Origin of the sequence: Streptomyces sp. TP-A0874 (assembly GCF_001748085.1) — a bacterium.
Taxonomy (GTDB): Bacteria; Actinomycetota; Actinomycetes; order Streptomycetales; family Streptomycetaceae; genus Streptomyces.
In genome coordinates, this window is sequence record NZ_BBZK01000004.1 from 744,639 (window position 1) to 802,309 (window position 57,671).

Here is a 57,671-nt window from a genome sequence, read left to right on the forward strand (position 1 = left end):
CCCGTGCGCCGGCGGGGTTGTAGGGGTCGGCGATGAGAGTGCTCTCGATACCGCCCCTGACTGCGGCGTAGGCGTCGTGCACCGCACTGCCGATGTGCCCGGTGCCGACGATCAGGTGGACCCGCGAGTCCTCCCGGGACAGCAGGGACGCCCCCAGCGCGGCCGTCCCGACCGTGCGCCGGCGGGTCAGCTCACCTCCGTCGATGACGGCGAGGTGCTGTCCCGTACCGCCGTCGGCCAGGACGTAGGCCGAGGAGAGGGCGGGCAGCCCCCGCTCGGAGTTGCGCGGGAAGACGTCCACCAGCTTCACCCCGAGGAACTCGCGGTTCCAGGCGGGCATCACCAGCAGGGTGGCCTGCTGTGCGGCGTCCAGTGAGTAGTGCTGCCGGGGCGGCACTTCAGCATCGGCGGTCATACCGGACCGCAGGGCCGGGATGAGGGCCTCGTAGTACAGCCGCCTTGCTGTCTGGGCGGCGTCGAAGAACTGCACGGGTGGTCTCTCCTTGGTCGGTGCTTCACTCAGAGGTCAGGCGTCCAGGACGAGGTCGCTCGCCGGGACGGCCTGACAGGTCAGGCAGGCGTCGCCGGTGTCCGGCGGATCGGTGAGGTGGGCGACGGCTCCGGAGAGCACCCGTACCGCGCAGCTCTCGCACTGGCCGACACGGCATCCGCTGGGCAGCCGCAGGCCGTTGCGCTGGGCGAGGTCGAGGAGCGGACCGTCCTGGGGGGTCCAGGTCAGGGTCGCGCCCGAGGCCCGGAAGGTGACCGTGTGCCGTGCGTCTCCGGTGGGGATGGCCCGGGGCGGTGGTGCGAACCGCTCGGAGAAGATCTCGACGCGCGGCACGCCGCGGGCCACGAGCCCGTCCGTCACCTCGCGGATCATCGCGTCCGGGCCGCAGAGGTAGAAGCGGGCCCGCTCGTCGATGTCCTCTTGGGCGACGGACTCCGCCGAAACCCGTCCGGCGCGTTCGTAGTCGCGCCCGACCAGGTCGCCGGGGCCCGGGCTGCTCAGGTGGCGTACCAGGCGCATCCTGGGGATCTCGGCGGCGAAGTGCCGCATCCGCGCTCCGAAGCAGATGTCATCGCCGCCTCGGTCGCCCTTGTGGACGGTGATCCGTCCCCCAGCGCTGTCCGTGCGGGCGATTTCGGCGAGCTGGCTCAGGAACGGGGTGATGCCTACCCCGGCAGCCATGATCACGACGGGGAACGGGGCGTCGACGGGAAGGGTGAAAGCGCCGGTGGGCGGACTGAGCGCCACGGTGTCGCCCACCCGCAGCTCGGTGTGGATGTGGGTGGAGGCCGCTCCGTCGGGCAGCAGGCGTACGGCGATCGAGTGCTCCTCGCCCGGGGCGCCCGTGAGGGAGTAGGAACGGGTCACCTCGGCCGCTCCCTGGACTCCGCTCAGCGCCACCGCCACGTACTGGCCGGGCCGGTGCGGAAGGACGGGGCCGCCGTCGACCGGACGCAGCCGCAGCTCGACCACGTCCCGTCCGCGTTCCTCCGTCTCCACGACGGTGAACCGACGGGTGCCGTCCGGCGCCTGGCGTCCGGCCCCGGCCTCCGCCGCCACGTCGCAGGCGACACCGCGCATCTGGAGTGATCCGCTCACCGGGTCGGCCGGCCTACCCGCGACGGCCGCGTTGAAGTTGACTCCCCCCGTCACCGGGTCGGCACCGGGCAGTCCGAGGTCCGGCGCCGCCTCCCACCAGCCGTACTCGGCCACCACCACCCGCGGATCGAGATCCGGCGCCAGCACGGCGCGCATCCGGAGGGCGCCGTGCTCGGTGGTCACCCTGACCCGGTCGCCCTCGGTGAAGCCGCGCCGCCGGGCCAGTTCGGGCGCGACCTCTACCGTCGGATCGGGGTGCTTGCGCCGGAGCGAGGAGACGGCACGGTGCTGGCTGTGGCAGAAATAGCCGCTCTTGGCGCTGGTCAGCAGTAGCGGAAACGTTTCTTCGTCTACCGATCCGGCGTCCGGAGCCCCCGGGTGGCCCGCCCTGGCGAGTTGGGGCGAGTACAGCTCGACCCGACGGCTGGGCGTGGCGAAGCCGGTGACGGTCCCGTCGGCGGCCGGTTCGCCGTACTTCCGGTGCACCGTCCGCAGCGGCACCCGGATGCCGCCCGGGGCGCCCCGCAGCTCCGCGGCGGTCAGCCCGGTGGGCTCGAGGACGTGGTTCCAGGCGGCTTCGATGTCGCCGTCGAAGAAGTCGGCGCCCATCCCCAGCCGGCAGGCCAGTTCGAAGACGATCTCCAGGTCGGAACGGGACGCGCCGACCGGCTCGACCATCCGCTGCCGCAGTTGCACCAGCTCCTGGGCGCGTTCGTTGATCTCGAAGCCGATCTTTAGGGCCTCGCGCTCCCACGGGCTGTTCACCGGCAGGACGATGTCGGCCTGCTCAGCCGTGGGGTTCATGAACAGGTCGCAGTGCACGTAGAAGTCGAGCGCCCGCAGGGCGCTGCGACCACGCTCCGGGTCGGGCTGCGAGACCAGCAGGTTGGCGCCGAACCCCATCAGCGCCCGCACCCGGTAGGGGACGTGGTCCAGCATCGCGTTGTAGAGGTCGTGGGCGGTGACCCAGCCGGTGGCCGGAGGGCCGAGCGGGCGTTCCGCCAGGCCGAGGGTCTTGGCCCGCTGCTCGGGCGCCATCTCGTCGAGCGAGGTGACGGCGTTGACCGGGACCTTGGGCAGGACCAGGTTGCCGCCCGGGGCGTCGTAGCAGCCCTTGAGCGCGTAGAGGGTGGCGATCGCCCGCTCGGTCTGGGTCGCGTTGCCGTGCTGGCCCACCCCCGTCCAGGAGTGGTAGGCCACGCTGCCGGCGGCGGCGAACTCCTCGGCGAACGCGAGTAGTTCCGCTTCGGGGATCCAGGTGTGGCGTGCGGTTCGGGCCGGTGTCCAGGGCTCGCAGGCCTCGGCGTAGCGGTCGAAGGCGGGGCGGACCCGTACGGACCGCCCGCCCGGCACCGCCACCGTGAACTCCCCGCGGAGTGCGAAGTCCTGGGGACGCTCGGCGCGGCCACGGGTTTCGTAGAAGCGGGGGCCGCCGGTGGCCAGGTCCCAGACGACGAAGGCGTCCGGCGCCTCGGGGTCCAGCTCGCGCGCCCGCAGATGCTCCCCGGTGTCCTCGCGGACCAGCAGCGGTCCGTTGGTCCACGAGCGGACGAAGGCCTCGTCGTAGCGGTCGTTGTGCAGCAGGTGACGGGCGACTCCCAGCGCGAGGGCGGCGTCCGTGCCGGGGCGGATCCGCATCCAGTGGTCGGCGTCCCGGGCGCTGGTCGAGCGGCGGGGGTCGACGACCGCGAGGCGGGCCCCCCGCTCCTGTCCGTCGCGGAGCGCCACCGCCTGGGCGAGCCAGGTCTTGGCGGGGTTGTGCCCCCACAGCACCGCGAGGTCGGTGGCGGCGTAGTCGGCGGTGGGCTGGCCGCTGCCGAAGGTGAAGGCGTGCGCGAAGTCCTTGTGCCAGTTGCAGATCTCGGTGGCGTAGCAGGTGTTCGAGGCGCCGAAGCGGCGGATGAAGCGCTCAACCCACTCGATGGAGTCCGACATCGGAGTCCCGCTGGGCGAGGTGACGGCGAAGGCGATGGCCTCCGCTCCGCTCTGGTCGCGGATGGCGGAGAACCGCTCGGCGATCAGGGCCATCGCCTCGTCCCAGCCGATCTCCTCCCAGCCGGGGTCGTCGGCGCCCTTGGGACGGGTGCGGCGCAGCGGGCTGGTCAGCCTCCGGGTGCTGTGCGCGATCTCCGGGGCGGCGCGGCCCTTCGGGCAGAGCGCGGTGCCGGTCGGATGGCTGGTATCCGGGGCGACGCCGGTGATCCGTCCGGACTCGACGGTGTAGACCGCACCGCAGCGTGATCGACACAGGGTGCAGTATCCGCGCTTTTTCTCAGCTGGCACGGTCCCGGTCCTTTACGTGCGGAGGAGGAGGGAGGAAGCTCGACGTCAGACCTTGCGTAATGGGTAATCGATTACCGCTCAGCGGTGCCCGGTAGTATGCGAACCGCCGACGCACAGTGTCAAGAGGGTGGGAAACGGAGGCGGTGGCGGTGCAGCGACTACAGCGGGTGAGTCTGCGGGATCAGGCACTGGTGATCGTGCGGCAGGCGATCGTCTCCGGGGAGATCCGGCCGAACGAGATCTACTCGGCCTCGGCGCTGGCGACCCGTCTGGGGGTGTCCAACAGCCCGGTACGGGAGGCCATGCTCACCCTGGTCAACCAGGGCATCCTGGAGCCGGTGCGCAACCGCGGTTTCCGGATCGTGCCGATCAGCGAGCACGACCTCGACGAGATCGGCGAAATGCGCCGCATGCTGGAGATCCCCGGGGTCGTGGCGCTGGTCGACCGGGCGCGCGACGAGGACATCGAAGCGCTCCGTCCGGTCGCCACGGAGATCGAAGAGGCTGCCCGCCGCGGCGATGTCTCCGTGTTCCTTGAGGCGGACCGCCGGTTCCACCTCGGTCTGCTGGCGTTGGGTGGCAACAGCCGTCTGGTCGACACCATCGCGCAACTCCGGGACCAGACGCGTCTCTACGGCGTCAACGCCCTGGCCGAACAGGGAACTCTGCAGCAGACCGCGCCGGAGCACTTCGAGATCCTCGACGCCCTGCTCGCGCGGGACGCCGCGGCTGTCGAGCGGATCATGGCCCGCCACCTCGACCACATCAGAGGCGAGTGGGCCGGGGCGGTGCCGGCTTCGACCCCCGCCGCGGACGCCACCTGAGTCGGTCTGCCCCGAGTCGAGGCCGGTCGATCCCCGAGGCACCCGACGAGGCTCCCGGCGGTCGGCGGCTTCGGTGAAGTCCGCTGCCCCGCCCGAGGACTTCACCCGCTCCCCTGTTCGCAGGGGGACCGCACCCGCCCGTGCACGGACCCGCCATCGACCGACCGCCGACCGGAGGCGTTCGGGGGTACGGCAACGGGCGGGAGCCGTCATCGTGCTCCCGCCCGCCAGTCGTCCCAGCAGCCCGGTCGTCCCAGCGGCCCAGTGGTTACCGCGTCCCGGTGACCCGGCCGGTCAGCGCAGCGGGTCGAACGGCGCCAACTGCGGGGGACGTTCGCCGGTGACGATCGTCTCGGCGAGCAGTTGCCCGGTGGCCGGGCCGAGGGTGACACCCCACATGCCGTGTCCGCCCGCGGCGAAGACCCGCGGTGAACGGGTGGCCCCGATCAGCGGCAGTCCGTCGGTGGTGCACGGGCGGGAGCCGACCCACTCGTCCTGACGGGCGTCCAGGTCGGCCCCGCGCAGCAGCGGGCGCGCGGACTCGGCGATCGCCCTGATCCGGCGGGCGTCCAGCGGCGCCTCCGGCTTGCGGAACTCCATCATCCCGGCGACCCGCAGACGATCGCCGAGCGGAGTGCAGGCAACGCGCTGGGCGGGGAAGTAGACGGGACCCGAGGGCACGTGCTCCATCGGCACGCTGAAGCTGTAGCCACGCCCCGCCTGCACCACGGAGCGCACCCCGAACTTCCTGGCGTGGCGGCCGAGCCAGGTCCCGGTGGCCAGCACCACCGCGTCGTACTGCTCCGAGCCGCCGGTACCGGTGAGGACGGTGACGCCGGCCGCCGCGTCCCGCACATCGGCGATCTCCACACCCTCCCGGAGTTCCCCGCCCCGGGCGCGGACCGCATCGGCGAGCGCGTGCACGAAACGCCCCGGGTCGATGTACCGCTGGCCGTGCAGCCGGATCGCCGCGCCGATCCCGTCCGACAGGGACGGCTCGACCTCCCTGGCCTCGTCGCCGTCGAGGACCTCGAACTCCATGGTCTGTCCGGCGGCCCGGATCTGCTCGAGTTCCTCCAGCAGCACCCGGCGCTCCGCGGCCGTCCGGTAGGCGGCGAGGAAGGACTTGGCCTCCAGGGTCTCCGCCGCCACACCGCCGTCGACCAGCGTGTCGAAGCTCGACAGCGACAGGCCGTTGATGGGGACGAGGGCGCGCATCGCCCGCAGCCACCGGGAAGCGGTGCTGTTCCGGGCGAACTTCGCGAGGAACCTGAGCAGGTTCGGGTTGGCGCTCGGCGGGACGTAGACCGGAGAAGAGGGGCTGAGCACCGCCCGCACCCCGTAGGTGAGGACGGAGGGCTCGGGCAGCGGCGTCGCCAGGCCGGGGGTCAGCCATCCGGCGTTGCCCCAGGAGGCGCCCGCGGCCACCCCCCGGCGGTCGTGGACGGTGACGCTGACGCCCCGCTCCTGCAGGAACCAGGCGGTGGAGAGTCCGACCATGCCCGCGCCGACGACGGCGACACGGCTGGGGCCCGGGTTCACGGGCGAGGGAGGATGAGCCATGGGGGGACCTCTTCTTCGGTTCTTTGAGTAGCGGCACCTCCGATGGTGATACCGGCCGGCCCGATTGTCTTTGTGCGGGCAGGCCAATACGGCCACGGCTCATGATGCGCTGCGCACTATCACCTCAGGCACAATGGGGATCGTGAGCACCCCCGTATCCCCTACCGCAGCCCGCCGCGCCGCCGCGCCGCCGATGCGCTCCGCCGGGCTCTGGACGGCCCCCTGCCGGAAGGCGGCGGACCGCTCCGCCGGGGAACGGCCTTGATCACCGTCACCGACCTCGTGGACTCCCTGGGCTCCGGCCTCCTCCACACGGTCGCCCCGGGCCGGGACGCCGAGGTGCACGACGTCGCCCTGGCCGAGCCCGGCGACGCAGCGGGTCAGCCGGGGGAACTCGTGCTGGGCGTGGGTGTGACGGACCGGCCCGGAGCACTCGATCTGCTGAAGCGGGCCGCCGGGGCGGCGGCCGGGGGCGTCGTCCTCAAGGGCCCCGTCGCGAGCGACCCGCAGGTGGCGCGCACCGCGCGGCGGCTCGGAGGCCCCGCCCTGGTCGAACTGCAGCCGCACACCTCCTGGGCGCACGTCGTCTGGCTGCTGCGGGGGGTCATCGACCGGGCCTCCGCCCCCGACACCAGCTACCTGGGCGCCCCCGGCCCGCACAGCGACCTGTTCGCCCTCGCCGACGCGGCGGCGGAGATCATCGACGCCCCCGTGACCGTGGAGGACGCGCAGTCGCGGGTGCTCGCCTACTCCGCACGGCAGGACACGACCGACCCCGCACGGGTCTCCACCATCGTGGGGCGACGGGTCCCCCCGGAGACGCTCACCCATTTCCGGGCCAGCGGCGTGTTCCGAAGGCTCGCCCGCTCCAACGACCCCGTCTGGACCCCCGCCGGCCCTGACGGCACGCTGCCCAGACTGATCATTCCGGTGCGGGCCGGCGGCGAGTGGCTCGGCTCCATCTGGGCCGTGGTCAGAGCGCCCGTCCCCGCCGAGCGGATCCGGAAACTCGGCGATGTCGCCTCCGTCCTCGCCCTGCACCTGCTGCGACTCCGCGCGGAGGCCGGTATCGCCCGGCGGGTGTCGGCCGAACAACTGCGGGTGGCGCTGCGTGAGGGCACCGCTCCGACCCCGGGGCGGGAAGCGGACCCCGGACTGCCGGCCGGCCCCTGGCGAGTGGTGGCCTTCGGCACACCCGGGGGGAACGAGGACGTCCGCGGACGGTTGGACCTGTGGGAGTCGATCGCCCGCCGCTTCGGTTGGCAGCAGCCCCTCCTCACCGACCTGGACGGACGGTTGTTCGGCCTGGTCACCGAGGTGCCCCGGGACGCACGGCGGGTGGCGACCGGTGCCTCGGCCGGAGCGGAGGCGGGCACTCTCGACTGGCTGAGGCATGTGCTCACCGAGGTGCGTTCGCACGATCCCGGACTGTCCGTCGTGGCAGGCGGTCCGGCCCGCTCGGCCGACCAGTTGCCGCGCTCCATGGCGGAAGCCGTCGAACTGCACCGCCTGCTCGCCGCCGGGCGACTTCCTCTCCCGGAGGGCACCGGGACGGTGCTGCTGGAGAACGCCTGGGACGCCGTGGTCGTCGAGCGCGCCAGCGCTGCCGTCGGAGTCGACACGGGTCTGCTCGGCGGGCCGCTCGCCGCCCTGCGCTCACACGACGCGGAGCACGGCACTCCGTATCTCCCGACCCTCGCGGCCTGGCTCGACCACTTCGGCGATCCGCGCAGCGCCGCCGAGGTACTCCGGGTCCACCCCAACACCCTCCGCTACCGGCTGCGAAAACTCGAGGAGGCGGTCGCGGTGGACCTCTCCTCGCCCCGGGCTCGGCTGGCTCTGCGGCTGCAACTCGCCGCGATGGGCGAGACACCGCCGGCCGGGGAGCCTCCCGGCCCCTGACCCGACTCGCCCCGGCCATACGCCGCTCCCGGGGCCGTCGCGGCGTGAGCTGCCGTTCCCCCGCGCCCCGCGCCACGCGGGAGACCTCGCGGGTCCGGTGCCGCGCTCGTCCCGGTGGCCGGCTACTCCCTGTTGGGGCCCTCGAAATCCGGACTGCTGAAGTCGGGGCTCGCGTAGTCGGGGCTGGCGAAGTCGGCACTGCCGTACTCCGGCGCGCTGTAGTCGGGCGCGGTGAAGCCCGGCCGCGACCTTTGCTCCGAACTCACGTCGTGGGCCTGGTCCTCCTGGATCCGGGCACGCAGGAACGGCATCAGCCCGCGCTCCAACAACGCCTCTTCCCACGCCTCACGGGCTCGCGCCACCTCCGGGTCCCGCTCGGGGAGTCGTCCCTCGCCGGTCACCGAGCGGTTGCGGGACGCCAACACCAGCAGGGCCACGAGGCCGCCGAGCCCGGAGACCGCCGCGATGACCACTGCCGTCCACCCCGCCGTGAGCAACTGCCCGGCGAGCGGGAGCAGTGCTCCCCCGAGCCGCAGACCGTACCCGAGCAGCAGGAGCACGGCCGCCGCTCCGGCCGCCAGGCTGGGCACCAGCACGCCGAGCACCGCGGGCCATCCACTGCTGCCTGGCCGCACCGGGGCCGCTGCCACGGACCGCAGCCCGCGGGGCCCGGCGCGACCGGTGGCCGCGGCGGAGAGCCGTCGATAGGTGTCGTACTCGGCTCGGGCGGTGGCCGCGATGTCCTCGGCCGCGGCGGAAGCCTGGCTGCGCAACCGCTCCGCGCCGGTGGTTTCGGACGTGCGCCGGAGCGCCGTCGTGATCTCCGTCGTGTTCAGCGCCCGGTTCAGGACGCGCTCGTAGGCGCCCCGGTCCTCGGCACTCACGTACTCCGGACTGTTCATTAGTTCCCCCCGCTCAAAACTCACCCTGGTTCATCCGTTTCCCCTGCCCGCCCTCGGCCCTCGTATCCGAGGTCAGGGACCGACGGCCACGCCGTGCTCCGCCGCGATACCGGCCAGACCCCCCTCACAACCCCTGCCGATGGCCCGGAACTTCCACTCCCCGGTGCGCCGGTAGAGGGCACCGAAGACCATCGCGGTCTCCCCGGCGGCGTCGCAGGAGAGTTCGTATCGGCACATCTCTCGGCCCGTGAGGTTGTCCACCACGCGGATGAATGCCTCCTCGACCTGACCGAAGTCCTGCCCCCGCCGCTCTGCGTCGTGGATGGAGACGGCGAAGACCACCTGCGAGACCCTCCCGCCGAGCCGATCCAGGTCGACGAGGATCTGCTCGTCGTCGCCTTCGCCCTCGCCGGTGAGGTTGTCACCGGTGTGCCGCACCGCTCCGTCGGGACTGGCCAGGCAGTTGTAGAAGACGAAGTGTCCGTTGGAGAGGACCTTCATGTCCGGACCGCAGACGAGCGCGGACGCGTCGAGGTCGAAGTCCGCGCCGTCGGTGGACCGGGCGTCCCAGCCGAGACCGACGGTTACGTCCGCGAGCGGAGTGCCGTCCTGGTTCAGCACGACGTTCTGGCCCTTGGCGAGGCTCACGCCCATGTGGCTTCTTCTCCTTGCGGTGCTACCTGTGCGCTGGGGGAGCGGGCGGCGCGGCCGGCCGTCCCACCCCCCTGCTCCAACGTGACAGGCAGCATTATCATTCACAGATTGCGCAATACCTCAAGTATCAGCCGCGAAGGACCGGGCGAGGCGCCAACGGCCGACAGGTGTCATCGAGCGGTGGACGGAACGGCCCCCGCGGCAAGCGGGAAGCCCCCGTGGAGGGATGGCGGTCAGGGACGGGCGCGGCGCACGTCGATATTTCCCCAAGCAGTCCGGGCGCGAACCCTGACGGCCCCCTCGTCCTGCCCCGGGGCCTCGGACGCGGCAAGGGTGTTGCGCACCTGCCCCCGGCTGGACTTGGCATCGAGCCAGGCCGCGACGCCCTCCCTGACGCCGATCTCGATGGAGCCGTTCGAGGTGTTCAACTGGACCTCCCCCCTCGCGACTTCGGCGACGCGCAGATGTCCGTTGGTCGTGGTGGCGATGACCGACGCCTCGGCGCACGCGACGTCGATGCCGCCGTTGGCGCTGCTCACCCGCAGCTCCCCGGTCACGGCCCCGACGGTCATGGTGCCGTGCGAGTTCTTCAGGACGGCGGGGCCGTCGACGACCCCCACGCGCACGTTGCCGGTGCTGGCGGTGATCTCCGCCGGGCCTTCGACCCGGTCGATGCTGCTTGAGCCGTGCATCGCTTTCAGTTGCAGCGGGCCGGTGGTGTCGAGGCGGACGTCACCGGCCGGGATCTTCACCCGGACCTCGCCGAGTACGCCCTCGCCGAGCACCTGGGCCCAGGCGCCGGTCATGTCGACGTGTGAGCCCGCGGGCAGTTCGACGGTCACGTCGACGGTGCCGGTCCGCCCGATGAGGTTGCGCTGTTTGGGCGTCCTGACGGTCAGGACGCCGTCCGCGTAGCCGACCTCGGTCTGCTCGGCCGCCCGCAGGTCCTGGTCCCTTTTCGGGTCGCGGGGCCGCACCTCGACGACCGTGTCCAGGCGGTCGCCCGCGACGAACCGGACGGAACCGGCGGACACGTGTGCGGTCACCGAGACGGGTTCGGGAGTGTCGAAAGAAGGCATGGCTGTACCGTCCTCTTGGGTCTTGGGGCTTGAGTCCGGGTCCGCCCCGGTGGGACGCGAGGTGGACCGCGGGTGAAGGTGAAGCGGACTGGCGCTGCGCCGTCTCGTTCGGGTCTCCGTGGATCAGGCCGAGGCGTCTGACGATGAGGGCGCCTCCGACGCCCGTTCAGGACGGTGGGCAGCACCGCGAGGCGCCGGGTCCGGCTCGCACTCGGTCGCACTCGCGCACCGCGGTGACGCAGCGCGCTGCCGTCGCCCGAAGATCCACCAGGAGAGGACCTGAGCGCTGTCCCCGCGATCCCCGGCGGGCGCACGGCACCAGGGACCACGGGGCAGCGCTCAGCGCACCCAGCCCGTGAAGCTCTGCCCGAAGGCGCGGGCCTGCTCGGTCACACGCGGTCGTGTGCCGCCGCCGACCGCGGCCGACACGGCCCGCACCAGCCACGCGTTGACCGACAGGCCCTCACGGCTCGCGGCCTCCTCGGCGCGCGTCTTGAGGTGGGCCGGCAGGCGCAGATTGACGCGGGCGGTGCCGCCCTCGCCCCCGTCAGCGGGTGCCTGCGCCTTGAGCGGCTCGACGGGTTCGGCCGGCTGCTCCATGGGGCCACCGTCGGCGGGCGGCGGGGTCACCACGAAGTCGGGGTCCAGACCCCGCAGCCGCACATCCACCGAGCCGGGGGCGAGTTCGCGGGTGATCTCGTCCATCGCGGCGGAGAGCACATGGAGCATGGCCAGGCGGGTCGCCGACTCCAGCGGAGCGGTGAGCCGATCGGCCAGTTCGCGGGCTTCCTCCCCGCCGGCTTCGGCGGCCACCGCGAGTTCACGGCGGAGAGTTTCGACATACGGCGTGAGGTCCATAGCGCTATGGTGGCACCACTATGGCGCCATCCGCAAGGGCCAGACCCGAACCACTGGCACCCTTCTCCGAACCACCACCCAACCTGTAACGATGCGGTTTAAATAATCCCCACGCCAGCGCCTTGCCCACCCGCGTAACCGAACCCGGCGGCAGCTACGGAAAGAGAAGACGCCACTGAAGTGCCACTCCTGGCACATCATGGCGTCACCCAGCACCACAGGAGGCGACTCCCGCACCGGACCTCGACCCAGCCACCATCCGAGATCGACCGTCACGACTTCCCACCACCCGGCGAGGTCGCCCCGGCGGCGGCCTCACCCGCCGCCCGCACCCGCCCCTCCCCCCTCGGACCCGCCGCGGCTCAGGCGCGGGTTCTCCCGCTCCCCCGACTCGGGACCCGACTCGTATCCGGGCTGCTCGGTCGAGGCCGAATGCGGCGCGTCCTCGTCCTTCATCGCCTTGGCCTCACTCTTGAGGATCCGCAGCGACTTGCCCAGCGCACGGGCGCTGTCCGGCAACTTCTTGGATCCGAACAGCACCACCATGACGAGCACGACGATCAGCAGGTGCCAGGGCTGCAGAGCGTTGCGGAGCATGATCGACCGACCTTTCCTTGTCGGGCCTGTCACCGGACCGCCGGCCCCGGAGGCCTCGCCGCCCGGACGAGAATTGCTATATTGCGCAACTATACAACCAAGGTGTGAGGCGCCCCCTCCCCTTCGAGACCACGCTCAGCGAAGGCGCACACATGACAGGCAGCCAACAGCCGGCGTCCGCCCGCCACCCGGGCGGTGGGAAGACCCGTAGCCGGCGGCGGAGGCGCAGCCGCGGGCGGACCGCCGCGGCGATAGCGATATCGACCACCGTGCTTCTCACCGCGGGCGTCGGCTGGGTCTACCTCCGGCTCAACGGCAACATCACGACGTTCGACGCCGACGGGATCAGCGGCGACCGCCCGCCGAGCGGCGAGGGCGGCCAGAACGTCCTGGTCATCGGATCGGACTCGCGCTCCGGCGGCAACGGCGAACTGGGCGGCGGCGACGGTGACGTGGGCCGCTCCGACACCGCGTTCCTGCTGCACGTCCACGGGGACCGCAAGCACGCCGTCGCCGTGTCGATCCCACGGGACACCCTGGTGGACATCCCCAGGTGCGCGCTTCCGGACGGCACCTGGAGCGAGCCGCAGACGGCCGCCATGTTCAACTCCGCGTTCTCGGTGGGGCTCACGCCCGAGGGCAACCCGGCCTGCACCCAGAACACCGTCGAGCAGCTGACCGGTCTGCGCGTCGACCACACCGTCGTCGTCGACTTCGAGGGTTTCGCGGAGATGACGTCGGCGGTCGGTGACGTGCCCGTCTGCCTGCCCCAGGACGTCTACGAGGGCGATATCAACCCCAACCTGGGCTCGCGCGGCCAGCGCGTCTTCAAGAAGGGGCAGCAGTCGGTCTCGGGGCAGAAGGCGCTGGACTACGTGCGAGTGCGGTACGGCATCGGCGACGGCTCCGACATCGGCCGGATCCAGCGCCAGCAGGCCTTCGTCGCCAGTCTGGTCAAGAAGATCAAGTCGCAGGGGTTCAACCCGACCACCCTGCTGCCGCTCGCCGACGCCGCCACCCGGTCCCTCACCGTCGACCCGGGGCTCGGCTCCGCCGACAAGCTACTCTCCTTCGCGATGTCGCTGAAGGAAATCGACCTGCACGACACCAAGTTCGTCACCGTCCCCTGGCGCTACCGGGGCGCCCGGGTGGAGATCGTCCAGCCCGAGGCCGACGCATTGTGGGCGGCCCTCAAGGCCGACCGGACCATCGACGGCGAGGACGCCAGGGGCGGGAACGCCAAGTCGCCCGACCCTTCCGTCTCCGCCCCGGTCTCGGGTGAGGGCGTCGAGGTATCCGTCCACAACGGCACCATGGTCGAGGGGCTGGCCGGCCGCGCCGCCGAGGAGCTGCGGGGGTCCGGATTCTCCGTCAGCGGCACCGGGAACGCCGCCTCCCAGGACCACACCGACACTCTGATCGAGCACGGCCCGGGCGAGCAGGAGCGGGCGGAGTCCGTGGCCCGACTCTTCCCCGGTGCGCGACTGAGGCAGACCGCCGCCCCCGGGATCACCGTCACCGTGGGGTCGGCCTACGCGGACTCTCCCGCCACCGGCGGCACCGCCCCGGGCACGGCGGCACCCGACGACCCGTCAGGCAGCTCCGGCGGAGTCCGCTCCGCCGACGACGACCTGTGCTCCGACATCTCGTACGGCTGAGGTGGCGTACCCCGAGCAAGCACCGCAGCCGCCCGTGCCCGAGCGGGACCCCGGCTCCCCACCGCCGCTGCGGTCACCCCGGCCGGACCGCCCCGGCCGGTCCGCTACCTGCGCTCCGGGCGGTGCTCGTCGTAGTGCGCCTTCGCCGCGGCCAGGCCGACTCCGTACAGCGCGAGGACCACCGCGAGCAGCAGGTAGTAGACGGGCGGGAGAGCCACCAGACCCAAGGACGCACCGAGCGGGGAGAGCGGCAGCAGGATGCCGATGGCGGCGAGCGCGGCGGCGGCGAGCCCGATCACGCTCGGCCTCCGGCCCTCGGCCGTACGGCGACCGGCCCGCAGCAGGAGCATCACCAACGCCTGGGTGAGCAGGTTCTCGGTGAACCAGCCGGCGTGGAAGACCGCCTCGCCGCCCGGCTCGGCCGCTCCCCGGACGGCGAGCACCAGGACCGCGAAGGTGGCGAGGTCGGCGGCGGCGTTGATGATGCCGAAACGGGTGATGAAGCGGACGAAGTCCGCCGGCCGCAGCCGGGAGGGGGCGCGGAGCGCGGCTGGGGCGGGACGGTCGTAGGCGAGGGCGAGTTGGGCGGCGTCGAAACAGAGGTTCTGCACCAGGACCTGCGCGGGGAGCATCGGCAGGAAGGGCAGCAGCAGTCCGGCCGCCAGCATCGCGATGACGTTTCCCAGGTTGGAGGAGAGCGTGATGCGCAGATAGGAGACGATGTTGCCGGTGCTCCGACGCCCGGTCGCTATCGCATGGTCGATCGCGGTGAGGTCCTTCGCCGCCAGGACGATGTCGGCCGCCTCCCGGGACACGTCCACTCCGTCCCGTGGGCAGATCCCGACGTCGGCGGCGTGCAGCGCCGGCAGGTCATTGATGCCGTCGCCGAGGAAGCCCGTGGTGTGCCCGCCCGCGCGCAGTGCGCTGACGACACGCGCCTTGTGCTCGGGGCCGCACCGCGCGAAGACGGAGCCGCGTTCGGCCAGTTCGACCAGTTCGGTGTCGGTCAGGCCGTCGAGCCGGTCGGCGGTGACCACCGGCCCGGGATCGAGGCCCAGTTCCTGGCAGACCCGCGCGGCCGTGCCCGGATGGTCGCCGGTGAGCACCTTGACGGTGACTCCGCTGCGGGCGAGTGCGGCCAGCGCCTCGGCCGCGCTCTCCACGGTCGCGTCGCGCAGCCCCAGGAAACCGATGAACGTCAGTCCGCGCTCGTCGGCGGGCGTGTACGAGCCGAGGCAGGCCGGGCGCTCGGCGAGCGCGACCGCGAGGAGACGCAGCCCGCCGGCCGCCTCCCGCTGGGCCGTACGGCAGAGGCGTTCCCGCGCGGCGGTGTCCATCTCCTCGTCGCGGCCGCCGCTCCGCAGCCGGGCGCACCGCTCCAGCACGTCCTCGACGGCGCCCTTGACGACCAGCGTGTGTACCCCCGCACGGTCCGTTCTGCCCACCACCGCCGTCGCGATCCGGCGCGCGGGGGCGAAGGGCAGCGCGGCCACGCCGTCGTACTCCAGCAGGTCGCCGCCGTGAGCCCGGGCGGAGTCGCCGGCCGCGGCGGCATCCAGGATCGCCTCGTCCAGGGCGTCCGGAGTGGGTACGTCCGCGAGCTGGAGCGTCCAGAGGCTGTTGACGGCTGCCCAGTGCAGCACCTCGGGGGCGTCGTCGCCCGCCGCGTCGAAACAGCGGTCGAGGACGGGACGGTCCTGGGTGAGGGTCCCGGTCTTGTCCACACAGAGGATGTCGACCGCGCCCAGGTCGTGCAGCGCGGGCAGCCGCTTGACGATCACCTCCCGGCTCCGGGCGAGCAGCGCGGCGCCCCGGGCCAGCGTGGTGGTGACGATGACCGGCAGCATCTCGGGGGTGAGAGCGACGGCCACCGCGACGGCGAACGGCAGCATCTCCAGACCCCGCCCGCGCAACGCCGCGTTGGCCACGAGCACCAGCGGCGGGGTCACCACCATGAACCGGATCAGGATCCAGGAGATCCCCTGTACCGAGCGGTCGAACGCGGTGTCGCGCCGCTGCCGCCGCCGGCCGGGGTGCGCGGCCGCGAGTCGGGTACGGCCACCGGTGGCCACGACGACGGCGGTTCCGCTGCCGGAGACCACACTGCTGCCCTGGAAGCACAGGTGTGGTTGCCCGAACAACGCCGTTTCCGGGTCTCCGGGCCCGTCGAGCGGGTGCTTGGGCACGGGCGCGGACTCCCCCGTGAGCGCCGCCTGATGCACGGTGAGCCCGGAGGCGCGGAGCAGCCGCACATCCGCCGGCACCAGGTCACCCGGGCCGAGCCGGATCACATCGCCCGGTACCAGCTGGTCGACGGGGATCTCCCGGGGCACCGGAGCCGATCCGGGGGCCGTCCGCCGCTGCACGGTCGCCGTGGTGGCGACCAGTTCGCGCAGCGCCTCCATGGACCGGTCGGCCCGGTACTCGCCCCGGCACCGGAGAACACAGCCGACGACGACCAGCACCGTGGTGACACAGGCGGTACCCCAGGCGGCGACGGCCGCGGACACCAGGCCGAGGCAGAGCAGCACCATCGTGAACGGGTCCCGCAGGCTCCAGAGGAAGCGCCGCGGCCAGGAGACGGGGCGCTGCCCGGCGAGGACGTTCTCGCCGTACCGGACCAGGCGTTCCTCGGCCTGCGACTCGGTCAGCCCCCGCGGCCCGCTGTCCAGCCGTCGCAGCACTTCCAGCGGTGTGAGCCCGGTCAGCTCGGATACGGCGTCCCCCTCCGGGGACCCCGGCCCTGGAAGGACTTCGGCCGCCCGGGAGCCACGAGCCGGGCTGCCCGAGGCGGCGGTTCTCCGGGTCCGGGGCTCCGCGGCGGACTCAGGAGCCCAGAGCACGCGCGCGTCCCGGTGCGGTCGCGTCCCCGGCACGCTCGCTCAACCGCTCGACCAGCCACCGCACCACACTCACCACATCGGGGTCGTCGACGAGATACACCACCCGCCGGCCCTCGCGGCGTGACCGCACCAGCCCGGCCAGCTTCAGCTTGGCGAGGTGCTGGCTCACCGCCGGCAGCGCACCGCCCACCCGCTCGGCGAGCCCGCTCACATCGCTCTCGCGCTGCGCCAGCGCCCAGACGATGTGCAGCCGCATCGGCGAGGCCAGCAGTCCGAAGGCCGCGGCAGCCTCCGCCAGCACCTCGGCAGACGGGTCCTCGAAGCCACCGACGTCTGACCGCACCGTTGCTCTCCCGTCCGTCTGGGCCTGGGACCTCGGCCTCTTCACCGCAGGGGGCCGGTCCCGCGGTGGCCTGGCCCTGCGATGCCCAGGCCCGCGATCGCCCAGTCTAAGTGCGCGCTCCGGGGGACTTCGCCGCCACCCACGGCCCACCCTCGGACAGCGGAGACGGCCTTAGGGTTGTCCCGTAATCCCTGATGGGCGCACGGCGTCAGCTACGGCACCTCGCCGCGTTGTCGGAACATCCCGATACGCCCAGTATCGGGATGTCCCTCCGCCTTGCGATGCACCGCATCTGACGCCGTGTGCTGATCCACCAGGGATTACGGGACAACCTTTTGAGGCCTTCGCAGCTGGTCCTGGCTCAGCTCGGGCTCTCCCCGGTGGCTTCCCGCTACCTCCGCCACCTTGCCCGCACGAGCGGCGAGGCCGGCCGGCGCTTCACCACCGTCTCCGGTCCCGCGTCGGGCGAGGTTCGCCTCGTCCCGATGTACGGGGCTCCCGAGGCGCCTGGGTACGGATCAGCCGTTCAGCAGCTGCCAGGTGGCGAGGGCGAGCTGGGCGCGGGTCAGGCCGGTGGGCTCGGTGAGTTCGATCCCCAGGGCCTTGCCGATCTGTTCGAGTCGGCGGGCGATGCTGCTGTGGTGCAGGTGGAGCATCTCGCCGGCCCGGCGCAGGGAGCCGGTGGCGCAGTAGGCGTCCAGGGTCTCCAGGTCCTCCGGGGTGCCGGCGAGTCGGTCGATCGCGGCCACGTCGGCGTTGTCCCGCACGACTTCCTGGGGCACCTCGGCCAGCAGGGCCAAAGCGCCCAGGGCGTCGTAGCGGACGACCGGCCGACGCGGGGTGCTGAAGCGAAGGGCGATACGGGCCTCACGCCAGGCACGAGCGGGGTTGTCCGCGGCGCCGATGCCGGCACGTACACCTGCTGGGAACCGGGTCGGGGCGATGGTGGTCGCCAGGACGACCCCCACGTCGGCGAGGGGGGCCGCCTTCACCGGGCGGGCCGGGCAGAGCAGGCCGCCGACCTGGTCGAGCGGAAGCCGTGAGCGTACGGCGGCGACGCGGACGGGCAGGTCGGCGGCGAAACCCAGGAGCCGCAACGCCCGGGCTCTGGCCGCCTCATCACTGTCGGAACTGACCACGAGCTCGACCAGAGCGGGATCTGCCATGGTGGTTCGGGCCGGGCCGTACCGCTCGGCGACCGCCGCGGCGGCGATGGCGAGCCGGTCCAGCAGTACTTCGTCAAGCGGACTCGGCGGACCGGAGCGTTCCAACCACACCGTGCCGATCTCCTCCTCGTCAAGGGTGATCGGCGTCGTGGTGGAGCGGGGTGACGGCGGGGCGGACGCCTCTCTGCCGTCGGGTGCGATGCGGATCGCTCGCCCGGTGCCGTGCAGCCTGATGCCGGCCACGCACTCGGCCAGGCCCGCAGTGGCCCGGGCGAGCGTCGGGAGGTCTACCCGGCGGCGCATCAGTGTGTCGTAGAACGCGACGACACGGACCACGCCTTCGACGTACGAGTCCATGCCCGACAGCCGTACAGCCAGGGCTTCCATGACAGAAGGATAGGGCCACGCCCGGGAGAGGAGGAGCGCCGATCGGTGCGCGGTCCGGCCGGGATGCCCGACGGATGGCGGATGAACCCGTGCGTGCCGGCGGTGAGGATGGTCGTCATGAACCCCGAACTCGAAGCGTTCATCCCTTTCATCCCCCGGATCGACCTGACGGATCCGGTCGCCGACCGCAAGCGCTACGCCGAGCGTGCCGCCGCGAGTCCGGCACCGGACACCACCGGCATGGAGATCGAGGACCGTACGGTGCCCGCCGATCCCGATGTGGCGGTGCGGATCTACCGCCCGCACGAGGCCCAGGGCGCCATCGTCTGGCTGCACGGCGGCGGACTCGTCATGGGCGACCTGGACTCCGAGCACCCGTTCGCCGCCCGGATCGCGGCCGGCTCCGGCGCGGTGGTGATCACGGTGGATTACCGCCGGACCCCCGAGCACCGGTTCCCGGCCGCACTGGACGACGCCTACGCCGTACTGACCTGGACGGCCGAGCACGCGGCCGAACTCGGCATCGACCCGCGGCGTATCGCCGTCGCAGGGCACAGTGCCGGCGCGGGGCTCGCGGCCGCCGTGGCGTTGCGGGCGCGTGACCAGCAGGGGCCGCCGATCCACTTCCAGCTGCTCAACCAGCCGGGGCTCGACGACCGGCAACAGACCTGGTCGCAGCGGCACTTCACCGACTCACCCGGGCACGACCGCCACACGATCACCAAAGTCTGGCAGTACTACCTGGGCTCCGCGCCCGCCACGCAGTACGCCGCCCCCGCCCGGGCAACCGATCTGTCCGGCCTGCCACCCGCCTACATCGCCACCGCGGAGTTCGACCCGCTCCGCGACGAGGCCATCGACTACGCGCTGCGCCTGCTTCAGGCGGGCGTGTCGGTCGAGCTGCACCAGTGGCCCGGCACCTTCCACGGATCCCTGGCCATCCTCTCCGCCGAGGTCTCTCAGCGGCAGCTCACCGAACTCACCTCGGCCCTGCGGCGCGCCTTGGCCGAGTGAGGTCGTGGCCAGCCCGGCACCGACGGCGGCGAGCGGCCACCCGCCGATCCGCCCCGTCGGCGCCGGGCTCAGGAAATACCGCCACCGTCCCGACCACGCAGCTGGCCGCGACGGAATCGACAAGGACAGGAGAGTAATGGCCACCGCCGACCTCGCCCGGGCGGAGGAGCAGTCCACAGCACCACCATCGGACGCCGATTCCGTGACGGGACAGAACAGCGAGGAGCTGCTGCTCCGCCCGTATGTCCGGCGTTTCGCGGCCGTCGTGATCCTCCAGGTGATCGGCGCCGTCGCAGGTCTGGCGCCGCTGCTGGCGATCGTCGAACTGGGGCGCACCCTGTTGGCGCCCGGGCCGATCGATCGCGATCGCGTCTGGTTCGTCGTGATCGCGGGGGCGGCCGGCATGCTCGTCCGCCTGCTGTTCACGGCCGCGTCGTCCGGAATCGGACACATCCTCGACGGAGAGGTGCAACTGACGCTACGTCGGCGACTGGCCGCGCGGCTGGGGCGCGTACCCATCGGCTGGTTCTCCCGGCGCCGGACCGGCGAGCTGACCAAGGTGGTCGGGGAGGACGTCAGTGCCGTGCACCCGTTCATCGCCCACACACCCGGCGAACTCGTCTCCGCGTTCGTGGTGCCGCTGGTGTCGCTGATCTACCTGTTCACCGTCGACTGGCGGCTCACGCTGATCACACTGATCCCGGTGGTGCTGGCCGTGGCGCTGATTCCCCTGATGATGACTCCGACCCGGGAGCGTGAGCAGCGGGAGTTCGACGCGGCCATGGGACGGATTTCGAGTTCGGTCGTCGAGTTCGTGCAGGGCATCTCGGTGGTCAAGGCCTTTGGCACGTCCGGACGTGCCCATCGCAGGTTCCTCACGGCCACGGACGATTTCGTCGACGTCTTCTACCGGTGGGTGCGGGGCATCTCCGGGATCGCCGCGGGAATGCAGCTGGCGCTGTCGCCTCCGTTCGTGCTGCTGGTCGTGCTGGTCGGCGGTGCGTCTCTGATCACGAGCGGTGGCCTGGCCCCGGCTGACCTGCTGCCCTTCCTGCTGCTCGGACTGGGCCTGACCGCTCCGGTGTCGGCCCTCGGCCACGGCTTCGACGAGATGCAGGCCGCCGGGCGCGCGGTCGGCCGGATCCGGGACGTACTCAAGGTGCCGCCCCTGCCGGAGCCCGCGCACCCGGCCGCGCCACAGGGCCACCGGGTGGAGCTGCGTGGCGTCCGATTCGGTTACGAGCCCGACCACGAGGTGCTGCGCGGGATCGACCTGGTGCTCGAACCGGGGACGACCACCGCGATCGTCGGGCCGTCGGGAAGTGGGAAATCCACACTGGTGCAGCTGTTGCCGCGGTTCTCCGACCCGACCCGGGGCTCCGTTCTCCTGGGCGGTGTCGATCTGCGTGAGCTCGGCAGCCGGAACCTCTACCGGATGGTCTCGTTCGTCTTCCAGGACGTCCACCTGCTGCGTGCCTCGATCGCGGAGAACATCGCGCTGGCGGTACCGGACGCCGAACTCGACGATGTGGTGCGCGCCGCCCGACTTGCCTGTATCCACGACCGGATTCTCGAGCTGCCCCGCGGATACGCGTCGGTGATCGGTGAAGACGCCGGACTGTCGGGCGGCGAGGCGCAACGGGTCACGCTCGCGCGCGCACTGCTGGCCGACACCCCCGTGCTGGTGCTCGACGAGGCGACCGCGTTCGCCGACCCGCAGACCGAACAGGCGGTGCGCCAGGCACTGGCGACGCTGGGGAGCGATCGGACGATCCTGGTCATCGCCCACCGGCTGGAGACGGTCGCCGACGCCGACAACGTCGTGATGTTGGAGGACGGGGCGATCGTCGAGCACGGCAGACCCGCCGAGTTGCTGGCCCGGAACGGCAGGTTCGCCGCTTTCTGGCAATCCCACCGGTCGGCGGTCGCCGACGGGACCAAGACCGACCACGGCGTACCGCAAGGAGACGAGTCCCGATGATTCGCATGCTGCTGCGCGTGCTGGGAGACGAGTACGCCCGGCCGTTGCGCCGCACGCTGGCCCTGCTGACGACGACCGCGGTAGCCGAGGGGGTGTCCTACGCACTGCTGGTTCCAGCACTGCGCGCGCTGTTCGGGAACTCGCCCTCGGACGCATGGCCCTGGCTCACCGGGTTCGCGGCCGCCTTCGCGGTCTACGCGGTACTGCGTTACAGCGCCGATCTGTCCGGTTTCCGCGTCGGGGCCGGTCTGTTGCGTGCCTTGTATCACCGTCTCGGCGATCACCTGGCCCGGCTGCCTCTCGGCTGGTACGGCGCGGGCCGCGTCGGGGAGGTGTCCGTCCTGGCCAGTCGAGGCGTCCTGCAGGCGATGAGCGTGATCGCGCATCTGCTGGCACCGTTCGTCTCCGCCTGTGTGACTCCCCTGACGATCGTTGCCGTGATGCTCGCCTTCCACTGGCAGATGGGGCTGGCCGCACTGCTGGGCGTACCGGTGGTGGTGGCGATCCAGCTCTGGACGGGACGCTCGACGGCCGCTGGTGATGTGGAGCGCGCCGAACGCGACCGCGAGGCCACCGGACGAGTCATCGAGTACCTCCAGGCCCAGCCGGTACTACGCGCCGGTGGTCGCACGGGCGAACACTTCCGGTTGCTCGACGACTCGCTGAGTGAAGTCCGGCGCGCGTCCCGCCGTTCCACGCTCTCCACGCTGCCCGGTGCGGTGGGCCTGACACTCGCGGTACAGGCGATGCTCACCCTGCTGCTGGTACTGGGTGCCTACCTCGCGCTCGGCGGGAACATCGGTACCGCCGAGGTGCTGACGATCCTGATACTGGCCGCTCGGTGCGCCGATCCTCTGCTGGCGCTGTCGGACGTCGGTGGCAAACTCCGCGGTGCACGTTCCGAACTGGCCAAGCTCGACGCGGTGTTGCGCACCGAGCCCCTGCCGGAGGCTCCCGAACCGGTCCAGCCGGAACGCCATGACCTGGAGTTCGACTCCGTCGTCTTCCGGCACGGCGGTCACACGGTGCTGGACGGCGTGTCGTTGTCCCTGCCGGAGGGACGGCGGCTGGCCGTCGTCGGGCCGTCGGGTGCCGGTAAGAGCACATTGCTGCAGTTGCTCGCACGGTTCTACGACGTGGACGCGGGCGCGGTGCGGGTGGGGGGCGTGGACGTGCGCGCGATCAGCACCGAGGTGTTGATGGCCCGGGTCGCCATCGTCTTCCAGAACGTCTATCTCTTCGACGGCACGATCGAGGAGAACGTACGCCTCGGGCGTGCCGACGCCGAGGAGGCCGAGGTGCGGGCGGCAGCGACCGCGGCGCGACTGGACGAGGTGATCGAGCGGCTGCCCGACGGATGGGCGACGAATGTCGGTGAGGGTGGGGCGCTGCTGTCGGGTGGTGAGCGTCAGCGTGTCTCGATCGCGCGAGCGCTGCTGAAGAACGCGCCCGTCGTGCTGCTGGACGAAGTGACCTCCGCACTGGACCCGGTGAACGAGGTGGCCGTGCACGAGGGCATCGAGCACCTGATGGGGGGCCGGACGGTGGTGACCGTGGCGCACCGGCTGCAGACCGTCCGGCGCGCCGATCATGTCGTCTTCCTCGACGGCGGCCGGATCGTGGAGGAAGGCAGCCACGATGACTTGCTGCACCGCGGTGGCCGCTACGCCGATTTCTGGCGCGCCTCCATGACACCCGCAGCGAGTGAGTGAGTCGGAACGCTGGTCGACCCTCCGTCGCGGCCAGCGCCCGGGCACCGCGGTCGCGGTCCACCGGAGGGAGATCGCCGTACGATCCACGCCTCGGCACGACACGTGTTCGGCGGTCCGTCCGGCCCCTCGACGAGGCACTGGCAAGGGGGCCGGGGGGTGAGGTGCGGCGCGCCGAACTCAGAGGGGCAGGTCGTCGGGCAGTACCCGGAACGCCTTGTGGCGGCCCAGCGGGCGCACGGCGCGGAAGTCTCGGCGGTCGAGGGTGAGGACGGCGTCGGTGTCGTAGTCGGCGGCGAGGACCACGTTCACCGCGTCCGCCAGGTCCAGGTCGAGATCGCGGTAGCGGGCGCGCACGGACTGGGCGGCACCCAGGTGGTCCTCGGTGATCTCCGGGACGACGACGCGACCGCGGCGCATCCAGTGCTGGATGTCGTCGACCGCGCTGAGCGCCGCTTCACGGCCGATCTCGCGGGTGGCGACATGGTCGATCTCGGCCAGCAGCAGGGGGGACATCACCAGCAGCCCCGCGGCCATGATCGCTTCGTTCGACGTCTGGTGCTCGGGGTGCGTGGAGTCGAGCGCCGCGAGGAGTCCGGAGGTGTCCGCGATGACGATGATCACGCAGCGGTTCCGGTCCCGGTCTCCCGTTGTACCGCGTCGGCGACGGCCTCCCGGACCTCACGCTTGCCGGGGGTGCGGCCGGATCCTTCGAAGGTGCGGGAGAAGAGGGGCTCGTCCCAGACGCGGTTGGCCATCGCCGCGAGGTGGATGCCCTGGCGGATGATCTCGGCCTCGCTGATGCCGCGCCGCCTGGCCGCCTCCTTGATGATGGCGAGGTCCTCCGGGTCGGCGTAGACGTTGGTTCGCTTCATGGCCATGTACCAAGGCTAACGTATGTACCAGATTGATGTATGTTCGAGCACGCCGCCGCTCCAGCCTCCGGGGGTGGGGGATGCGTGCGCGTCAGCCGCCTGACCGCTGCGCCGTGGACTGGATGGGCAGGACCAGGCGGAACACGCAGCCCTCGCCCGGCGCGGTGTCGAGTTCCAGCCGCCCGTCGTGCCTCTCGGCGATCGCGGCGGCGATGGAGAGGCCCAGGCCGCTTCCACCGTAGGCGCGGGACCGGGAACGATCGGCCCGGTAGAAGCGCTCGAAGACGTGCTCCGCATCGCGAGCATCGAGGCCCGGTCCCTCGTCCGCCACCTCGATGACGCCTACCGCCGTGCCGGTCGGCAGCGGCGGCGAGGCGCTGGTGCGCCCGGGACGATCGGTGCCGCAGGTGGCGTCGCCGACCACCGTCGCCCCCACCCGTACGTGCACCCGAGTGCCGGTCGGGGTGTGGACCCGAGCGTTGGAGAGCAGGTTCTCCAGGATCTGAGCCAGCCGGTGGGCATGGCCGTCGGCCTCGACGACCTCGAGTTCGTCACCACCTCCAGGGCTGGGCAAGGGGCCCAGGTCGACCGGATGGCCGTCCCGGTGCGGGGCGGCGGCGCTTACCGCCTCCGCCGCAACGGAGAGCAGGTCGACCGGCTCCATACGGTACGACGGCGCCCGGTCCAGCCGGGCGAGGAGCTGGAGGTCGTCGACGAGCAGGCTCATGCGTTCCGCGTTCCGCGCGATCACCCGGTTACCCTCACGCTGTTGCTCTACGGGGAGGGGTTCGGGTCGCAGGGCGAGTTCCGCGTAGCCCTGAATGGAGGTGAGGGGGGTGCGTAGCTCGTGACCGGCGTCCGCGACGAACCGCCGCATCCGGTTCTCGGACGCCTCTCGCTCCCACAGCGCCCGCTGCAGCCGTTCCAGCATGCTGTTCAGCACACCTCCCAGTCGGCCGATCTCGGTGTGGGGCTCGGTGTCGGGGAACCGCAGGTCGAGTTGTCCCGCACCGACGCGTTCGGCGGTGCGCTCCATGCGGGTCAGCGGGAGCAGGCCGAGCCGGATGACCCATCGCCCCAGGGTGAGCAGGGCGAGGAGGGTGACGACGAGCAGGAGCGCGTTGATCCAGAGGATCTTGGCAGAGGCGCCGTCCACCGTGTCGAGCGGCAGGGCGACAACGGAGTGCATGCCGTCCGGACCGGGGCTCAGCAGCACTCTCCAGCGGCTGTCCCCGTCGATGGCCTCCACCGTCTCCGGCCGCCCTTCCCCCAGGTGGAGATGGTGGAAAGAGTGCGCCAACTGCGGCCCTGGCTGGGCACCGGAGCCGAGTGAGCTGTCGATGCGGCGGCCGGAGGCGTCGTAGAAGTAGACGTGGAAGTCCGAGGGCAGAGTGCCGGGCCGCTGATCGGGCCCGCCGCCCCGCACCGCTGCCGCGTACGCGGGACGGGGCGGGTGGAAGTCGGCGAGCTGCTGGTCGACCCGGTCCATCAGCCAGGCCCGGAGGACCGTGAAGCCTATGAACTGGGAGACGAGGACGGCCATCGTGGCCAGCACGGCGGCGCCCAGGAGCAGCCGGCGGCGCAGGGAGCCCGGCGAACCCGGCAGGATGTGTCCCAGCAGGCGGCGGCGTGTCACTGGTCCGCCGATCCGCCCGCCTGTCGCGGCAGACGCAGACAGTATCCGACCCCTCGCACGGTGTGGAGCAACGGGGGCTCGAAGCAGTCGATCTTCTTGCGCAGGTATCTGACGTATGTCTCCACGATGCGGGCGTCCCCGGAGAAGTCGTAGCTCCACACGTGGTCCAGGATCTGGACCTTGCTGAGCACCCGGCCCGTGTTGGCCATGAGGTAGGCCAGCAGCTTGAACTCGGTCGGCGACAGCCGGATGTACTGCCCCGCGCGATGCACCTCGTGGGCGGCCTCGTCGAGTTCGAGGTCGGCATAGCACAGGATGTCGTCGGGCACATCCGGCGCCTCCGCCCGGGCCCCGGTGCGGCGCAGGATGGCTTCGATGCGCAGCAGGACCTCCTCCAGGCTGAAGGGCTTGCTCACATAGTCGTCGCCACCGGCCCCGAGCCCTTTGAGGCGGTCCTCAAGGCCGGTGCGGGCGGTCAGGAACAGCACGGGCACATCGCTCCCGGAGGCCCGCAGCCGCCGGGTGACCTCGAAGCCGTCCAGGTCCGGCAGCATCACGTCGAGCAGCACCAGGTGCGGGACCGTGCGCTCATGCTCGATCAGGGCGGCCTGGCCGGTCGTGGCGCTGCTCACCTCGTATCCGGCAAGCCGGAGGGTGGATTCCAGCAGGGCGCAGATACTGGGTTCGTCCTCGACCACGAGAAGCCTGGGTCGGGGGCTGTCGGCCGACTGGTCGGTCATCGTGCTGGGCGGTCCGTTCTGTCGTCGTCCGGCGGCTGGCGCCCGTACAGCACGTCCGGCGCCACCCCGGCTTCTCACCATTGTCCGCTGAGACGTCGTAACGGCCGCGTAAGCGGTGGTACGGGCCGGTTTGCCGAGGAGGTCCGCGTCAGGGCCGTGCCACTCGGATGGCACGGCCCTGACGCAGGCCGGGGATCAGCCGGTGACCTCCTTGTTCTTCGCCAGTGCCGCGGTACGGTCGGTGACCGTCGTGCGCAGCCTGCCGACCACGCTGTCCAGGTCCTTGCCGTCCGCGCCCGCCGCACGGGCCTGGCCGGCGATGCTGTCGAGCGCCTTGATCGCGGTGTCGGAGCTGTAGAAGGACTTGTACAACTTCTGGTAGGCGTCCTTGTACACCTCGTCGAAGGCGTCCGACTTCAGGAAGCGGTCCTTGAGGGCGTTGCCGCCGAAACCGCCTCCGGGGCCGCCGCCCCCTTCCTTCCCGGGACCGGCTCCGGGGTCGCCCCGACCTCCGCCCGGGAAGCCCTCCGGCATGTCCTCAGGGTTCCACCGAGGAGCACCTTCGGGCATCCCTTCCGGCATCCCCTCGGGCATTTCCGGCATTCCCTCGGGCATCCCCTCGGGCATTTCCGGCATTCCCTCGGGCGCGTCCGCCCCGGGTCCGGCACCGCCCGGGCCGCCTCCTCGGCCCCCGCCGAGCGAGGTGCTGTCGTTCGGACCCGTCGTGGCGTCACCGGAGAAGGTGAGGTTGTAGTCCCAGCCGAGGACGGTGAACTTCTTGGTGTCCAGGTCGTACCAGAGCAGGTAGTTCTTCCCCGGGCCGGACATGTCGTCGAAGTTCAGCAGCAGGTTCTGGGCGGCGATGTAGGTCGCGAGGGACTCGACGTCCACGTACTTGTCGAGTTCCTTCTCGAACTCCTTGTCAGACGCCTCGTCGGCCCACTTGATGAGCTTCATGACCGGTTCCAGGTCCTGGCTGCCCACCTTGTTGAGCTGCTTGAAAGAACGCTCGTACTCGGTGGGGTCGTCACCTCGGTACGCGAAGCTGCCGTCGGCCCGCGCCTTGTACAGCACTCCGTCGCCGTCCTTGATCGACTCGGCGTAGCCGGTGTCGGGGTTCTCGACCATCAGCCTCGTCACCGCCGGGCGGTTGTTGACCTTGACCGAGGTGAAGGCGTACCTCTCGTTCTTCAGACCCGTGGTGTCCATCAGGCTCAACGAGAGCGCTTCGTTGACCGGCACCTGCTCGTCGCTGCCGGGGCGCAGCGAGATCTCCCGCTCGCCCTGGTAGGCACGGCCTTCGACGAACTCGTCGATCTTGACCAGCCAGGGGAGTTCCTCCGGCTTCTTCTCCGAGAGGTCGTACTGCATCATGCCGCCCATGCCGCCGGGGCCACCAGCACCACCGGCACCACCAGGCTGACCACCACCGGCACCACCAGCACCACCGGCGCCACCAGGCTGACCACCACCGGCACCACCAGCACCACCGGCGCCACCAGGCTGACCACCACCGGCACCACCAGCATCACCGGCGCCACCCGGCTGAGCAGCACCGGCCCCGCCAGCATCACCGGCGCCACCCGGCCCGCCGCCGTTCCGAGGGCGGTCGCGGCCGGCGGAACCGCCCTCCTGCGGCCGATCCTGTCCGCCCTTCCCGGCGCCTCCGGGCATCTCCCGGCCGCCACCCGGCCCGCCGCGGCCACCGCCGCGCAGGGACATCAGTGTCGAGTTGCCCTTCAGACGGATGCCGACATCCTGCAGGTACACGCCGTCGATGGTGAGGTCGGCCTTGATGTAGTCCTTGTTGCCGTCCTCCTTGAACTCCTTCATCATCTTGTTGAACTCGGTCTGCTCGTACTCCAGTTGAATGGAGTGGGAGACAGAGGTGTCGTACAGGTCGACCGTGCCTTCGACGTTCTCCGTGATGATGTCGGCCTCCGCGCGAGAGGCGGAGGTGACGTACGGGGAGACACGAACGTCACCGAAGGCGTACACCAGGACGGCCAGTCCCGCGCAGAGCGCTCCAGCGGGCTTCCAGTGGTGCCGCAGCCTGACCGGGATCCGATCTCGCAGCCGCCGGCGCTGCTGCCCTGCCTTTCCAGTGGTGGACATCACAGATCAGTTGTGTCGTAGCCGGTCAGAACCGTCACTCGCTGGCCGGATGTGCGCTCCTGCAGCGCGGACACCAGGTCACTGGCCTCAGCGCCCTTCTTCATGCGCACGGTGTAGAACACCTCGGTCAGCGCGCCACCGCGGATGGTCTCGGTGCTCACCAGCTCGAACTCCGTGGTGTACCGGATGAGGACGTCGCGGATGGCGGCGGTGTAGTCCTCCCCGGCGGGCACCTGGACCTTGACCACCTGCCGCTGCACGTTCAGGGCGAACCAGTTGAACTTGAACATGAGGATGACGACCACGCAGATCACGATGGCGGCTACAGCGGCCAGCGTGTAGAAGCGGGCACCGCAGGCCATGCCGATGGCCATCGCCAGGAAGACGAAGCCGACGTCCCGCGTCTCCTTGATCGCGTTCCGGAAGCGGATGACCGAGAGAGCACCGACCAAGGAGAACGCCCGCGCGAGGTTGGACCCGACGACCAGCATGATCAGCGCGACGATCATGCCGACGATCACGAGGGTCTGCACGTAGGACTGGCTGTAGGAGACGTTGCGGTGGGTGTACCGGTACGTGTAGCCGATCAACGTGCTCAGGACGAACGACAGCGCCATGGCCACGACGACGTCCGCGACGCTGAACGTGCCGCTGAGTTCCTGCAGATCGAAGTTCACTGGGCTCCTGCTTTCATGGGCGCGTCGTGCGCCGTCCGCTGCTTGTGCAACGGCTCGTCAGTGGGGGTGGGGGTGGAGGACAGGTGGTCCGCCTCGTTGATGTGGAAGACGGACCGGGGTGCCAGACCGAAGGCCTCGATGGACTGCACGTACTTCGACACCCGGATGAGGTTCAGGTTCCGGCGAGCCGCCAGATCCGTGATCCAGTGCGGCGTGCGCTCGTTCACCTTGACCTCCATCACCGAGAGGTGCGGGGGGATCGTGAACCGGTTCTCCGGGCTCGGGATGCCGAAGTGGAAATCCCGGTCCCGGCCGCGGATCCGTCGGTCGAAGGTGACCCGCAGTCCGGTGTCCGCGTCACGGCCGACCAGCGCCTCACGCTGGTAGCCGGTGATCGCGGTGGGCCGCAGGTCCAGCCGTACGACCAGGTCGAGCACCTCCTGGACGAAGGCGCCCTCCCGGGCGGAGTGCTCGATCATCTGCCGGTGGTCGCAGAGGTGCCGGGCCATCCCGTACGGGATGGCGATGCGGCGCTTCTGGGTGACCCGGTTGACCCGTTGTTTGATCTCCACACACACGGGCGACTCGTCGGTCACGCCGTCGAGATCCCCGTAGTGGCGGATGCGCAGCTTTCGGCGGAACTTGATCCCCTCGATCTTCTCCCAGTAGAAACGCAGTTGGGGGGTGTCGTAGTAGAGGCTCCAGACGCCGTATCCACCCACCGGGCTGTTCCGGTCCCAGTCCATGCGCTGGGCCAGCTCGTCCCGGATTTCGAGGGCCTCCTCGACCGGTACCAGGTACTTCAGTTCGAACCGGTTGAACGCGTGGAGTCTGCTGGCCACGTTCAGCGGCGCCTCCGCCTCCGACGTGTCCGCGCCGTCCGCAGGTGTCTCCTGGCTCTGTGCTTTCCGCCACCTGGCCGCCGGTAGTGCCACCCTGTGCCTCCGTCCTCTCGCGGTCCCGTCGACCGCGCGGCACACTAAACCGGCGCCAGATGAGAAGAAGCTGAGAATTCGGAGGTAGTTCCAAGAGGACAGGGGGTGGATGCCAGGTAAACGCTGCGTAAACAAGGAGCCCCCCGCTCCCTCTTCTCCCCTGCCGACCCCGCACCCCGCCGGACGCGAGAACCGGTGCTGACGTGCGAGTTCACCCCACCCCCCGGTTCACCCCAGGGCTTGGCAGCCCTGCCCGGGCGCCCGAGGTCTCCCATCCCGCCCGGCATTCCTCGGAGCAGGCCCTCCCGACTACGGCCGGGGCGGCGCGGCGGGAGGGAGCAGCCCGTCGACGAGTGCGCGCAACCCCTGCTGGTAGGTGTCCCGTGCGGAGAGGGCGACCCACCGGTCACCGATCTCCGCCAGATACGGCACCTGGGAGGCGTCGAGACCGTCGAAGGAGGACTTGCGGTCGCCGGCACCCGGCCCGTCCGCGCGCCGACGCACAGTGCGGGCGCGGACTAGGATCTCGCCGACGGTGTAGTACCAGATGCTGCGGAACACCGTGACCGCTCGTTCCGTCGTGCAGCCGCACCGGACGGCCCCGGCCACGATGGCCTCGACCATCCACAGCGCCGATTCGTCCAGCAGGCCGACGAACCCGTCGACGGTGAGGGTCTCGGCGGCCCACGGCCACGCGTTGAGGGCGTCGTGCATCGCGGAGGCGACCGCGATGACGCGGGCGCGCGGCTCGTCGGGCAGCTCAGGGCGTTCGAGCTGGTCGATGTACTGGTTGAGCAGGAGGACCAGCAGATCCTCCTTGTTCTGAATGTGGTGGTACAGGGTCGTCGCGCCGATACCCAGTTCGGTGGCCAGGCGGCGGATGGTCAACCTCTCCCAGCCGTCCCGGTCGATGAGTCGCCGGGCCGCCGCAAGGATCTGGGTACGCGAGGTCACCGGCGGCCGGCCGGCGCGGCCGGGCGATGTGGGCGGTCGGGACATCGCCCCATCATGCCGCGCCGCTGTCTCCCGGGGTGAAGTCGGTACCGGTTCCTGGGCTGTGTCCACGACCGTGGGCAGGCCGATGGTATTTTCGGAACGCGTTCCGAAATCGGTGCGGCCAGTTCTGGGAGGGGAAGCGCATGGCGCGGAGAGAGACGAATCAGGCGGCACCTGCGAGTGCGGGCGCCGGTCCGGGGCTGACGCTCACCGCGGTCGCCGTCGTGCAGTTCATGGTGTCGCTCGATCTCTCGGTGGTGAACGTCGGACTCCCGGAGATCGCCTCCGGCCTCGGCTTCGACACCGTGGGCCTGACCTGGGTGATCCATGCCTACGCCCTCACCTTCGGCGGGCTGCTCCTGTTGGGCGGCAAGGCCGCCGACCGGTACGGCCGCAGACGGACGCTGCTGTTCGGGCTCGGCCTGTTCGGACTCGCCTCCCTGGTCGGCGGCTTCGCCCAGGCGCCCGGCCAGCTCGTCGCCGCACGCGCCGCACAGGGCGTCGGCGCCGCCGCGCTGGCCCCGGCCGCGCTGGCGCTGCTGACCGCGACGTTCCCCACCGGCAGGCCCCGGGTCCGGGCCTTCGGAGTCTGGAGCGCGATGAACGCCGCCGGTGGGGCCTTCGGCGTCCTGGCCGGCGGCCTGCTCACCGAGTACGCCGGCTGGCGTTGGGTGATGTTCGTGAACGTGCCGATGGCCGCCGTCGCACTGGCCCTGTCCTGGCGCGGCGTCGCCGGCGACCGGACGGCGCCGGACGGTGGCCGCCCCGACGTACTCGGCGCCTTCCTGGCCACGGCCGGCCTGACCCTGCTGGTCTTCGGCGTCGTCCGCACCGACCAGTACGGGTGGACCTCACCGGTCACCCTGACCACCCTGGCGCTGGCCGTGGCGCTGCTGGCCGCATTCGTCCACGTGGAGCGGACCACCGCCCGGGAACCGCTGCTCCGGCTCGGTCTGTTCACCAACCGCTCGGTGGCCGGCGCGAACGGCTACAACCTGCTCCTGGGCGCGGCCATGGCCTCGGCCTTCTACTTCACGTCCCTCTATCTCCAGCAGGTCCTCGGCAACGGCGCCGCGATGACGGGGCTCATGTTCCTGCCGTTCGCCCTCGGTGTGGTCGTCGGCTCGGTGCTGGCCGTCAAACTCGGGTACCGCCTGGCTCTCCGTACCCTCCTGGTCGGCGGGGGGCTCCTCACCGCGGCCGGGTTCGCCTGGTTCAGCGTGATCAGCCCGGACGGCTCGTTCGGCGTCGACGTCCTCGGCCCCTCGATCGTGGCCAGTGTGGGATTCGGCCTCTGCCTCGGGCCGGTCGTCTCCACCGCCACCGCGGGCGTCGCTCGCCGGGAGACCGGCACCGCGTCGGGCCTGCTCAACAGCTCCCGTCAGATCGGCGCCTCGCTGGGACTCGCCGTCCTGGGCACCGCGGCCGAGCAGCGCACCGGCGGCTCCGTCAGCCCCCGGTCCCTCAACGACGGGTACGCGCTGGGCCTCGGTCTCGGCGCCGTGCTCCTGGTCGCCGCCGTCGTCATCGCTCTCACCGTGCTGCGCCGGACCGACGCGCCCGCGAAGGAGCAGACGGACTCGCCCCAGCCGAGCCGCCCCGAGGCGGCCGCCCGGTGAGGCTTCCGGCGGGTGAACCGGGAGCGGCCGATCACGGTGTGCGGAAGCCGCGGAAGGTCACCTGTTTGTGAGTCGTGAAGCCGAGCCGCTCGTACAGCGCGATCGCGCTCTTGTTCTCCTCGGCGACGTGCAGGAAGGGGCGTTCGTCGCGGGCCACGATCCGCGCGACGAGTGCTCCGACCAGCCGTGCGGCGTGGCCTCGGCCACGGGCCTCGGGAGCGGTGCAGACGGCGCTGATCTCGGTCCAGCCCGGAGGCCGCAGCCGCTCCCCCGCCATCGCCACCAGCGTGCCGTTGTCGCGGACACCGAGGTAGGTGCCGAGTTCGTGCGTGCGCGGCCAGAAGGGCCCCGGTCGTGTCCGCTCGGCGAGATCCAGCATCTCGGCCGCACTGTCCGGGCCCAGCTCGACCACCTCCGTCCCCGTAACCGTCTGAGAGTGACCGGGCGGGACCGTGCCGGGCCGGACCATCTGGCGGCCCTCCAGACGAAAGACCGGATCCCAGTCCCGTGGAGGCGTGGCCGGGCAGCTGAACATGTCGGCGAACCCGCCCGGACCGAGTAGTTCGGCGAGTTCGGCCCAGTCCGCGGCATCAGGGTCGGCGGGCACCGCGGCGAAGGTCGCGACCCCCGGCAGGTAGGTCGCGGCCTGACCGATCCGGCGGGCGAGGTGCGAGTGGTGACCGCTGAGTGACCGGCCCACCGGGTCGTCCAGTGCCAAGACGTCGTGGTCCGCCATGCTGCTGTACCTCTCAGGTCATGCCGTGGAGTCAGTCGGCCCCCACCGCCCGAGGCCTGATGACCTCTCGGCGCCGCAACCGCCGGACCGCGCCGACCGGCGCCAGCGGACCGGTGGAGACCGCGGTCAGAGGCTGCCCGGGAGCGTCACGGCGCGGACCGTTCGGCCGCCGGTGTGCAGCGCCATGTCCGAGCGGGGAGATCACCGGCTTCGGTGACCTCGCCCGCCTGGACGGGCAACGTGCCGGCCCCTTGGCCGTTGCCGGCAGGGGCAGGCCGAAGGGGCCCGTCGACCGACGAACTGTCGTGCGGCAGCCTATCGGCGGGCCGCAGCGCTGTGCGGGCGGCCCGTCCCGCAGCAGTCCCTGCCCTCGTCTGGTCCGAGCAGCGGTTCCGGGGTGCCCTATGCCTATGAGTGGGGCGGCACACCCTGGCCCGGGAGTCGATTCGGTGCCACGGAGGCCTCGCCTCAGCTGCCGAGCCAGGCGAGAGCGGCCACCGTCATGGCGCTCACGCCGGTGTCCAGGGTCGGCTGGACGACGGGGGCGAAGGTGGCGCTGTGGTTGACCGGGATGTCCTGGGACACCGTCCCCTTCCGTTCCGCCTCGGCATACCGCTCCGGATCGATACCGCCGATCGCCCAGTAGGTGAACGGCGCCCCGAACGCCCGGGGGATCTCGCTCATGTCCTCGCTGGCGGTCTGCGGCTCGGCGGTGTGCGCGTCGTCGCCGAAGTAGGCGGCGAACGCCCCGGCGACGCGCTCGGTCGCGTCCTCGTCGTTGACGGTGGGTGGGAAGGAGGACGTCCTCTCGAACTCGGGCTCCTTCGGCGCCCCGGACGCGTCGCACTCGGCGCGGACGATGCGTTCGATCGCCCGCAGGACCCCCGACCGCGTGGTGTCGTCGTAGGTGCGGACGTTGAGTTGGAGCACGGCGCTGTCAGGGATGATGTTGGGGCCGCTGCCCGCGTGGATGCTGCCCACGGTGAGGACGGCGGGGGTGGTGGCGGCCAGCTCCCGGGAGACGACGGTCTGCAGGCGTACGACGATCATCGCCGCCATCACCACGGGGTCGACCGCGGCCTGGGGCATGGAGCCGTGGGCCCCTCGGCCGTGCAGGGTGATCCGCAGGCTGTCCGCGGCCGACAGGAAGGAGCCCGGACGGGTGCCGACATACCCGGCCGGATAGGGCAGGACGTGTTGGGCGAGCACGACGTCGGGGCGTGGCGACTTCGCGGTGAGACCGTCGTCGATCATGGCGTCCGCGCCGTCGCCGTTCTCCTCGGACGGCTGGAAGAGCGCCACGAAGGTGCCTCGCCAGGCGTCCTTGGCCCCCGCCAGCAGCCGCGCGCAGCCGACCAGGCCGGCCACGTGGACATCGTGGCCGCAGGCGTGCATGACGGGCTGTTCGCCGCCGTCGTCGCTGACCATCACGGTGGAGGCGTACGGGAGGCCGGTCTGTTCGCGCACGGGGAGGGCGTCCATGTCCGCCCGGGCCATGACGACCGGGCCGTCTCCGTTCGCGAGGACCCCGATCACGCCCGTGCCGCCCACGCCTTCGGTGACCTCGTAGCCGAACCTTCGCAGGGCGTCCGCCGCCTTCTTCGCCGTGCGGTGCTCCCGCCGACCGAGCTCGGGGTGCCGGTGCAGGTCCCGGTAGAGGTCCTCCACATCGGAACGGATGGCGTCGAGGCCGGCCAGCACGGTCCGGGCGGGGTCGGTCATCCAGGCTCCTCGCGGTGGATGGGTTCGGTCCGCACTCCGGGGCACGGCGGCCGACCGCACTCCCCCATCGGCGTGGCGAGGCCTGCGACGTCCTGGTGGTCGTGTGTCGAGCCTAGCCGCGACCACGTCTTCGGCCACCCGAAACCATACGGAGCGTGACAAACACGGCGGCTGCCCGAACCCGGCCCCGGCACGGAACCCGGGCCGCGTCCGGCCTGCCCAGTCCTACTGGGTGTCGCGCCCACGCGCTCCCCCGCGTCCGCGGGTCTCGAACGGTTCGGGTGCGTTGAGGCCGTAGCGGACACCGAGCATGCGGATCACGAAGCAGATCGTCGTCGCTCCCAGCTCGGCCGGGAGGCCGTAGAGCCCCGTCTCGGCGGTGGCGACGGTCACCGCCGCGCCCACCAGGGCCGGGATGGCGTAGAGGTCGCTGCGGAGCACCGACGGGATCTGCCGGACGAGGGTGTCGCGGATCGTCCCCCCGCCCACAGCGGTGACCACTCCCAGCAGGATCGCCGGCGCGACGCCGAGCCCGGCGGCCAGGGCCTTGCTCGACCCGATGACGGCGAATGTGCTCAGCCCGATCGCGTCGAGCACGGTGATCGCCGTCCCGATCCGGCGCAGGTACTTGCTGAGGGCGAAGGCGATCAGTCCACCGATGGCGGCGAGCGTGTAGTAGCGCCAGTCCATCAGCGTCGCCGGGGGCAGCGAGTCGATGAGGACATCGCGGATGATGCCGCCGCCCAGTGCGGTGATCATGCCGAGGACGACCACGCCGACCACGTCCAGCCGCGCGGCACGAACCGCCGTCAGCGCCCCGTTCAGCCCGAACGCGAACGTGCCGGTCAGGTCGAGGGCGAGCAGCGGCGTGGGTTCGAGACTCATACCAGTCTGCATATCCCGCGCGGCGCTCCATCGCGACGATGTGGGGCGCGTCCTGCTCTCCGCCAGTCGAAGGACGACCGGTGTGGCTGCTCGTTGCCGCCGCTGCCTGCTCAGGCCGCAGAGACGGATCGGGAAGAGGGCGGTACGGGCTGGGGCGGTAGCGGAACGGCCGGGGACCGGAGGCGGCGGCGTGCGACGAGGCCGTCACGGTCGGCGAGGAGGTGTACGCCGGACGAGCTGAAGGTGTGCGCAGCTGGCGGAACGCGGGGCCTGGGGCTCAGGAGTTTCGGCGACGCGGACCGGGCGAAGGCTCCTGACGATCGTCTCGAACCCATGTCTCCCCGGAGCGCGGCACGGCGGTAAGGCGGCCGCACCGTTTCGGCGCCAAGCAGGGTCCGCCTCCGGCGGCAGCGCCAACCGGGTGGTACCGGGAAAGGGGGATGGCCCCAGGTGGCCCGGCGAGGAGGTCAGAGAAGGGCCGAAGCCGCGATGCCGGTGCTGGCGCCCGCGACCCGGGGCGTCACGTACGCGGCCCGCCTGCGGCGATACGGCCATACGCGCAGATCGCCGTGGTGACACGGGCGGTCACCGCTCCTCAAGCAACGGCGAGCACCTCCGGGGGTACAAACGCGAGGGAGCGCTTGGGGAAGGCGACGCCGTCTTTGCGGGCCCCGCGTGCCCCCAGCGGTGCCCTGCCTCGACCGACGGCATGCCTTCCACAAGCGCTCAGCAGGACTTGAGGTTCGGCTCCTTCGGCGCGGAGTCTCCCATGACCGACTTGAGATGACGGTTGTAGATGTCGGCCCACCGCGAAGGCTTCCCTGGAGACTTCTCCGTGATGGCGGACAGCGCCGTGCACACCTCCCGGTGCAGTCGCGGCTCCTCGGAGTCCATCGCCACCCCGTAGCCCTCCGAGCCACTGAGGCTTTCGAGCGCCTTGGTCTTGGCGGAGTACTTGGCGGCGAGTCCGGCGACGATGACATCGTCGGTGGCCACCGCGTAGACCTTGGTCTTGGGGTCCAGCAGCGCCTTGACGCAGTCCTCGTAACCGGCCCGGAGAGCCATCTGCTTGCCCAGGCCCTGCTTTTCGATCCACGGCACGTAGACCGAGTTCCTGGCGGTACACACCTCGACCTTCTTGTCGCCCTTCAGGTCGCTGAGGTCGTTGTACGGCCGGTTCTTCCGCACCAGCAGCCCCTTGAGCGCCTCGAAGTAGGGGCCGGCGAACTTCACCCCGTCCTCCTTCTCACGCTGCTCGTTGATGCTGTACGTGGCCAGCACGAGATCGAGCCTGCCGGACTTCAGAAGATCGCTGCGGTTGTCCGAGTTCACCGCGTGGAAGGTGACCTGGTCGTCCTTGAAGCCGAGTTCCCGGGCGATCTCCTTGGCGAGATCGACCTCGAAGCCGCGGTAGGAGCCGTCGGCCCCCACGCTCAACCCGGGCTGGTCCTTCTTCACGCCGATCCGCAGTTTGTCGTGGGTGTCGCTGAATCTGGGCGGGCGCTTCTCACTCCCCGCCACGGGTCCCTTGTCCGAACCCACCGCGTCGGAACCGTCGTCCATCTCCGACCAGACGAACCATCCCCCGCTCACGACCAAGGCGGTGCAGAGGGCGGCCACCGCCACCTTCCACAGGCCGCGGCGCGCACCCGACCCCTCGCGTGCGGCCTCGCCGGACAGCGCCGGGACCGGTTCCCCGGGCCTTCCGTCGCCCAGCGGCTCGGGGTCGGAGGATTCACCGGGTCGCACAGCAGGAGGGTCCAGGGCCGCGTCCTCGGTGACGGCCCGAAGCATCCGGTCCGCCTCAGCGGCGTCAGGACGCTGGTCGGGGTCCTTCTGGAGCAGAGCCTGGATCAGCCCGGCGAGCGGACCGGCGTACTTCATGGGCGGTACCGGCGAGTCACGCACGGCGATGAAGATCTCGAAGCTGGTGGGGGCGTCGAAGGGCCGCCGGCCCTCCACCATCTCGTAGAGCGTGACGCCGAGCGCCCACAGGTCCGACGCGGGGGTCGCCGGGTGCGGGTTGGCCGGTGTGTGGCTGAGCAGTTCCGGCGCCAGGTACTGCGGCGTCCCGATGATCTCGTGGGACCGGGTGACCTGCGCGGCGCCCTCGAAGGTGGCGATCCCGAAGTCCATGAGGAGCGCACGCCCGTCGGGGCGGAACAGGATGTTGTGGGGCTTCACATCTCGGTGCAGTACACCGGACTCGTGCACGGCGGCCAGCCCGCGCAGCACCTGGAGGCCGATGCGTGCCGCGTGGGGGACGGACAGCTGCCGCTGCTCGCGCAACAGGTCTGCCAGGGAGCGGGAGTTGAGCAACTCCATCACGATCCAGACCTGGTTGCCGTCCTCGATCACGTCGTGCACGGCGACCACGTTCTGATGACCGATCCGGGCGATGGCCTGCGCCTCGCGGCGCGCCCGGCTCACCCACTTCGCCTGCGCCTCGGCATCCGCCGCGCCCGGGTACAGCAGCCCCTTCACGGCCACCTTCCGGTCCAGGCTCGTATCGAGGGCTTCCCAAACGACGCCCATCCCGCCCCGCCCGAGTTGGCGTTGCAGTCTGTAGCGGCCCGCGATCACCATGTCCGGCTCGTCACCCCGGCCGCGGCCGGCTGTACCCTCGCTGCGCATCTGTTCCCCCATACGTTTTCGATATGGAGAGTAACCCTAGACGCACCATCAGCCACCCGGGTGTCACCGCAGACAAAGCGGTGACACCGGCCTTGCGGACCTGTGACATCACCGTGAGGCCGCCGCACTCCTGACGGCTTCAAACCTGATCCCGGACCCCGCTCATCCGGCTCCCGACGGTTGACCGACCCCCGTAGGGCCAGGCGGAGCGATCGTGGGAGAGCGTCGCGCCGGGGCCGTCCCGCTTCATGGTCGACGGTGCAAGGAACACGGCAAGCGCTCAAGCGGCGACTCGGCATGGACAGCATCACCGGTCTGGGAAACCGCCCCGGCCGGCGGGCGTCTGACGGACCCCCTCCCGCCGACGCCGGGAGGGGTATGGCGTGCTGATCGCGGCCGGCCCGCGGCACGGCGCCGCTCCGGCGGTCATCTTCGGCTGCATCGTGCCCGGGGCCCCTGATCACCGGCTGTCCTCCGGGGGCACTGGTCGGCCAAGCCCCTTTCCGTACCGAGCGAAGGAGCCCGGCTCCGGTAGCCGGCACGGCGACGGGCTCAGAGAGCTGGCAGGCTCCGCACGACGTAGGTCATGTGCTGGAGATTCCCCGTGCGCAGCCACTCCTTGGGCCCGCCCACCCCCTTGCTGACCGTGAGAGGTCCGTTCGCGCAGTCGCGCAGCCATTTTTCGCCCTGTCCGGCACCCGCTCCCCGGAACTCCGGGAGTTCCGTGATCTGACGTGCCGCCCTCCGATTGGTGGCGATCCGGTCACTGCCCCGGGTCAGCATCTTGGACAGAACATACGAGTTCTCGGTGGTGTAGCCGAGCACGCCCCACGGCGGCCCGCCCTTTCTCCCAGGGGCCGGCGCCTGGGCGATAGCTTCCGTGTGCTGCACTCCGTAATCGCCGTAGCCGAGGTGCGGAGCATAGGCTCGGCCCATCGCCCGCACTTCGTGCCACATGCGCCGCTCCGCACGCGGCTCAGCACGCGGTCCGTGTTCCAGCATGTCGGCGGTGACCCGGGGGAAACCGCCGCCGAGCAGAGATACGGTCCGCCAGGGTGTCAGGGGTATCAACGCGTCGAGGGCGCGCAACGCCTCCTTACCTGCGTCGGGCCGCTCGTCGAGAACGGTTCGCATGTCGAGCAGCAGATCGAGGGGGAGCGCCGGACCGGTCCGCCTCAGCAGATTCCGGACGTCCTCGCCTAAGGGTTGTCCCGTAATCCCTGGTGGGCGCACGACGACAGCTACGGCACCTCGCCGCGTTGTCGGAACATCCCGATACGCCCAGTATCGGGACGTCCCTCCGCCTTGCGATGCACCGCATCTGACGCCGTGCGCTGATCCACCGGGGATTACGAGACAACCCTCAGGGAGCCTTCCCACTCTCCCGTGACACGGACCCGGACGCCCAGTCCGCGGTGGCAACGCCGAGCGGTCTCCAGGGCCGCCGCCTGCTGCGCTTCGCTTCTCTCCGGTCCCGTGACAGGCCGCAGCCAACCCCACTCGCAGTAGACGGAGAACGCTTCTGTGAGGGCAGCAGCCTGCGCTTCCTCCCCGAAAGGGGCGTCGATCCATCCGCCGTGACGGCTCACCGCGCTCACTCGCGCGACGAACTTGCGGACGGCGGTTTCCAGTGTCGGCGGAACCGCACCGGGCAGCGGCGGGAGGTTCCACAGCGGCCTGATCGCGACGCGGACGTCCGGCCGCAGCCTTGCGTAGGCCTCGACCGCGTGCGGCCGGGCCGGCAGAACGGGAACATAGAGCGGTCCGGACATCGCGGCCCCCCTCGGCACCGTCCGTGCGCTTCCCTTCCCGCCAGGGTCCGCTCTTCTCAAAACTCTTGAAAAGAGCGCAATTTCAGCCCAGATGGCTGAAGTGTGCACGTACCTGGCAATGCCATGACGCAGGTTGCAGGTTTCGTGGTGCTCAGCGGTCGGGCAGGCCAAGTCTGCAAATGGCGGTTTCGAGCCCCACCCGGACACCGGCATCCGGGTCGGGACGACGAACGGAAGCTGCTGCCCCTGTCCGCCGTCCGACGGCTACTGGCCCGGTGGACGTGGGATAGGTTGCCCGCCATGACCGAGCTAAGGGTTGTCCCGATCAGGACCGAGCGGCTCGTACTCCGTGAGCCCGCAGCCCGGGACCGGACGGCGTTCATCGAGCTGCTCGCCTCACCAGAGGTACACAGCTACCTCGGCGGCCCCCCGAGCCCGTGATGAACTCGAACGCGTGATGCCCGCGGTGCCCCGGCGGCGCCCTGGCCTTTTCGTGGTCGATCTCGACGGAACGGTGATCGGCATGGTCACGGTCAATCGGCGCGCCCCAGAACGTCCGGGTCACATCCGGCCAGAGGCCGGAGAGGCCGAGCTCGGCTACATGTTCCTGCCCGAGGCGTGGGGACACGGGTACGCCGCCGAGGCGTGCGCGGCGGCACTCCGATGGGTCGCCGACGCGCTCCCCGGCGAGCCGGTGGTGCTCTGCACCCAGGCCGTCAACAACCGCTCGGTGCGCCTCGCGGTGAAGCTGGGCTTCACCGAGGTGGAGCGGTTCGAGGAGTACGGCGCCGAGCAGTGGTTCGGCGTGTGGTTCTCGGAGCCGCCGTCCGGTTGAGCTGGTGCGGTCCTCCACTGCGTGTCCGTTCAGCGGGATGAGCAGGGTCTCCTATGCACCGCGCCCAGGGACACCTCATGCCGCGCGGTGGCGGCTTCCAAGTGGAGCCCCGGCCACAGGAAAACGGCGTCCCTGTCATGAGGTGGACGCAGTGACCAGGTGGTTCAGAGCCGCTGCCAGACCCGGGCCGGCGCCGACGCGGTGAGGACTCGGTCCGGGTGCCCCTGTCCGACGAGGCGGCCGTCCCGGAGCAGGAGGCACAGGCTCGCCGCGCGTGCGACCTCCAGATCGTGCGTGGCCTGGACGACCGTCACACCCTCCGCGACAAGCCCGGTCAGCAGCTCCCCGATCCGCTCCCTCGCCTCCGGGTCCAGACCGGTGGTCGGCTCGTCGAGCAGCAGCAGGTCCGACTCCTGAGCCAGTGCCTGTGCGATGAGGGCGCGTTGACGCTGCCCGCCTGACAGCTCTCCCAGTTGGCGTGCGGCCAGGTCTCCGACGCCGAGCCGGTCGAGTGCGGCGTCCACGGTTGCGCGGTCCTGGCGGGTGAGCCGGCGCCACGGCCCGCGTTCGCCCCAGCGCCCCATCTCCACCGCCTGCCGGACGGTGAGTGGCAGCGCATCGCCGACGGCTCCGCGCTGCGGCACGAACGCGGGTGGTCTACCTCCGTCGTGCTGGAGGTCACCGGCTGTCGGACGGATCACACCGGCGAGAACGCCGAGCAGTGTCGACTTGCCGCAGCCGTTCGGCCCGACGAGGGCTGTTGCGGCCGACTTCGGTATCTCCGCGCCGACTTCATGGAGGACGGAGCGGCCTGGATAACCGGCGCACAGCCCGGAGAAGTAGACGCGCGGAGTCGGGTCGAGGGCCCGGGGGGACCGAGACCGAGGTTTATTGAACATGATTTTCATTGTAGTCTCTTCGCCATGGAATGGTTGACGGCCCCGTTCGAGGTGGCCTTCGTGCAGCGAGCCCTGTGGGGCGGCCTGCTCGTGTCCGCGATCTGCGCCCTGGCGGGAACCTGGGTGGTGCTCAGGGGGATGGCGTTCCTCGGGGACGCCATGTCCCACGGGCTGCTCCCGGGCGTCGCACTGGCCGCCCTGTTCGGCGGGAACCTGATGGCGGGTGCGGTGGCCAGCGCCGCCGTCATGACGGCCGGCGTCACCGCGCTCGGCCGCTCACCGAGGCTGTCCCAGGACACCGGCATCGGGCTGCTGTTCGTCGGCATGCTCTCCCTCGGCGTGATCATCGTGTCGCGCTCGCAGTCCTTCGCCGTCGACCTGACCGGCTTCCTCTTCGGAGACGTCCTCGCCGTCCGGCAGCAGGACCTCCTCGTGCTCGCGGTGGCGCTGCTCGCGGCACTTCTGGTGTCGGTCCTCGCCCACCGGGCGTTCCTGGCACTGGCCTTCGACTCGCGCAAGGCCCAGACCCTGGGGCTGCGGCCGCGTTTGACCCACGCGCTGCTGCTCGGCCTGCTGGGTCTGGCGATCGTCGCCTCGTTCCACATCGTCGGAACGCTGCTCGCCCTCGGACTGCTCATCGCACCGCCGGCGGCCGCCCTGCCCTGGGCCCGCAGCGTGCGCGGGGCCATGGTGCTCGCAGCCCTGCTCGGCGCCACCGCCACGTTCGGCGGCCTGCTGCTGTCCTGGCATCTGAGCACCGCCGCCGGCGCGACCGTGGCGGCTCTCGCGGTGAGCCTGTTCTTCCTTTCCCATCTGGCGTCCGGCCTGACGCACCGCCGCGCCCGGCTCGCCCCCGCCCCGGTACTCGAAGTCGACCGCAGAAAACCCGAGGAATCGTCATGACCGTCCGCAGAAACGTCACTCCCTGGGCTTCGGCCGCTCTGCTCCTCACCACGCTGCTCGCCACGGGCTGCGCGGAAGACAAGGACAGCGGCTCCCGACCCGCCGCGAGAACCTCCTCCGACACTCCGCACGGCTACGTGGAGGGAGCCCAGGAGGCCGCCGAGCAGCAGTCCCGACTCCTCCTGAACGACCCCGAGAGCGGAGACAGCAGAATTCTCGACCTCACCACCGGCGAGGTGCACAAGACCGCCCGGGCGAAAGGCGCCGCCCAGCTCGGCACGGACGGCAGGTTCGGCTACCTCCACACCTCCGGCGGCACCCGTGTGATCGACAGCGGCGTCTGGATGGTGGACCACGGGGACCACGTCCACTACTACAGCGCGGCGATACGCGAGGTGGGTGAGCTTCCCGCAGGCAGCGGGGCGCAGGTGCGCAGCGATGTCGCCGTGACCGCGGTGACCGACGAGGACGGGAGCGCCGTCCTCTACGACCGGGGCGGGTTGGAGAAGGGCGCGATCGAGCCCCTCCGGACGCTGCCGGGCGGCTACACCGGCGCCGTCGTGCCGTACGAGGAGCATCTGATCGCCTTCGCCGGCGAGGGCGCCACCGCCGAGCTCGTCGTCCTCGACCGCGAGGGCGAGCGCGTCGCCTCCCCGGATGTGGAGTGCGAGGAGCCGCGGGGAGACGCCATCACGCGGCGTGGTGTGATCCTGGGCTGCGCCGACGGCGCCCTGCTCGTCCGCGCCGAGGACGGCGTCTTCACCGCCGAGCAGATCCCCTACGGAGAGGACGTCCCGACAGGGGAACGGGCCACCGCCTTCCGCCAACGCCCCGGCAGCGACACCCTCACCGCCCCCGCCGGAGACGAGGCCGTATGGGTCCTCGACACCGCCGAACGCTCCTGGACCCGGCTGGAGACCGGCCCGGTCGTCGCGGCCAACACGGCCGGAGAGGGCTCCCCGCTGCTCGTTCTGGAGACCGACGGCTCGCTGCACGGGTACGACATCGCCTCCGGCAGGCAGACCACGCGGACCGAGCCGCTCCTGACGGGAGGAGAGCGGGCCGATTCCGATGGCAGCGATCCCCTCATCGAGGTCGACCGCAGCCGCGCATACGTCAACGACCCCGACGGGAAGAAGGTGTTCGAGATCGACTACGCCGACGGGCTGCGCATCGCCCGCTCCTTCGACCTGGACATCAGGCCGGTCCTCATGGCGGAGACCGGCCGATGAGCCGCACCGAGGCGAAACGGCGCCTGAGGGTGGGCATCGCACGCCTGCGGAGTCTGATCGTGGGCCTGCTGGCCCTCGTCACGGCCGCCACCACCACCGCCTGCACCATCGACGATGACCGGGCCGGCGTCGTTGTGACGACCAACATCCTCGGTGACATCACCCGGGAGATCGTCGGTGACGAAGCGGATGTCACCGTGCTGATGAAGCCCAACGCCGACCCGCACTCCTTCGGTCTCTCGGCGGCGCAGGCAGCCGCGTTGGAACGGGCCGATCTGGTGGTCTACAACGGGCTGGGACTCGAGGAGAACGTGCTGCGGCACGTGGACGCCGCCCGCGATTCCGGTGTCGCCACCTTCGCGGCCGGTGAGGCACCTGACCCGCTCACCTTCGATACCGCCGAGGACGGCGGTCCGGAGGGTGAGGGAGGACGACCCGACCCGCATTTCTGGACCGACCCCGACCGGGTGCGCGAGGCGACCGGCCGGATAGCCGATCAGGTCATCGAGCACGTCGACGGCGTGGACGCCGGTGCGATACGGGCCAACGCCGACCGCTACGCCGGAGAACTCAAGGACCTCGCCGACTGGATGGAGAAGTCCTTCGACCGTATCCCGGAGGGCCGACGGGCCCTGGTGACCAACCACCATGTCTTCGGCTACCTCGCCGACCGCTTCGGCTTCCGGGTGATCGGCGCGGTCATCCCCAGCGGCACCACACTGGCCTCACCGAGCTCCTCCGACCTGCGCTCACTCACCGAGGCGATGGAGCGGGCGGACGTCCGCACCGTGTTCGCCGACTCCTCCCAGCCCACACGGCTCGCCGAGGTACTACGCGCGGAGATGGGCGGACCGGTCCGGGTCGTCGAGCTGTACTCGGAGTCACTGACCGCCGAGGGCCGGGGCGCCGACACCTACCTGCGGATGATGCGCGCCAACACCGCCGCCATGGTCGACGGCCTGACCGGCGACTGACCTCCTGAACCTCCCGCACACGGCTGACGGGCCGACACCGTCACATCGCACTGCCGCCACCGGGCGGCGTGGAAAGGAACACACCCATGAACAAGTCGATACGAGGCAGAGCCCTCACGGGCACGGCGCTCGCCCTGGCGGTGTCCGCCGTACTGACCGCCTGCGGAGGGGAGGACTCCTCCCCCGACGCCGGGGCAGCGGGCAGCAGGACCGCCACTGCGGTCAGGGACCCGCTGGTCGCCACCTTCGACGGCGGCCTGTACATCCTGGACGGCGAAAGCCTGAAGCTGACCGAGACCATCGAGCTTCCGGGCTTCAACCGGGTCAACCCCGCCGGTGACGAGGACCACGTCGTCATATCCACCGACACCGGCTTCCGCGTACTGAACGCTACCGAACAGGTCCTCACCGACATCGAGTACGAGGGCGCCAAGCCCGGCCACGTCGTCCGTCACGCGGGCAGGACCGTGCTCTTCACCGACGGCACCGGAGAGGTCAACATCTTCGACCCGGCCGAACTGAGCAGCGGCAGGAAGCCGGAAGGACGCACCTACACCTCCGCCGAGGCACACCACGGTGTCGCCGTCGAACTGGCCAACGGCGAACTCCTCAGCACCCTGGGCACCGAGGAGAAGCGCACCGGCGCGCTGGTGCTGGACGAGCACGACAAGGAGATCGCGCGCGACGAGAGCTGTCCCGGCGTCCACGGCGAGGCGGCCGCGAAGGGCGAAGCCGTCGCCCTCGGGTGCGAGGACGGCGTCCTGATCTACAAGGACGGCAGCTTCACCAAGGTCGAGGCGCCCGACGACTACGGCCGCGTCGGCAACCAGGCCGGCAGCGAGGCATCGCCGATCCTCTTGGGCGACTACAAGACCGACCCCGAGGCGGAGCTGGAGCGGCCCACCCGCATCTCCCTCATCGACACGGAGAAGAAGAAGCTGCGCGTGGTGGACGTGGGCACCAGCTACTCCTCCCGCTCACTGGCCCGCGGGCCGCACGGCGAGGCCCTGGTCCTCGGCACCGACGGCGCCGTCCACGTCATCGACGAGAACACCGGCAAGACCGAGAAGAAGATCCCCGTCGTCGGCGACTGGCAGGAGCCGCTGGACTGGCAGGAGACCCGCCCCACCCTGTTCGTCCGCGGACACACCGCGTACGTCTCCGACCCCGGCAAGAAGGCGCTGCACGCCATCGACCTGGAAACGGGCGAGAAGATCGCCTCCGTCACCCTGCCGGAGAGCAGCAACGAGTTGTCGGGCGTCGTCGCCGGACACTGACCGCGCCCCGCTGTCCTCACGGCCTTCCAACCGCGGGGACAGCGGGTTGCCGTGCTCTCGAACGAAAGCCGGGCTCAGCGGGCGGCACAGCCCATGGCGCTGGGCGAGACACCGGGTCCCGGACGAACAGCCGGGTCCGCGCCGGGAACGTCTCGCTCTCCGCGTGCCCGGCTGTGTCAAACGGCGCCGCTCACCACTCGTCAGGGGATGTGGGAGCGCGGTCGCGTAGGGACTGGCCCCCTGGCCACGGGTACGGTGGCCCACCGAAACGGGGAAGGCCGGAGGAGACATGGCGAACAGGTCCACGGAGTCAGCGCTGTACGACGCGTTCGCGGCCAGCGGGAAGGTGCTGACCGGCCTCGAAGTGCCGGACCTGCCGGCCCGGGGCGAACACACGGTCGACGAAGGCCTGGTCGAGCGGCGTCTGGCCGAGATGCAGGTGGGCTCGGAAGCAGTCCTATGAGCCGTCAGCTCCCGCCACCGCATCCGGGCCTCGCCGACGGTCCCGTCTACCTCGACTACAACGCCACCACCCCCGTCGACCCGCGCGTCGCCGAAACGATGGGCCCCCACCTGACCGCCCTCTTCGGCAACCCCTCCAGCAGCCACCCCTACAGCGTCGAACCGCGCCGCGCTCTGGCCCGGGCCCGCGCCCAGGTCGCCGATCTGGTCGGCGCCCGCCCGCACGAGATCGTGTTCACCGCTTCAGGCTCCGAGGCCGACCTGCTCGCCCTGCGCGGTGTCGTCCTCGCCTCCGACCGTACCCGGCCGCACGTCATCACCCAGGCCACCGAGCACCCGGCCGTCCTCGCCACCTGCCGGGCGTTGGAACGCCTCCACCAGGCACGGATCACCGTGCTACCCGTCGGCCCCGAGGGCCTGGTTGACCCGGCCGCGCTCACCGCGGCGCTCGACACGGAGACCGTGCTCGTCTCGGTCATGGCCGCCAACAACGAGACCGGCGCTCTGCAGCCGGTCAGGGAACTGGCCGCCCTCGCCCATCGGGCCGGCGCGCTGTTCCACTGCGACGCGGCCCAGGCCGTAGGCAAGGTCCCCTTGGACGTCCGTGAGCTGGACGTGGACCTGCTCACCCTCGTAGGCCACAAGATGTACGCGCCCAAGGGCACCGCCGCCCTCTACGTCCGCGACGGCGTCAAGCTGGAACCAGTCGTCTACGGAGGCGGCCAGGAACGGGGCCTGCGCGCCGGGACGGAGAACGTCGCCTTGGCCGTCGCGCTCGGCACCGCCGCTCGGCTCGCCGCCGAGGAACTCGCCGCCGGCGCTCCCGCCCGGTTGGCGGCGCTGCGCGACGACCTCCACGCGCGCCTCGTCGGCGCACTGCCCGGCCGCCTACGACTCAACGGGCCCGACGGGCAGCGGTTGCCGAACACGCTGAACGTCAGCATCGACAGCGCGCGGGGACACGACGTCCTGGCCGCGGCCCCGCAGATCGCCGCCTCCACCGGATCCGCCTGCCACAGCGGGGTGCACACCCCTTCCCCCGTCCTGACGGCCATGGGGCAGCGACTCGCCCGGGCCTCGGGCGCACTGCGCCTTTCCCTGGGCCGCTGGAGCACCGCCGAGGACGTAGCGACCGCCGCACGGGCACTCACCCACGCCGTCACCGCCACCACGAGCAGCCGGTGAACTCCGCCGATACTCCGGTTCCGCCGGCGGACGTCACGATCGACGGCACGGGGCTGCTCTGCGTCACTCTCCTGCTCCGGCTGCGCAAGGAGATCGACGACCGGGAGCCGGGCACCGTCGTCCACATCATCACCACCGACCCCGCGGCGCCGCTCGATCTGCCCGCCTGGTGCCATATGACCGGACACCACTACCTCGGCCCCATACCCGACCCTGACCTGGACGTCCACGCCCTCCGTCTCACCGCTCAACCGATGTCCACCCGGCCCGACGCACCGTGGCACCGCCGCTGAACACGATGTGCGAGGTAAGCAGCCGCCACACCCGAACGAACGGTGTGCCGGCATGGGAGTGGCCCGCAGCGAGGGACCAGGCGGGTGAACCCCGGCGCACACCGGGGTTCGGCGGTGGCCACCGGAGCGGTATGACCGCGGTCCGGAGTCCGGCGCTGCACGCACGAACCGGATCGATGGCGGTACGGCCCGCCGCCCCGGCGGTACTGCCTCGAGGACGCCCGGGCAGCGTGATCAGCGGTTACCGGTGGTCGGTCACCACCGAGAGAGCACACCGTGCTCCATACAGCACCCTCATACCGTCGCGACACGATCCGCCCGGCTTTCCGGATGCTGGACGGCGCTCTTCCTTTCCCGGCTACACACCGTAGGCTGGTCGCAGCAGTCGGTTCACCCCGTCCGCCAGGCAGGGTGTCGTAAGAGGGAACCCGGTGAGAGTCCGGGGCTGCCCCGCAGCGGTGAGCGGGAACGACCGCCGTCACACGCACTGGGTCCGCGCAGGGCCCGGGAAGCGACGGCCAGTAGGTGTCCTCCGACAAGGAGGGCCTGCCCGCGAGTCCGAAGACCTGCCAGCTGCCCGTGTGCGGACCATTCCGCGCGCGGACATCCCGGTGACCTCGAGGGCGGGTCGGGGGTACCTCCGGACGGAGTCCGGAGGAGTACACACCAGACGGAACGACCGTGCTTCTGCCGCGCGGGGTCGTGGCCGTCCGGTCTGTCATCACCTTCGCGTTCTCGTCCCGTCGCCGGGACCTCAGGGATTCATCTCGCGAAGGAGATCTCCGTGACCACGAAGTCCGCAGCCGCGGCGACACGGGCAACCGTGTACGGCTACCCCAGGCAAGGTCGGAACCGGGAGCTCAAGAAGGCCATCGAGGGCTACTGGAAGGGCCGCGTCACCGCTGACACCCTCCGGGAGACGGCCGCCGAGCTCCGGCGGAGCAACTGGCGGCAGCTCGCCGACGCCGGCATCCACGAGGTGCCGACCGGTGACTTCTCGTACTACGACCACGTCCTCGACACGACCGTCATGGTGGGCGCCGTCCCCGAGCGGCACCGCGCCGCCGTCGAAGCCGGCGAGACGGACGGCTACTTCGCGATGGCCCGCGGCACCCAGGAGGTCGCTCCGCTGGAGATGACCAAGTGGTTCGACACCAATTACCACTACCTGGTCCCCGAACTGGGCCCCGACACCGCTTTCGCCGCCGACTCCACCAAGCAGGTCGCCGAGTTCAAGGAAGCCCTCGCCCAGGGCCTCACCGCGCGACCCGTGCTGGTCGGCCCCGTCACGTACCTCCTGCTCGCCAAGCCCGCCCCGGGCGTGCCCGCCGACTTCGAGCCGCTCACTCTCCTGGACCGGCTGCTTCCGGTGTACGCCGAGGTACTCGCCGACCTGCGCGCGGCCGGCGCCGAATGGGTACAGCTGGACGAGCCCGCCCTCGTGCAGGACCGCAGTCCTGCCGAACTGAACGCCGCCGAGCGGGCCTACCACGAGCTCGGCGCCCGCACCGACCGGCCCAAGCTGCTCGTCGCCTCCTACTTCGACCGGCTCGGCGACGCGCTTCCCGTCCTGGCCAAGGCCCCGGTCGAGGGTCTCGCCCTGGACTTCACCGAGGCCGCCGCAGCCAACCTGGAGGATCTGGCCGCCCTCGGCGGAGTGCCCGGCAAACGCCTGGTCGCCGGCGTCGTCAACGGCCGCAACATCTGGATCAACGACCTCCAGAAGTCGCTGGCCACCCTCGGCACCCTCCTCGGGCTCGCCGACCGGGTCGACATCGCCGCTTCCTGCTCCCTGCTGCACGTGCCGCTGGACGCCGCCGCCGAACGGGACATCGAGCCGCAGATCCTGCGCTGGCTGGCCTTCGCCAGGCAGAAGACCACCGAGATCGCCACCCTCGCCAAGGGGCTCGCCCAGGGCACCGACACGATCGCGGCCGAACTCGCCGCCAACCGCGCCGACCTGGTCTCCCGCTCCGGCTCGCCGATCACACACGATCCGGATGTGCGCGCCCGCGCCGAGGCCGTCACCGCCGCAGACAGCCGCCGCTCCCAGCCGTACGCGGAGCGGGCCGTCGCGCAGCGCGCCCACCTCGGCCTGCCGCTGCTGCCGACCACCACCATCGGATCCTTCCCGCAGACCAGCGAACTGCGCACCGCCCGCGCCGACCTGCGCGCCGGCCGCATCGACACGGCCGGCTACGAGGAGCGCATCAAGGCCGAGATCCAGGAGGTCATCTCCTTCCAGGAGAAGACCGGTATCGACGTCCTGGTACACGGTGAGCCCGAGCGCAACGACATGGTGCAGTACTTCGCCGAGCAGCTCACCGGCTACCTCGCCACGCAGCACGGCTGGGTCCAGTCGTACGGCACCCGCTACGTCCGTCCGCCGATCCTGGCCGGTGACATCTCGCGCCCAGAGCCGATGACCGTGCGCTGGACGTCATACGCCCAGTCACTGAGCGACCGCCCGGTCAAGGGCATGCTCACCGGACCGGTCACCATGCTGGCCTGGTCGTTCGTCCGTGACGACCAACCCCTCGGCGACACCGCCCGGCAGGTCGCCCTCGCCCTGCGCGAGGAGGTCACCGATCTGGAGGCGGCGGGTACCTCGGTCATCCAGGTGGACGAACCCGCGCTACGCGAGACGCTGCCGCTGCGCGCCGCCGACCGGGCCGACTATCTCGCGTGGGCGACCGAGGCGTTCCGGCTCACCAGCGCCGGGGTCCGTCCTGACACCCAGATCCACACGCACATGTGCTACGCGGAGTTCGGTGACATCGTCCAGGCGATCGACGACCTCGACGCCGACGTCATCAGTCTGGAGGCCGCCCGCTCCCATATGCAGGTCGCCCGGGAACTCGCCGACCACGGCTACCCGCGCGAGGCCGGACCGGGGGTCTACGACATCCACTCCCCACGCGTGCCCAGTACGGAAGAAGCGGTGGAGCTGCTGCGCACCGGTCTGAAGGCGATCCCGGCCGAGCGGCTGTGGGTCAACCCGGACTGCGGTCTGAAGACCCGCGCCTGGTCTGAGACCCGCGCCTCCCTGGAACACCTGGTCGCCGCCGCGCGCACCGTCCGGAGGGAGCTGCCCGCCTCCTGACCCCGATCCCAGTGGGCCGGGACGCCACAGGCGTCCCGGCCCCGTCTCGCCAGCACACCACTACGAGGAAGGGCACGGAGGAGCCGGCGGTGCGCAGCAGGCCCCTGCGGAACGTCGTGGAAGGCAGGTGCGTGATCTCCATGCCCGCCGTCATGGGTCAGGAGACGGGAAACCAGTCCGACAGGCGCTTCGCGAAGACCGGTACATCGATGTCGTCCCGCGCGGCTTCCTCGACGAACGGCCGGCCATGGAACCGGGCTGCGGGGCGATACCGGCGCTGACCCGTTGAACCGCAGGAAGACGCGTGGCGAGCCAGGGCGGGACGGCCGCGATGGCGAGTTCATGTTTACTGCGGCGCTCGCGGCGAGCACGCTCGGTGAGCTTCGCGTCAAGGTCGTCGGGGAGTCGGAGTGTCACGGGCAGCCCGGCCAACGGAAGCTCCGCCGGACCGGCGGCGTTGGTCGCCACCCCGCCTACCAGGAGCTTCTCCACGACGGCACTCCGCCCACCACCCGACTCCCCAAGCAGCCGGGCTGAGAAGTTCACTGGCCTGGATCGCCAGCCGAGAAGAGAAGGTGGAGGGGCAGTTTCGCGATCCTCTTTGGCTGGACCATTGACACCCACCCGGCGGCTGGCTACCTTCGCCGCATTGGTAGGGCCAAATCGTACCCGTCGATCGGTAACACCCAGATGCACATCGCGTCCTGAGTCGATTACGCAGAGACGTTTCCTGGCAGCCCTTCACTCCGATCGAGTTCCGAGATACGAATGCCCGCGAACACAAGAAAGGGCAAGGACGTGTCTGACCAAAATGAGGTGGCGAGATCGATCGCCGTCGAGTCACACGGCGTCGACTACATCCCGCCGAATGAACGTCATGGCCGTGCTCGCAACCAGTTCAGCGTGAGGTTCGCGCCAGCGGTCTACCTCGCCCCCATGGTGATCGGTGTCCTCGCCATTCACATGGGACTCGGCGTCATCGGAGCGATCACAGCACTTCTGGCAGCGAACCTGCTCGCCGGGTTGCTGGTCGGCTTCTTCGCAGCGATGGGTCCGAAGTTGGGTATGCCGCAGATGGCGATGGGCCGGATGGCCTTCGGCTTCGTGGGCAACTACCTGCCGGCCGTGCTGTCGGGACTCACGTGCATGGGATATTTCGCGGTCGGCATCGTCTTGAGCGCTGAGGCGCTTGAGAGCGCATTCGGAGTGCCCTATCTCCCGACACTGATTGTCTCGGCGACCATCTCGGTACTCCTGACCGCTTTCGGGTACGACCTGCTTCATCTCGTCAGTAAATGGGTGACGGCAGCCGGCGTCGTCGTGTTCGTGGTGGTCACCGGGTTCATCGCCGGCAACGCGACGAGTCTCGACGCCGGGGCCACGACGGACACAGCGGACTTCTGGCTGTCCTGGTCGATGATCTTCGCTCTCGCCTTCACGATCAACGGCGCATGGGTGATCGCCGCATCGGACTACTCCAGGTACCTGCCCGCTGACACCCCGACCCTGCGCATCGCCGTTCCCGCCGGCCTCGGCGTAGCGTCCGGCTATGCATGGCCCATGATCCTGGGTGCCTTTCTCGCAGCTTCGACCACGGGGGGCCAGGGCGATGTCTTCGACGGTCTCGACAACATCCTGCCCGGCGCCTTGGGGCCGGTGGCCATCGCCATCCTCGGAGTGTCCTCAATCCCTCACAACTCGGCCAACCACTACGCATCCGTCATGTCTCTGCTGTCCACGGGGATCCGGTTCACGCGTCTGAACGCCACCTACGTCACGGGGCTCATCGCGCTCATCGCGGCGCTGGCCTTCGGCGGCTCGAAGTTCGAGGAGAACTTCTCGAACCTGTTGGTCGTCATTGGTCACTTCATCCTGCCCTGGGCGGGGGTGGTCCTCGTGAACTTCTACCTGTTCCGTTCGCGGATATGGGGCTTCCCTCGAGTCGAGAGCCTCTATCAGAACTCGGGTGAGTTCGGTGGCGTCAACTGGATCGGCATGGGATCTTTCGTAGGCGCAGCCGCCGTCACCATTCCACTCATGGCGAACTCTCTGTACACCGGGCCGCTCGGTGAGGCCATCGGCTTCGACATCAGCGACATAGCAGGCTTCGTGTTGGCCGGGATCGTGTACTACGTCCTCGCTTCCCGCGTGGGTCGGTCCGCGGAGCCCGCAGCTGAACGGGCGACCGGCCACGATCGTGCGGTGATCGACGAATGACGGCCAGGCTGAGCACCATGAGTCGCAGGACAAGCCCAACCCGGTCGCGCTGCAGGGCACGTAGGGGAGGCGGCCACCTCGCACAGACCGGCGGGACCGTAGTCACGATCGGCAACTTCGACGGTGTTCACCGCGGCCACCAGGACCTGCTCCGAGAAGTGGTGGCATCGGCCCGCACGTTGGGGGCCGATGCCACGGCAGTGATGTTCGACCCCCACCCCCTGCGGGTCGTGCGTCCCGAAGCCGCGCCGACGCTTCTCACGACCGTCGCTTGGCGCGAACGCGCCCTGCGCGAGCTGGGAATCGAACACGTCCACGTCCTGAAGTTCACCCCCGGGATGGCGGACTGGTCCCCCGAGACATTCGCCCAGCGCATCTTGGTTGAGACCCTGGACGCTGTACGTGTCACAGTCGGCGCCGGGTTCAGGTTCGGAAAAGGTGCTCGCGGCACCACCGAGACCCTCGCGGATTTCGGCGCGGTGCACGGCTTCGAAGTCAACCCGGTCCCGTTGACACCTCAGCGCTCATCGACGGCGGTTCGCCGGGCGATAGCGGGTGGACGGTTGCACGACGTTACCGAGATGCTCGGTAGATACCACTCGGTACCGGTCGAGATCACGCACAGTGGCCGGCGAACGCTCCAAGCAACCCCGGTCTATGACCTCGCAATGCCTCCTCCTGGGAGCTACCGAGCATTCCTGACAGGACGATCGGGACGGACGGAGCCCGCCGCTGTGGCGGTTGCACCGACGAGGGCAGGGGTGACCATGACCTTGAAACCCGGGCCGGAAGTCGAACCCGTCACCCTCCTGAACGACCGACTCGTCGTGCACCTCATCGCCCAAGAGTGATCAACGCGCCCTATCAGGGCCGACTGTTGCAGGCACTGTTACAGGGGAGTAGCATACTCCAGCAGCTCTAGCATTGTCGGCCCTGATAGGAGTACGAGCGCCGCAGGGGTCCACTCGGCCTCGCAGCGGTGCGGTGATGAGAATGCTTGAGACATCCACGCAGGCCGGAGATGACCCGAAGCTGTATCCGGGACACTCAGCTAAGCACATCGTGCTGGAGATCGTCACCCACTTCGAGTCGCTCATCGCGAGAGGCGAGATCAAAGCCGGCGACAAGATTGCTACTGAGCGTGAGCTCGCTTCGACATACGGCATCTCGCGTACGACGGTCCGCGAGGCCATGTACGAGCTCGAGCTGAAGGGGCTTGTTGAAAGAGTCCGTCGCCGCGGCACCATCGTCACCGACTCGGGCAACCGTGGACTTATGAGCGAGGCGCTGCTCTCGGGGCTGTCGCGCGAAGGGCGGCAGATCGCGGAGATCCTCGACTTCCGAGCCGCGATCGAGCCAGCGATCGCCGCCCGTGCTGCGCGCTATGCGACAGAAGCGGAGATCCGAACGCTTGAGGAAATTCTCGGCAAGATGGCCACTCCAGGGCCGGCCGAGGAGCACCTTGCGTTGAATACGCAGTTCCACGAGCAGATCGCAATCGCTACCCATAATGTGCTGTTCGTCGATGTCGCCAAAGAGATCTCAAAATCGCTCAACGTGCTGATGCGGGCGCAGCTCGCGATGTCCTCTGAGCGGCGGACACAACTCCTCGTCGAGGGTCACTCCGAGTTCGTCGACGCCATTCGCGAGCGCGACCCAGAGAGATCCTTCCAGGTCGCTCTGAAGCACGTCGAAGATGTCCAGACGCAAGTGTCGTCTTCACTTCTCGCCAAGCGAGCGTGACCACGGCGACTCGCGTCACTCACGTCTCCGTGGGGTTTGGGCGTGGACGGTCAAGGCGGCGGGATAACGCGCCGGGACACGCGTCCGACCGAAACCAGTGAGCATCTCGTAGCTGCTGCGCCCGTTGGCCCGTGCCCACTCCTCCGCCGTGGCCTCTCCATCACTGCCGTCACCAAGCACAGTGACGATTTCTCCGGGGCGGACCGCACTGTCGCCGATATCGACAACGAACTGGTCCATGCACACCCGGCCCGCGATGGGCAGGGGATGACCCCGGTGGCCCACCCGGGCGGTGCCGCTGGCAGGTACCGGAAGCCCATCGGCATATCCCATCGGCACCAAAGCCAGCCGTGTCGCCGAAGTGGTGCGGTACGTGTGCCCGTAGGAGACACCGACATCAGCCGGCGCATCCTTCACATGAGTTACCCGGGCCCGCACCGACATGGCCGGTCGAAGCGCAACGGCGGGCCGTTGGGAGACCAAGGGGTTCACGCCGTACACCGCCAACCCGCAACGGACCATGTCGAAGTGCACGTCAGGCCGGGTCAGTGTGGCAGCGGAGTTCGCGAGATGTCGCCAGCGCGGACGCAGTCCCGCTGCCTCGGCCTCCGCGACCGCTAGGAGAAAGGCTTCGCGTTGTGCGTTGTTCGCCGGATCCTCCGGCACATCCGCGCAGGCGAGATGGGACCAGACACCGACTACATCGACCACGCCCTCGAGCTCCAGCGCTCGAGCCGCGGTGACGAGGGAACCCCACTCGCCGGCTGCTCCGCCCCGCCACATCCCGGTATCTGCTTTGAGATGCAGTCTCGCGGGCGTTCTTGAACGACGTGCCGCTTCGGCGATCTCGTTTAGTTGGACACGTGCGTAGGCCGCGAGTTCGATGTCGGCTCGGATCGCGTCCTCGTAAGCTGCACCCGGCCCCGCCATCCAGGCCAGGATGGGTGCGCGGATACCGGCCCGGCGGAGATCGAACGCCTCCTGGAGGATCGCGACGCCCAGGTGTTCAGCGCCGGCGTCCAGGGCTGCTCGGGCCACCGTCACGGCGCCATGCGAGTAGGCATCAGCTTTGACCACCATCATGAAGCGTGCTGCTTCGCACATACTTCTCAGCGATGCGATATTTTCTCGGACGGCTTCCAACCGGATCTCCCGCCAAGCGAGATCTTCTCGCCGCGCAGAGCCGGAGGCCTGATCAATCTCTGGTCGCATGCTGATCGTTCCTCTCGACGCTCATACTCACTGACCCAGCGCCTGCGGCGCATGGTCATCGGGACCCTCGACCGTCAGCCAGTGACGATGAGTGCGGCGGCGGAGGCGATACCGAGAACCGCGGTCCCCCACCTGATGGCAGACGTGGAGAGGCGGCGTGCTATCCGGACTCCGACCAGCGCGCCGACGGCCGAGGTGACCGCGATGAGTGCCGCGGCGTCCCAGTGCACCAGTCCCGAGAAGCTGAGGATCAGCACAGCGATTGATCCGATGACGAATGACAGCAGGGATTTCCAGGCGTTGACGGTTTGAAGTGCCAGTGGCAGGAGGATGCCAAGAACGCCCATGATGAGAACCCCCATTCCTGCCCCGAAATAGGCGCCGTACATTCCGCAGCCGATGACGGCCAGGTCTCCCCAACGCGCCCTTGGTCGCGGTCCCGCACTCGCTGAGCCGGTGCGGACGTTCCTGGCAATACGCGGTTGAGCGGCCAGAAGCGCAACGGCGAAAAGAACGAGGATCGGAGCTATCCGCCGGAACACACCCTCATCTGTGAGTAGAAGGAGGGTGGTCCCTGCGATCGCTCCGGCAGCAGCGAGCACGACCAAGCGAATCGATTGGA

General features: G+C 70.4%; 48 protein-coding genes, 1 pseudogene and 1 riboswitch (2 of these 50 cut by a window edge). Of the genes and pseudogenes, 20 read left to right on the plus strand and 29 right to left on the minus strand.

Going from position 1 to position 57,671, the window contains the following annotated elements; all coding sequences use genetic code 11:
- Together BGP73_RS07310 and BGP73_RS07315 are read right to left on the minus strand one after the other, a co-directional pair.
- Nucleotides 1-490, minus strand: partial view of an ornithine cyclodeaminase family protein gene (locus tag BGP73_RS07310; RefSeq protein ID WP_069812743.1) — the 5' portion only. Its footprint begins 440 nt before the window's first position; only the first 490 of its 930 coding nucleotides appear in the window; its start codon is at nt 488-490; its stop codon lies off the left edge, out of view.
- Nucleotides 491-526: 36 nt separating this feature from the next.
- The gene (locus BGP73_RS07315; protein ID WP_079127286.1) at nt 527-3,892 is read right to left on the minus strand and encodes a molybdopterin-dependent oxidoreductase; all 3,366 of its coding nucleotides are present in this window, start codon (nt 3,890-3,892) and stop codon (nt 527-529) included.
- Between the two features lie 167 nt (nt 3,893-4,059).
- On the opposite strand from BGP73_RS07315, the gene BGP73_RS07320 reads away from it, so the two are divergent.
- Entirely contained in the window at nt 4,060-4,716 is a 657-nt protein-coding gene (locus BGP73_RS07320) for a GntR family transcriptional regulator (protein WP_069812744.1), read from the plus strand.
- Nucleotides 4,717-5,010: 294 nt separating this feature from the next.
- Here the strand turns inward: BGP73_RS07320 and BGP73_RS07325 are convergent, their stop codons facing one another.
- Nucleotides 5,011-6,279 (minus strand): NAD(P)/FAD-dependent oxidoreductase, encoded by a 1,269-nt coding sequence (locus BGP73_RS07325; protein WP_069812746.1) that lies wholly within the window; start codon nt 6,277-6,279, stop codon nt 5,011-5,013.
- A gap of 261 nt (nt 6,280-6,540) precedes the next feature.
- On the opposite strand from BGP73_RS07325, the gene BGP73_RS07330 reads away from it, so the two are divergent.
- Nucleotides 6,541-8,181 (plus strand): PucR family transcriptional regulator, encoded by a 1,641-nt coding sequence (locus BGP73_RS07330; protein WP_069812748.1) that lies wholly within the window; start codon nt 6,541-6,543, stop codon nt 8,179-8,181.
- A gap of 122 nt (nt 8,182-8,303) precedes the next feature.
- Here the strand turns inward: BGP73_RS07330 and BGP73_RS07335 are convergent, their stop codons facing one another.
- From BGP73_RS07335 to tatA, 5 genes are all read right to left on the minus strand, one after another.
- Complete coding sequence (locus BGP73_RS07335) at nt 8,304-9,065, minus strand: hypothetical protein (protein ID WP_139134536.1); 762 nt, start codon at nt 9,063-9,065, stop codon at nt 8,304-8,306.
- A 90-nt stretch (nt 9,066-9,155) separates the two neighbouring features.
- On the minus strand, nt 9,156-9,737 hold the full coding sequence (locus tag BGP73_RS07340; RefSeq protein ID WP_069812752.1) for a TerD family protein: 582 nt from the start codon (nt 9,735-9,737) through the stop codon (nt 9,156-9,158).
- Between the two features lie 233 nt (nt 9,738-9,970).
- Nucleotides 9,971-10,816 carry a DUF4097 family beta strand repeat-containing protein gene (locus tag BGP73_RS07345; RefSeq protein ID WP_069812755.1) on the minus strand — a complete coding sequence of 282 codons (846 nt, stop codon included), beginning with the start codon at nt 10,814-10,816 and terminating at the stop codon, nt 9,971-9,973.
- 339 nt (nt 10,817-11,155) lie between these two features.
- Nucleotides 11,156-11,674: a histidine kinase gene (locus BGP73_RS07350; protein ID WP_069812757.1), complete on the minus strand. Its 519-nt coding sequence runs from the start codon at nt 11,672-11,674 to the stop codon at nt 11,156-11,158.
- A gap of 315 nt (nt 11,675-11,989) precedes the next feature.
- Nucleotides 11,990-12,271 carry a Sec-independent protein translocase subunit TatA gene (tatA, locus tag BGP73_RS07355; RefSeq protein ID WP_069812759.1) on the minus strand — a complete coding sequence of 94 codons (282 nt, stop codon included), beginning with the start codon at nt 12,269-12,271 and terminating at the stop codon, nt 11,990-11,992.
- A gap of 152 nt (nt 12,272-12,423) precedes the next feature.
- Here tatA and BGP73_RS07360 point away from each other — a divergent pair, with 152 nt between their 5' ends.
- Nucleotides 12,424-13,929: an LCP family protein gene (locus BGP73_RS07360; RefSeq protein WP_069812761.1), complete on the plus strand. Its 1,506-nt coding sequence runs from the start codon at nt 12,424-12,426 to the stop codon at nt 13,927-13,929.
- A gap of 104 nt (nt 13,930-14,033) precedes the next feature.
- On the opposite strand, the gene mgtA is transcribed toward BGP73_RS07360, so the two are convergent.
- The 3 genes from mgtA to BGP73_RS07375 form a co-directional block, all read right to left on the minus strand.
- Complete coding sequence (gene mgtA / locus BGP73_RS07365; RefSeq protein ID WP_069813042.1) at nt 14,034-16,772, minus strand: magnesium-translocating P-type ATPase; 2,739 nt, start codon at nt 16,770-16,772, stop codon at nt 14,034-14,036.
- Complete coding sequence (locus BGP73_RS07370; protein WP_069812763.1) at nt 16,756-17,115, minus strand: ArsR/SmtB family transcription factor; 360 nt, start codon at nt 17,113-17,115, stop codon at nt 16,756-16,758. The genes mgtA and BGP73_RS07370 overlap by 17 nt, the downstream gene beginning before the upstream one ends.
- Before the next feature lie 518 nt (nt 17,116-17,633).
- The gene (locus BGP73_RS07375) at nt 17,634-18,668 is read right to left on the minus strand and encodes a helix-turn-helix domain-containing protein (protein WP_069812766.1); all 1,035 of its coding nucleotides are present in this window, start codon (nt 18,666-18,668) and stop codon (nt 17,634-17,636) included.
- Nucleotides 18,669-18,785: 117 nt separating this feature from the next.
- On the opposite strand from BGP73_RS07375, the gene BGP73_RS07380 reads away from it, so the two are divergent.
- The 3 genes from BGP73_RS07380 (at nt 18,786) to BGP73_RS07390 (ending at nt 23,375) form a co-directional block, all read left to right on the plus strand.
- Nucleotides 18,786-19,682 (plus strand): alpha/beta hydrolase, encoded by an 897-nt coding sequence (locus BGP73_RS07380; RefSeq protein ID WP_079127316.1) that lies wholly within the window; start codon nt 18,786-18,788, stop codon nt 19,680-19,682.
- Between the two features lie 136 nt (nt 19,683-19,818).
- Nucleotides 19,819-21,663, plus strand: a complete 1,845-nt coding sequence (locus tag BGP73_RS07385) for an ABC transporter ATP-binding protein (RefSeq protein ID WP_069812767.1) — start codon at nt 19,819-19,821, stop codon at nt 21,661-21,663.
- Nucleotides 21,660-23,375 carry an ABC transporter ATP-binding protein gene (locus BGP73_RS07390; protein WP_069812769.1) on the plus strand — a complete coding sequence of 572 codons (1,716 nt, stop codon included), beginning with the start codon at nt 21,660-21,662 and terminating at the stop codon, nt 23,373-23,375. The genes BGP73_RS07385 and BGP73_RS07390 overlap by 4 nt, the downstream gene beginning before the upstream one ends.
- A 177-nt stretch (nt 23,376-23,552) precedes the next feature.
- On the opposite strand, the gene BGP73_RS07395 is transcribed toward BGP73_RS07390, so the two are convergent.
- The 8 genes from BGP73_RS07395 to BGP73_RS07430 all read right to left on the minus strand — a co-directional run bounded on the left by BGP73_RS07395 (nt 23,553) and on the right by BGP73_RS07430 (nt 31,349).
- Nucleotides 23,553-23,996, minus strand: coding sequence for a PIN domain-containing protein (locus BGP73_RS07395; protein WP_069812771.1), 444 nt, complete (start codon nt 23,994-23,996; stop codon nt 23,553-23,555).
- A complete protein-coding gene (locus tag BGP73_RS07400) occupies nt 23,993-24,253 on the minus strand; it encodes a CopG family transcriptional regulator (protein WP_069812773.1) in 261 nt (86 codons plus the stop codon). Before BGP73_RS07400 ends, BGP73_RS07395 begins: the two co-directional genes overlap by 4 nt.
- Before the next feature lie 85 nt (nt 24,254-24,338).
- Entirely contained in the window at nt 24,339-25,790 is a 1,452-nt protein-coding gene (locus BGP73_RS07405) for a sensor histidine kinase (protein ID WP_079127317.1), read from the minus strand.
- Nucleotides 25,791-25,879: 89 nt separating this feature from the next.
- Nucleotides 25,880-26,623, minus strand: coding sequence for a response regulator transcription factor (locus BGP73_RS07410; protein ID WP_069812774.1), 744 nt, complete (start codon nt 26,621-26,623; stop codon nt 25,880-25,882).
- Between the two features lie 195 nt (nt 26,624-26,818).
- The gene (locus tag BGP73_RS07415) at nt 26,819-28,738 is read right to left on the minus strand and encodes a CotH kinase family protein (protein ID WP_069812777.1); all 1,920 of its coding nucleotides are present in this window, start codon (nt 28,736-28,738) and stop codon (nt 26,819-26,821) included.
- Nucleotides 28,738-29,415: a DUF4956 domain-containing protein gene (locus BGP73_RS07420; RefSeq protein WP_069812779.1), complete on the minus strand. Its 678-nt coding sequence runs from the start codon at nt 29,413-29,415 to the stop codon at nt 28,738-28,740. The genes BGP73_RS07415 and BGP73_RS07420 overlap by 1 nt, the downstream gene beginning before the upstream one ends.
- A complete protein-coding gene (locus BGP73_RS07425; RefSeq protein WP_069813048.1) occupies nt 29,412-30,257 on the minus strand; it encodes a polyphosphate polymerase domain-containing protein in 846 nt (281 codons plus the stop codon). Before BGP73_RS07425 ends, BGP73_RS07420 begins: the two co-directional genes overlap by 4 nt.
- Nucleotides 30,258-30,659: 402 nt before the next feature.
- Nucleotides 30,660-31,349, minus strand: a complete 690-nt coding sequence (locus tag BGP73_RS07430; protein WP_069812781.1) for a TetR/AcrR family transcriptional regulator — start codon at nt 31,347-31,349, stop codon at nt 30,660-30,662.
- Between the two features lie 140 nt (nt 31,350-31,489).
- Between BGP73_RS07430 and BGP73_RS07435 the strand changes: the two genes are divergently transcribed.
- Nucleotides 31,490-32,965 carry an MFS transporter gene (locus BGP73_RS07435; protein WP_079127287.1) on the plus strand — a complete coding sequence of 492 codons (1,476 nt, stop codon included), beginning with the start codon at nt 31,490-31,492 and terminating at the stop codon, nt 32,963-32,965.
- A 31-nt stretch (nt 32,966-32,996) separates the two neighbouring features.
- On the opposite strand, the gene BGP73_RS07440 is transcribed toward BGP73_RS07435, so the two are convergent.
- The 6 genes from BGP73_RS07440 to BGP73_RS07465 form a co-directional block, all read right to left on the minus strand.
- Entirely contained in the window at nt 32,997-33,701 is a 705-nt protein-coding gene (locus tag BGP73_RS07440; RefSeq protein WP_069812783.1) for a GNAT family N-acetyltransferase, read from the minus strand.
- Between the two features lie 468 nt (nt 33,702-34,169).
- Complete coding sequence (locus BGP73_RS07445) at nt 34,170-35,423, minus strand: M20 family metallopeptidase (protein WP_069812785.1); 1,254 nt, start codon at nt 35,421-35,423, stop codon at nt 34,170-34,172.
- Between the two features lie 225 nt (nt 35,424-35,648).
- Entirely contained in the window at nt 35,649-36,308 is a 660-nt protein-coding gene (locus tag BGP73_RS07450; protein ID WP_069812787.1) for a trimeric intracellular cation channel family protein, read from the minus strand.
- A 726-nt stretch (nt 36,309-37,034) separates the two neighbouring features.
- On the minus strand, nt 37,035-38,954 hold the full coding sequence (locus tag BGP73_RS07455; RefSeq protein WP_244501112.1) for a serine/threonine-protein kinase: 1,920 nt from the start codon (nt 38,952-38,954) through the stop codon (nt 37,035-37,037).
- 540 nt (nt 38,955-39,494) lie between these two features.
- Nucleotides 39,495-40,322 (minus strand): beta family protein, encoded by an 828-nt coding sequence (locus tag BGP73_RS07460; protein WP_244501113.1) that lies wholly within the window; start codon nt 40,320-40,322, stop codon nt 39,495-39,497.
- Entirely contained in the window at nt 40,292-40,927 is a 636-nt protein-coding gene (locus BGP73_RS07465) for a beta family protein (RefSeq protein WP_306303450.1), read from the minus strand. The genes BGP73_RS07460 and BGP73_RS07465 overlap by 31 nt, the downstream gene beginning before the upstream one ends.
- Before the next feature lie 87 nt (nt 40,928-41,014).
- On the opposite strand from BGP73_RS07465, the pseudogene BGP73_RS07470 reads away from it, so the two are divergent.
- Nucleotides 41,015-41,549, plus strand: a pseudogene (locus BGP73_RS07470) (GNAT family N-acetyltransferase).
- 164 nt (nt 41,550-41,713) lie between these two features.
- Here BGP73_RS07470 and aztA read toward each other — a convergent pair.
- The gene (gene aztA, locus BGP73_RS07475; RefSeq protein WP_069812789.1) at nt 41,714-42,457 is read right to left on the minus strand and encodes a zinc ABC transporter ATP-binding protein AztA; all 744 of its coding nucleotides are present in this window, start codon (nt 42,455-42,457) and stop codon (nt 41,714-41,716) included.
- A gap of 15 nt (nt 42,458-42,472) precedes the next feature.
- On the opposite strand from aztA, the gene aztB reads away from it, so the two are divergent.
- From aztB to metE, 8 genes are all read left to right on the plus strand, one after another.
- On the plus strand, nt 42,473-43,351 hold the full coding sequence (gene aztB, locus BGP73_RS07480; RefSeq protein ID WP_069812791.1) for a zinc ABC transporter permease AztB: 879 nt from the start codon (nt 42,473-42,475) through the stop codon (nt 43,349-43,351).
- Nucleotides 43,348-44,583 carry a hypothetical protein gene (locus tag BGP73_RS07485; protein WP_069812793.1) on the plus strand — a complete coding sequence of 412 codons (1,236 nt, stop codon included), beginning with the start codon at nt 43,348-43,350 and terminating at the stop codon, nt 44,581-44,583. The genes aztB and BGP73_RS07485 overlap by 4 nt, the downstream gene beginning before the upstream one ends.
- Nucleotides 44,580-45,557 (plus strand): zinc ABC transporter substrate-binding protein AztC, encoded by a 978-nt coding sequence (gene aztC, locus BGP73_RS07490; RefSeq protein WP_069812795.1) that lies wholly within the window; start codon nt 44,580-44,582, stop codon nt 45,555-45,557. Before BGP73_RS07485 ends, aztC begins: the two co-directional genes overlap by 4 nt.
- Nucleotides 45,558-45,643: 86 nt before the next feature.
- Nucleotides 45,644-46,834, plus strand: coding sequence for a zinc metallochaperone AztD (gene aztD / locus BGP73_RS07495; protein ID WP_069812797.1), 1,191 nt, complete (start codon nt 45,644-45,646; stop codon nt 46,832-46,834).
- A 289-nt stretch (nt 46,835-47,123) separates the two neighbouring features.
- Nucleotides 47,124-47,297: a hypothetical protein gene (locus BGP73_RS23015; RefSeq protein ID WP_170837765.1), complete on the plus strand. Its 174-nt coding sequence runs from the start codon at nt 47,124-47,126 to the stop codon at nt 47,295-47,297.
- Nucleotides 47,294-48,481 (plus strand): cysteine desulfurase family protein, encoded by a 1,188-nt coding sequence (locus BGP73_RS07500; protein WP_069812799.1) that lies wholly within the window; start codon nt 47,294-47,296, stop codon nt 48,479-48,481. Before BGP73_RS23015 ends, BGP73_RS07500 begins: the two co-directional genes overlap by 4 nt.
- Nucleotides 48,478-48,774 (plus strand): sulfurtransferase TusA family protein, encoded by a 297-nt coding sequence (locus BGP73_RS07505; protein ID WP_069812801.1) that lies wholly within the window; start codon nt 48,478-48,480, stop codon nt 48,772-48,774. Before BGP73_RS07500 ends, BGP73_RS07505 begins: the two co-directional genes overlap by 4 nt.
- A gap of 369 nt (nt 48,775-49,143) precedes the next feature.
- Nucleotides 49,144-49,362, plus strand: a riboswitch (cobalamin riboswitch).
- A 196-nt stretch (nt 49,363-49,558) separates the two neighbouring features.
- Complete coding sequence (gene metE, locus BGP73_RS07510) at nt 49,559-51,877, plus strand: 5-methyltetrahydropteroyltriglutamate--homocysteine S-methyltransferase (protein ID WP_069812803.1); 2,319 nt, start codon at nt 49,559-49,561, stop codon at nt 51,875-51,877.
- A gap of 150 nt (nt 51,878-52,027) precedes the next feature.
- On the opposite strand, the gene BGP73_RS23890 is transcribed toward metE, so the two are convergent.
- On the minus strand, nt 52,028-52,294 hold the full coding sequence (locus tag BGP73_RS23890; protein WP_374701130.1) for a CopG family ribbon-helix-helix protein: 267 nt from the start codon (nt 52,292-52,294) through the stop codon (nt 52,028-52,030).
- On the opposite strand from BGP73_RS23890, the gene BGP73_RS23485 reads away from it, so the two are divergent.
- The 4 genes from BGP73_RS23485 (at nt 52,220) to BGP73_RS07530 (ending at nt 55,837) form a co-directional block, all read left to right on the plus strand.
- Nucleotides 52,220-52,414: a hypothetical protein gene (locus BGP73_RS23485; protein ID WP_244501114.1), complete on the plus strand. Its 195-nt coding sequence runs from the start codon at nt 52,220-52,222 to the stop codon at nt 52,412-52,414. The genes BGP73_RS23890 and BGP73_RS23485 overlap by 75 nt on opposite strands.
- A gap of 279 nt (nt 52,415-52,693) precedes the next feature.
- Nucleotides 52,694-54,094, plus strand: a complete 1,401-nt coding sequence (locus tag BGP73_RS07520; RefSeq protein ID WP_170837766.1) for a purine-cytosine permease family protein — start codon at nt 52,694-52,696, stop codon at nt 54,092-54,094.
- A gap of 17 nt (nt 54,095-54,111) precedes the next feature.
- On the plus strand, nt 54,112-54,945 hold the full coding sequence (locus BGP73_RS07525; RefSeq protein WP_170837767.1) for a bifunctional riboflavin kinase/FAD synthetase: 834 nt from the start codon (nt 54,112-54,114) through the stop codon (nt 54,943-54,945).
- 142 nt (nt 54,946-55,087) lie between these two features.
- On the plus strand, nt 55,088-55,837 hold the full coding sequence (locus tag BGP73_RS07530; protein WP_170837768.1) for a FadR/GntR family transcriptional regulator: 750 nt from the start codon (nt 55,088-55,090) through the stop codon (nt 55,835-55,837).
- Nucleotides 55,838-55,852: 15 nt separating this feature from the next.
- Here the strand turns inward: BGP73_RS07530 and alr are convergent, their stop codons facing one another.
- Together alr and BGP73_RS07540 are read right to left on the minus strand one after the other, a co-directional pair.
- Nucleotides 55,853-57,049, minus strand: a complete 1,197-nt coding sequence (gene alr / locus BGP73_RS07535) for an alanine racemase (protein WP_069812813.1) — start codon at nt 57,047-57,049, stop codon at nt 55,853-55,855.
- 74 nt (nt 57,050-57,123) lie between these two features.
- Nucleotides 57,124-57,671, minus strand: partial view of a sulfite exporter TauE/SafE family protein gene (locus tag BGP73_RS07540; protein ID WP_170837769.1) — the 3' portion only. 226 nt of this gene lie beyond the right edge of the window; only the last 548 of its 774 coding nucleotides appear in the window; its start codon lies off the right edge, out of view; it ends in the stop codon at nt 57,124-57,126.

Excerpts from the sequence above, each read along its gene's own strand:
- aztB (WP_069812791.1), top strand. The coding sequence starts at position 42,473 with ATGGAATGGTTGACGGCCCCGTTCGAGGTGGCCTTCGTGCAGCGAGCC.
- BGP73_RS07450 (WP_069812787.1), bottom strand. The coding sequence starts at position 36,308 with ATGAGTCTCGAACCCACGCCGCTGCTCGCCCTCGACCTGACCGGCACG.
- BGP73_RS07390 (WP_069812769.1), top strand. The coding sequence starts at position 21,660 with ATGATTCGCATGCTGCTGCGCGTGCTGGGAGACGAGTACGCCCGGCCG.
- BGP73_RS07400 (WP_069812773.1), bottom strand. The coding sequence starts at position 24,253 with ATGGCCATGAAGCGAACCAACGTCTACGCCGACCCGGAGGACCTCGCC.
- BGP73_RS07485 (WP_069812793.1), top strand. The coding sequence starts at position 43,348 with ATGACCGTCCGCAGAAACGTCACTCCCTGGGCTTCGGCCGCTCTGCTC.
- BGP73_RS07385 (WP_069812767.1), top strand. The coding sequence starts at position 19,819 with ATGGCCACCGCCGACCTCGCCCGGGCGGAGGAGCAGTCCACAGCACCA.
- BGP73_RS07380 (WP_079127316.1), top strand. The coding sequence starts at position 18,786 with ATGAACCCCGAACTCGAAGCGTTCATCCCTTTCATCCCCCGGATCGAC.
- aztA (WP_069812789.1), bottom strand. The coding sequence starts at position 42,457 with ATGAAAATCATGTTCAATAAACCTCGGTCTCGGTCCCCCCGGGCCCTC.
- BGP73_RS07375 (WP_069812766.1), bottom strand. The coding sequence starts at position 18,668 with ATGGAAGCCCTGGCTGTACGGCTGTCGGGCATGGACTCGTACGTCGAA.
- BGP73_RS07325 (WP_069812746.1), bottom strand. The coding sequence starts at position 6,279 with ATGGCTCATCCTCCCTCGCCCGTGAACCCGGGCCCCAGCCGTGTCGCC.
- BGP73_RS07455 (WP_244501112.1), bottom strand. The coding sequence starts at position 38,954 with ATGGGGGAACAGATGCGCAGCGAGGGTACAGCCGGCCGCGGCCGGGGT.
- BGP73_RS07445 (WP_069812785.1), bottom strand. The coding sequence starts at position 35,423 with ATGACCGACCCCGCCCGGACCGTGCTGGCCGGCCTCGACGCCATCCGT.
- BGP73_RS07405 (WP_079127317.1), bottom strand. The coding sequence starts at position 25,790 with ATGGCCGTCCTCGTCTCCCAGTTCATAGGCTTCACGGTCCTCCGGGCC.
- BGP73_RS07340 (WP_069812752.1), bottom strand. The coding sequence starts at position 9,737 with ATGGGCGTGAGCCTCGCCAAGGGCCAGAACGTCGTGCTGAACCAGGAC.
- BGP73_RS07430 (WP_069812781.1), bottom strand. The coding sequence starts at position 31,349 with ATGTCCCGACCGCCCACATCGCCCGGCCGCGCCGGCCGGCCGCCGGTG.
- alr (WP_069812813.1), bottom strand. The coding sequence starts at position 57,049 with ATGCGACCAGAGATTGATCAGGCCTCCGGCTCTGCGCGGCGAGAAGAT.
- BGP73_RS07525 (WP_170837767.1), top strand. The coding sequence starts at position 54,112 with ATGAGTCGCAGGACAAGCCCAACCCGGTCGCGCTGCAGGGCACGTAGG.
- BGP73_RS07500 (WP_069812799.1), top strand. The coding sequence starts at position 47,294 with ATGAGCCGTCAGCTCCCGCCACCGCATCCGGGCCTCGCCGACGGTCCC.
- aztC (WP_069812795.1), top strand. The coding sequence starts at position 44,580 with ATGAGCCGCACCGAGGCGAAACGGCGCCTGAGGGTGGGCATCGCACGC.
- BGP73_RS07345 (WP_069812755.1), bottom strand. The coding sequence starts at position 10,816 with ATGCCTTCTTTCGACACTCCCGAACCCGTCTCGGTGACCGCACACGTG.
- BGP73_RS07440 (WP_069812783.1), bottom strand. The coding sequence starts at position 33,701 with ATGGCGGACCACGACGTCTTGGCACTGGACGACCCGGTGGGCCGGTCA.
- BGP73_RS07360 (WP_069812761.1), top strand. The coding sequence starts at position 12,424 with ATGACAGGCAGCCAACAGCCGGCGTCCGCCCGCCACCCGGGCGGTGGG.
- BGP73_RS07415 (WP_069812777.1), bottom strand. The coding sequence starts at position 28,738 with ATGTCCACCACTGGAAAGGCAGGGCAGCAGCGCCGGCGGCTGCGAGAT.
- BGP73_RS07350 (WP_069812757.1), bottom strand. The coding sequence starts at position 11,674 with ATGGACCTCACGCCGTATGTCGAAACTCTCCGCCGTGAACTCGCGGTG.
- BGP73_RS07410 (WP_069812774.1), bottom strand. The coding sequence starts at position 26,623 with ATGACCGACCAGTCGGCCGACAGCCCCCGACCCAGGCTTCTCGTGGTC.
- BGP73_RS23485 (WP_244501114.1), top strand. The coding sequence starts at position 52,220 with ATGTTTACTGCGGCGCTCGCGGCGAGCACGCTCGGTGAGCTTCGCGTC.
- aztD (WP_069812797.1), top strand. The coding sequence starts at position 45,644 with ATGAACAAGTCGATACGAGGCAGAGCCCTCACGGGCACGGCGCTCGCC.
- tatA (WP_069812759.1), bottom strand. The coding sequence starts at position 12,271 with ATGCTCCGCAACGCTCTGCAGCCCTGGCACCTGCTGATCGTCGTGCTC.
- BGP73_RS23015 (WP_170837765.1), top strand. The coding sequence starts at position 47,124 with ATGGCGAACAGGTCCACGGAGTCAGCGCTGTACGACGCGTTCGCGGCC.
- BGP73_RS07465 (WP_306303450.1), bottom strand. The coding sequence starts at position 40,927 with ATGCCGGTGTCCGGGTGGGGCTCGAAACCGCCATTTGCAGACTTGGCC.
- BGP73_RS07435 (WP_079127287.1), top strand. The coding sequence starts at position 31,490 with ATGGCGCGGAGAGAGACGAATCAGGCGGCACCTGCGAGTGCGGGCGCC.
- BGP73_RS07530 (WP_170837768.1), top strand. The coding sequence starts at position 55,088 with ATGCTTGAGACATCCACGCAGGCCGGAGATGACCCGAAGCTGTATCCG.